This window comes from Bacillus sp. 2175, assembly GCF_057812155.1.
This window is the reverse complement of record NZ_CM173819.1, coordinates 3,852,104-3,908,474: the sequence shown is the minus strand read 5'-3', so window position 1 is coordinate 3,908,474 and position 56,371 is coordinate 3,852,104. Positions and strand designations below refer to the sequence as shown.

63 protein-coding genes, 1 pseudogene, 1 riboswitch and 1 other annotated feature (2 of these 66 cut by a window edge) are annotated in these 56,371 nt (G+C 35.9%); of the genes and pseudogenes, 42 read left to right on the top strand and 22 right to left on the bottom strand.

The window, feature by feature from the left end; genetic code table 11:
* Nucleotides 1-826 carry the 5' portion of a pyrroline-5-carboxylate reductase ProI gene (gene proI, locus ACXKY9_RS20155; RefSeq protein WP_000027252.1) on the bottom strand. Its footprint begins 14 nt before the window's first position, so 826 of the gene's 840 nt are visible here — the first part of the coding sequence; its start codon is at nucleotides 824-826; the stop codon falls past the left edge of the window.
* A 165-nt stretch (nucleotides 827-991) separates the two neighbouring features.
* On the opposite strand from proI, the gene ACXKY9_RS20150 reads away from it, so the two are divergent.
* Both ACXKY9_RS20150 and ACXKY9_RS20145 read left to right on the top strand, forming a co-directional pair.
* The gene (locus tag ACXKY9_RS20150; RefSeq protein WP_000125118.1) at nucleotides 992-1,945 is read left to right on the top strand and encodes an MBL fold metallo-hydrolase; all 954 of its coding nucleotides are present in this window, start codon (nucleotides 992-994) and stop codon (nucleotides 1,943-1,945) included.
* Nucleotides 1,946-1,954: 9 nt separating this feature from the next.
* Nucleotides 1,955-2,749: an SDR family NAD(P)-dependent oxidoreductase gene (locus tag ACXKY9_RS20145; RefSeq protein WP_000147791.1), complete on the top strand. Its 795-nt coding sequence runs from the start codon at nucleotides 1,955-1,957 to the stop codon at nucleotides 2,747-2,749.
* A gap of 30 nt (nucleotides 2,750-2,779) precedes the next feature.
* On the opposite strand, the gene ACXKY9_RS20140 is transcribed toward ACXKY9_RS20145, so the two are convergent.
* Complete coding sequence (locus tag ACXKY9_RS20140; RefSeq protein ID WP_001003219.1) at nucleotides 2,780-2,965, bottom strand: YqzH family protein; 186 nt, start codon at nucleotides 2,963-2,965, stop codon at nucleotides 2,780-2,782.
* Between the two features lie 224 nt (nucleotides 2,966-3,189).
* Here ACXKY9_RS20140 and argC point away from each other — a divergent pair, with 224 nt between their 5' ends.
* From argC to ACXKY9_RS20105, 7 genes are all read left to right on the top strand, one after another.
* A complete protein-coding gene (gene argC / locus ACXKY9_RS20135; RefSeq protein WP_000861253.1) occupies nucleotides 3,190-4,227 on the top strand; it encodes an N-acetyl-gamma-glutamyl-phosphate reductase in 1,038 nt (345 codons plus the stop codon).
* Between the two features lie 10 nt (nucleotides 4,228-4,237).
* Complete coding sequence (argJ, locus tag ACXKY9_RS20130; RefSeq protein ID WP_000598375.1) at nucleotides 4,238-5,452, top strand: bifunctional glutamate N-acetyltransferase/amino-acid acetyltransferase ArgJ; 1,215 nt, start codon at nucleotides 4,238-4,240, stop codon at nucleotides 5,450-5,452.
* Between the two features lie 11 nt (nucleotides 5,453-5,463).
* Nucleotides 5,464-6,231 (top strand): acetylglutamate kinase, encoded by a 768-nt coding sequence (gene argB, locus ACXKY9_RS20125; protein ID WP_000006080.1) that lies wholly within the window; start codon nucleotides 5,464-5,466, stop codon nucleotides 6,229-6,231.
* Nucleotides 6,228-7,388, top strand: coding sequence for an acetylornithine transaminase (gene argD, locus ACXKY9_RS20120; protein ID WP_000200557.1), 1,161 nt, complete (start codon nucleotides 6,228-6,230; stop codon nucleotides 7,386-7,388). The genes argB and argD overlap by 4 nt, the downstream gene beginning before the upstream one ends.
* 12 nt (nucleotides 7,389-7,400) lie before the next feature.
* Nucleotides 7,401-8,351: an ornithine carbamoyltransferase gene (gene argF, locus ACXKY9_RS20115; protein WP_000108852.1), complete on the top strand. Its 951-nt coding sequence runs from the start codon at nucleotides 7,401-7,403 to the stop codon at nucleotides 8,349-8,351.
* 138 nt (nucleotides 8,352-8,489) lie between these two features.
* Nucleotides 8,490-9,050 (top strand): DUF2062 domain-containing protein, encoded by a 561-nt coding sequence (locus ACXKY9_RS20110; protein WP_002005691.1) that lies wholly within the window; start codon nucleotides 8,490-8,492, stop codon nucleotides 9,048-9,050.
* Nucleotides 9,051-9,107: 57 nt separating this feature from the next.
* The gene (locus ACXKY9_RS20105; protein WP_000291957.1) at nucleotides 9,108-9,323 is read left to right on the top strand and encodes a hypothetical protein; all 216 of its coding nucleotides are present in this window, start codon (nucleotides 9,108-9,110) and stop codon (nucleotides 9,321-9,323) included.
* Nucleotides 9,324-9,347: 24 nt separating this feature from the next.
* Here ACXKY9_RS20105 and ACXKY9_RS20100 read toward each other — a convergent pair whose 3' ends face one another.
* Together ACXKY9_RS20100 and ACXKY9_RS20095 are read right to left on the bottom strand one after the other, a co-directional pair.
* Nucleotides 9,348-9,794: a MarR family winged helix-turn-helix transcriptional regulator gene (locus tag ACXKY9_RS20100; protein WP_000445819.1), complete on the bottom strand. Its 447-nt coding sequence runs from the start codon at nucleotides 9,792-9,794 to the stop codon at nucleotides 9,348-9,350.
* 72 nt (nucleotides 9,795-9,866) lie between these two features.
* Nucleotides 9,867-10,646 (bottom strand): GDSL-type esterase/lipase family protein, encoded by a 780-nt coding sequence (locus ACXKY9_RS20095; protein WP_000755850.1) that lies wholly within the window; start codon nucleotides 10,644-10,646, stop codon nucleotides 9,867-9,869.
* Nucleotides 10,647-11,011: 365 nt separating this feature from the next.
* On the opposite strand from ACXKY9_RS20095, the gene cpdB reads away from it, so the two are divergent.
* A complete protein-coding gene (gene cpdB / locus ACXKY9_RS20090; protein WP_000748647.1) occupies nucleotides 11,012-13,336 on the top strand; it encodes a bifunctional 2',3'-cyclic-nucleotide 2'-phosphodiesterase/3'-nucleotidase in 2,325 nt (774 codons plus the stop codon).
* Between the two features lie 48 nt (nucleotides 13,337-13,384).
* Here the strand turns inward: cpdB and nhaC are convergent, their stop codons facing one another.
* A complete protein-coding gene (gene nhaC, locus ACXKY9_RS20085) occupies nucleotides 13,385-14,758 on the bottom strand; it encodes a Na+/H+ antiporter NhaC (RefSeq protein WP_000253716.1) in 1,374 nt (457 codons plus the stop codon).
* A gap of 278 nt (nucleotides 14,759-15,036) precedes the next feature.
* Nucleotides 15,037-15,257, bottom strand: a binding site (T-box leader).
* A gap of 143 nt (nucleotides 15,258-15,400) precedes the next feature.
* Here nhaC and ACXKY9_RS20080 point away from each other — a divergent pair.
* The 8 genes from ACXKY9_RS20080 to ACXKY9_RS20045 all read left to right on the top strand — a co-directional run bounded on the left by ACXKY9_RS20080 (nucleotide 15,401) and on the right by ACXKY9_RS20045 (nucleotide 22,163).
* Nucleotides 15,401-15,757: a hypothetical protein gene (locus tag ACXKY9_RS20080; RefSeq protein ID WP_000726899.1), complete on the top strand. Its 357-nt coding sequence runs from the start codon at nucleotides 15,401-15,403 to the stop codon at nucleotides 15,755-15,757.
* Between the two features lie 77 nt (nucleotides 15,758-15,834).
* Nucleotides 15,835-17,268, top strand: a complete 1,434-nt coding sequence (bioA, locus tag ACXKY9_RS20075; RefSeq protein ID WP_002132693.1) for an adenosylmethionine--8-amino-7-oxononanoate transaminase — start codon at nucleotides 15,835-15,837, stop codon at nucleotides 17,266-17,268.
* The gene (gene bioD, locus ACXKY9_RS20070) at nucleotides 17,268-17,996 is read left to right on the top strand and encodes a dethiobiotin synthase (RefSeq protein WP_000012513.1); all 729 of its coding nucleotides are present in this window, start codon (nucleotides 17,268-17,270) and stop codon (nucleotides 17,994-17,996) included. The genes bioA and bioD overlap by 1 nt, the downstream gene beginning before the upstream one ends.
* Entirely contained in the window at nucleotides 17,962-19,149 is a 1,188-nt protein-coding gene (bioF, locus tag ACXKY9_RS20065; protein ID WP_001077292.1) for an 8-amino-7-oxononanoate synthase, read from the top strand. The genes bioD and bioF overlap by 35 nt, the downstream gene beginning before the upstream one ends.
* The gene (locus ACXKY9_RS20060; protein WP_001004161.1) at nucleotides 19,146-19,886 is read left to right on the top strand and encodes an alpha/beta fold hydrolase; all 741 of its coding nucleotides are present in this window, start codon (nucleotides 19,146-19,148) and stop codon (nucleotides 19,884-19,886) included. Before bioF ends, ACXKY9_RS20060 begins: the two co-directional genes overlap by 4 nt.
* Nucleotides 19,852-20,661: a malonyl-ACP O-methyltransferase BioC gene (gene bioC, locus ACXKY9_RS20055; RefSeq protein WP_000608905.1), complete on the top strand. Its 810-nt coding sequence runs from the start codon at nucleotides 19,852-19,854 to the stop codon at nucleotides 20,659-20,661. The genes ACXKY9_RS20060 and bioC overlap by 35 nt, the downstream gene beginning before the upstream one ends.
* 1 nt (nucleotide 20,662) lies before the next feature.
* The gene (gene bioB / locus ACXKY9_RS20050; protein WP_000815856.1) at nucleotides 20,663-21,661 is read left to right on the top strand and encodes a biotin synthase; all 999 of its coding nucleotides are present in this window, start codon (nucleotides 20,663-20,665) and stop codon (nucleotides 21,659-21,661) included.
* Between the two features lie 181 nt (nucleotides 21,662-21,842).
* A complete protein-coding gene (locus ACXKY9_RS20045) occupies nucleotides 21,843-22,163 on the top strand; it encodes a hypothetical protein (protein ID WP_000280033.1) in 321 nt (106 codons plus the stop codon).
* Nucleotides 22,164-22,185: 22 nt separating this feature from the next.
* Here ACXKY9_RS20045 and ribH read toward each other — a convergent pair whose 3' ends face one another.
* The 5 genes from ribH to ACXKY9_RS20020 form a co-directional block, all read right to left on the bottom strand.
* A complete protein-coding gene (gene ribH, locus ACXKY9_RS20040) occupies nucleotides 22,186-22,647 on the bottom strand; it encodes a 6,7-dimethyl-8-ribityllumazine synthase (RefSeq protein ID WP_000230899.1) in 462 nt (153 codons plus the stop codon).
* Between the two features lie 18 nt (nucleotides 22,648-22,665).
* Nucleotides 22,666-23,859: a bifunctional 3,4-dihydroxy-2-butanone 4-phosphate synthase/GTP cyclohydrolase II gene (gene ribBA, locus ACXKY9_RS20035; protein ID WP_000468979.1), complete on the bottom strand. Its 1,194-nt coding sequence runs from the start codon at nucleotides 23,857-23,859 to the stop codon at nucleotides 22,666-22,668.
* Between the two features lie 12 nt (nucleotides 23,860-23,871).
* Entirely contained in the window at nucleotides 23,872-24,516 is a 645-nt protein-coding gene (ribE, locus tag ACXKY9_RS20030) for a riboflavin synthase subunit alpha (RefSeq protein ID WP_000493898.1), read from the bottom strand.
* Nucleotides 24,498-25,610, bottom strand: a complete 1,113-nt coding sequence (gene ribD / locus ACXKY9_RS20025) for a bifunctional diaminohydroxyphosphoribosylaminopyrimidine deaminase/5-amino-6-(5-phosphoribosylamino)uracil reductase RibD (RefSeq protein ID WP_000131988.1) — start codon at nucleotides 25,608-25,610, stop codon at nucleotides 24,498-24,500. The genes ribE and ribD overlap by 19 nt, the downstream gene beginning before the upstream one ends.
* Before the next feature lie 305 nt (nucleotides 25,611-25,915).
* Nucleotides 25,916-26,059: riboswitch (FMN riboswitch) on the bottom strand.
* 190 nt (nucleotides 26,060-26,249) lie between these two features.
* On the bottom strand, nucleotides 26,250-26,456 hold the full coding sequence (locus ACXKY9_RS20020) for a CDGSH iron-sulfur domain-containing protein (RefSeq protein ID WP_001151579.1): 207 nt from the start codon (nucleotides 26,454-26,456) through the stop codon (nucleotides 26,250-26,252).
* 288 nt (nucleotides 26,457-26,744) lie between these two features.
* On the opposite strand from ACXKY9_RS20020, the gene ACXKY9_RS20015 reads away from it, so the two are divergent.
* On the top strand, nucleotides 26,745-26,990 hold the full coding sequence (locus ACXKY9_RS20015; protein WP_000360793.1) for a DUF2552 family protein: 246 nt from the start codon (nucleotides 26,745-26,747) through the stop codon (nucleotides 26,988-26,990).
* A gap of 9 nt (nucleotides 26,991-26,999) precedes the next feature.
* Here the strand turns inward: ACXKY9_RS20015 and ACXKY9_RS20010 are convergent, their stop codons facing one another.
* On the bottom strand, nucleotides 27,000-27,926 hold the full coding sequence (locus ACXKY9_RS20010; RefSeq protein WP_000819234.1) for an alpha/beta hydrolase: 927 nt from the start codon (nucleotides 27,924-27,926) through the stop codon (nucleotides 27,000-27,002).
* An 81-nt stretch (nucleotides 27,927-28,007) separates the two neighbouring features.
* On the opposite strand from ACXKY9_RS20010, the gene ACXKY9_RS20005 reads away from it, so the two are divergent.
* Both ACXKY9_RS20005 and ACXKY9_RS20000 read left to right on the top strand, forming a co-directional pair.
* Nucleotides 28,008-28,490, top strand: a complete 483-nt coding sequence (locus ACXKY9_RS20005; RefSeq protein WP_000902439.1) for a GNAT family N-acetyltransferase — start codon at nucleotides 28,008-28,010, stop codon at nucleotides 28,488-28,490.
* A 99-nt stretch (nucleotides 28,491-28,589) separates the two neighbouring features.
* Entirely contained in the window at nucleotides 28,590-29,453 is an 864-nt protein-coding gene (locus ACXKY9_RS20000; RefSeq protein WP_000201340.1) for a LacI family DNA-binding transcriptional regulator, read from the top strand.
* 24 nt (nucleotides 29,454-29,477) lie between these two features.
* Here ACXKY9_RS20000 and ACXKY9_RS19995 read toward each other — a convergent pair whose 3' ends face one another.
* Complete coding sequence (locus ACXKY9_RS19995) at nucleotides 29,478-30,797, bottom strand: Na+/H+ antiporter family protein (RefSeq protein WP_000994819.1); 1,320 nt, start codon at nucleotides 30,795-30,797, stop codon at nucleotides 29,478-29,480.
* 131 nt (nucleotides 30,798-30,928) lie between these two features.
* Nucleotides 30,929-31,927, bottom strand: coding sequence for an alpha/beta fold hydrolase (locus ACXKY9_RS19990; protein ID WP_000898965.1), 999 nt, complete (start codon nucleotides 31,925-31,927; stop codon nucleotides 30,929-30,931).
* Nucleotides 31,928-32,048: 121 nt separating this feature from the next.
* On the opposite strand from ACXKY9_RS19990, the gene ACXKY9_RS19985 reads away from it, so the two are divergent.
* The gene (locus ACXKY9_RS19985; protein WP_000151925.1) at nucleotides 32,049-32,525 is read left to right on the top strand and encodes a ribbon-helix-helix domain-containing protein; all 477 of its coding nucleotides are present in this window, start codon (nucleotides 32,049-32,051) and stop codon (nucleotides 32,523-32,525) included.
* 125 nt (nucleotides 32,526-32,650) lie between these two features.
* Here the strand turns inward: ACXKY9_RS19985 and ACXKY9_RS19980 are convergent, their stop codons facing one another.
* Nucleotides 32,651-34,240, bottom strand: a complete 1,590-nt coding sequence (locus ACXKY9_RS19980; protein ID WP_000265547.1) for a bifunctional metallophosphatase/5'-nucleotidase — start codon at nucleotides 34,238-34,240, stop codon at nucleotides 32,651-32,653.
* A gap of 201 nt (nucleotides 34,241-34,441) precedes the next feature.
* On the opposite strand from ACXKY9_RS19980, the gene ACXKY9_RS19975 reads away from it, so the two are divergent.
* From ACXKY9_RS19975 to ACXKY9_RS19965, 3 genes are all read left to right on the top strand, one after another.
* Nucleotides 34,442-34,705: a YqkE family protein gene (locus ACXKY9_RS19975; protein WP_000727548.1), complete on the top strand. Its 264-nt coding sequence runs from the start codon at nucleotides 34,442-34,444 to the stop codon at nucleotides 34,703-34,705.
* 66 nt (nucleotides 34,706-34,771) lie between these two features.
* A complete protein-coding gene (locus ACXKY9_RS19970; RefSeq protein WP_001226445.1) occupies nucleotides 34,772-35,296 on the top strand; it encodes a GrpB family protein in 525 nt (174 codons plus the stop codon).
* A gap of 127 nt (nucleotides 35,297-35,423) precedes the next feature.
* Nucleotides 35,424-36,251, top strand: coding sequence for an aldo/keto reductase (locus tag ACXKY9_RS19965; RefSeq protein ID WP_000547990.1), 828 nt, complete (start codon nucleotides 35,424-35,426; stop codon nucleotides 36,249-36,251).
* Between the two features lie 57 nt (nucleotides 36,252-36,308).
* Here ACXKY9_RS19965 and ACXKY9_RS19960 read toward each other — a convergent pair whose 3' ends face one another.
* Nucleotides 36,309-37,223 (bottom strand): aldo/keto reductase, encoded by a 915-nt coding sequence (locus ACXKY9_RS19960; protein ID WP_000747211.1) that lies wholly within the window; start codon nucleotides 37,221-37,223, stop codon nucleotides 36,309-36,311.
* Between the two features lie 92 nt (nucleotides 37,224-37,315).
* A complete protein-coding gene (mciZ, locus tag ACXKY9_RS19955) occupies nucleotides 37,316-37,450 on the bottom strand; it encodes a Z-ring formation inhibitor MciZ (protein ID WP_000870301.1) in 135 nt (44 codons plus the stop codon).
* 74 nt (nucleotides 37,451-37,524) lie between these two features.
* Between mciZ and ACXKY9_RS19950 the strand changes: the two genes are divergently transcribed.
* Nucleotides 37,525-38,064, top strand: a complete 540-nt coding sequence (locus tag ACXKY9_RS19950) for an NUDIX hydrolase (RefSeq protein WP_000067041.1) — start codon at nucleotides 37,525-37,527, stop codon at nucleotides 38,062-38,064.
* A gap of 24 nt (nucleotides 38,065-38,088) precedes the next feature.
* Here the strand turns inward: ACXKY9_RS19950 and ACXKY9_RS19945 are convergent, their stop codons facing one another.
* Nucleotides 38,089-38,640 carry a GNAT family N-acetyltransferase gene (locus tag ACXKY9_RS19945; RefSeq protein WP_000803483.1) on the bottom strand — a complete coding sequence of 184 codons (552 nt, stop codon included), beginning with the start codon at nucleotides 38,638-38,640 and terminating at the stop codon, nucleotides 38,089-38,091.
* Between the two features lie 155 nt (nucleotides 38,641-38,795).
* Between ACXKY9_RS19945 and spoIIM the strand changes: the two genes are divergently transcribed.
* The 9 genes from spoIIM to corA all read left to right on the top strand — a co-directional run bounded on the left by spoIIM (nucleotide 38,796) and on the right by corA (nucleotide 46,805).
* Nucleotides 38,796-39,413, top strand: coding sequence for a stage II sporulation protein M (spoIIM, locus tag ACXKY9_RS19940; protein WP_013142149.1), 618 nt, complete (start codon nucleotides 38,796-38,798; stop codon nucleotides 39,411-39,413).
* 108 nt (nucleotides 39,414-39,521) lie between these two features.
* Entirely contained in the window at nucleotides 39,522-39,977 is a 456-nt protein-coding gene (gene fur, locus ACXKY9_RS19935; RefSeq protein ID WP_000392657.1) for a ferric iron uptake transcriptional regulator, read from the top strand.
* Between the two features lie 103 nt (nucleotides 39,978-40,080).
* Nucleotides 40,081-40,311, top strand: coding sequence for a YqzK family protein (locus ACXKY9_RS19930; protein ID WP_001250432.1), 231 nt, complete (start codon nucleotides 40,081-40,083; stop codon nucleotides 40,309-40,311).
* 6 nt (nucleotides 40,312-40,317) lie between these two features.
* The gene (xerD, locus tag ACXKY9_RS19925; RefSeq protein WP_000390088.1) at nucleotides 40,318-41,208 is read left to right on the top strand and encodes a site-specific tyrosine recombinase XerD; all 891 of its coding nucleotides are present in this window, start codon (nucleotides 40,318-40,320) and stop codon (nucleotides 41,206-41,208) included.
* Between the two features lie 144 nt (nucleotides 41,209-41,352).
* A complete protein-coding gene (locus tag ACXKY9_RS19920; protein ID WP_002101286.1) occupies nucleotides 41,353-42,096 on the top strand; it encodes a FixH family protein in 744 nt (247 codons plus the stop codon).
* Nucleotides 42,097-42,450: 354 nt separating this feature from the next.
* A complete protein-coding gene (deoB, locus tag ACXKY9_RS19915) occupies nucleotides 42,451-43,635 on the top strand; it encodes a phosphopentomutase (protein WP_001046079.1) in 1,185 nt (394 codons plus the stop codon).
* A gap of 12 nt (nucleotides 43,636-43,647) precedes the next feature.
* Nucleotides 43,648-44,469 (top strand): purine-nucleoside phosphorylase, encoded by an 822-nt coding sequence (locus ACXKY9_RS19910; protein ID WP_001078446.1) that lies wholly within the window; start codon nucleotides 43,648-43,650, stop codon nucleotides 44,467-44,469.
* A gap of 7 nt (nucleotides 44,470-44,476) precedes the next feature.
* Nucleotides 44,477-45,781, top strand: coding sequence for a pyrimidine-nucleoside phosphorylase (locus ACXKY9_RS19905; protein ID WP_001243066.1), 1,305 nt, complete (start codon nucleotides 44,477-44,479; stop codon nucleotides 45,779-45,781).
* A gap of 61 nt (nucleotides 45,782-45,842) precedes the next feature.
* Complete coding sequence (gene corA / locus ACXKY9_RS19900) at nucleotides 45,843-46,805, top strand: magnesium/cobalt transporter CorA (protein WP_002005674.1); 963 nt, start codon at nucleotides 45,843-45,845, stop codon at nucleotides 46,803-46,805.
* Between the two features lie 31 nt (nucleotides 46,806-46,836).
* Here the strand turns inward: corA and ACXKY9_RS19895 are convergent, their stop codons facing one another.
* Together ACXKY9_RS19895 and ACXKY9_RS19890 are read right to left on the bottom strand one after the other, a co-directional pair.
* Complete coding sequence (locus ACXKY9_RS19895) at nucleotides 46,837-48,126, bottom strand: NCS2 family permease (protein ID WP_000676241.1); 1,290 nt, start codon at nucleotides 48,124-48,126, stop codon at nucleotides 46,837-46,839.
* Nucleotides 48,127-48,260: 134 nt separating this feature from the next.
* On the bottom strand, nucleotides 48,261-48,932 hold the full coding sequence (locus ACXKY9_RS19890) for an SIMPL domain-containing protein (protein ID WP_001161448.1): 672 nt from the start codon (nucleotides 48,930-48,932) through the stop codon (nucleotides 48,261-48,263).
* Nucleotides 48,933-49,091: 159 nt separating this feature from the next.
* Between ACXKY9_RS19890 and ACXKY9_RS19885 the strand changes: the two genes are divergently transcribed.
* Complete coding sequence (locus ACXKY9_RS19885) at nucleotides 49,092-49,511, top strand: MarR family winged helix-turn-helix transcriptional regulator (RefSeq protein WP_001003305.1); 420 nt, start codon at nucleotides 49,092-49,094, stop codon at nucleotides 49,509-49,511.
* 99 nt (nucleotides 49,512-49,610) lie between these two features.
* Complete coding sequence (locus ACXKY9_RS19880; protein WP_000873782.1) at nucleotides 49,611-50,156, top strand: hypothetical protein; 546 nt, start codon at nucleotides 49,611-49,613, stop codon at nucleotides 50,154-50,156.
* A gap of 215 nt (nucleotides 50,157-50,371) precedes the next feature.
* Here the strand turns inward: ACXKY9_RS19880 and ACXKY9_RS19875 are convergent, their stop codons facing one another.
* The 3 genes from ACXKY9_RS19875 to ACXKY9_RS19865 are packed head-to-tail and all read right to left on the bottom strand — an operon-like array spanning nucleotide 50,372 to nucleotide 52,716.
* On the bottom strand, nucleotides 50,372-51,460 hold the full coding sequence (locus tag ACXKY9_RS19875; protein WP_000468509.1) for an ABC-2 transporter permease: 1,089 nt from the start codon (nucleotides 51,458-51,460) through the stop codon (nucleotides 50,372-50,374).
* Entirely contained in the window at nucleotides 51,450-52,331 is an 882-nt protein-coding gene (locus ACXKY9_RS19870) for an ABC transporter ATP-binding protein (protein WP_000922115.1), read from the bottom strand. Before ACXKY9_RS19870 ends, ACXKY9_RS19875 begins: the two co-directional genes overlap by 11 nt.
* Nucleotides 52,297-52,716, bottom strand: coding sequence for a GntR family transcriptional regulator (locus ACXKY9_RS19865; RefSeq protein ID WP_000548027.1), 420 nt, complete (start codon nucleotides 52,714-52,716; stop codon nucleotides 52,297-52,299). Before ACXKY9_RS19865 ends, ACXKY9_RS19870 begins: the two co-directional genes overlap by 35 nt.
* A gap of 166 nt (nucleotides 52,717-52,882) precedes the next feature.
* Here ACXKY9_RS19865 and dacF point away from each other — a divergent pair, with 166 nt between their 5' ends.
* The 5 genes and pseudogenes from dacF to ACXKY9_RS19840 form a co-directional block, all read left to right on the top strand.
* Nucleotides 52,883-54,073: a serine-type D-Ala-D-Ala carboxypeptidase DacF gene (dacF, locus tag ACXKY9_RS19860; RefSeq protein ID WP_000831995.1), complete on the top strand. Its 1,191-nt coding sequence runs from the start codon at nucleotides 52,883-52,885 to the stop codon at nucleotides 54,071-54,073.
* Nucleotides 54,074-54,242: 169 nt separating this feature from the next.
* On the top strand, nucleotides 54,243-54,593 hold the full coding sequence (gene spoIIAA, locus ACXKY9_RS19855; protein ID WP_000059135.1) for an anti-sigma F factor antagonist: 351 nt from the start codon (nucleotides 54,243-54,245) through the stop codon (nucleotides 54,591-54,593).
* A complete protein-coding gene (spoIIAB, locus tag ACXKY9_RS19850) occupies nucleotides 54,594-55,034 on the top strand; it encodes an anti-sigma F factor (RefSeq protein WP_001243398.1) in 441 nt (146 codons plus the stop codon).
* Nucleotides 55,035-55,046: 12 nt separating this feature from the next.
* Nucleotides 55,047-55,805, top strand: coding sequence for an RNA polymerase sporulation sigma factor SigF (gene sigF / locus ACXKY9_RS19845; RefSeq protein WP_000350729.1), 759 nt, complete (start codon nucleotides 55,047-55,049; stop codon nucleotides 55,803-55,805).
* A gap of 135 nt (nucleotides 55,806-55,940) precedes the next feature.
* Nucleotides 55,941-56,371 (top strand): annotated as a pseudogene (locus tag ACXKY9_RS19840) (sodium-dependent transporter) (it continues 1,096 nt past the right edge of the window).

Sequence of the window (56,371 nt, the reverse complement as noted above, 5' to 3'; positions counted from 1 at the left end):
TTAGTTGTTCTAATGTTTTTCCAAGATTATGTGATCGTTTCGTTGCCTGTGTAATACAAGAAACAAGTGCTTGTTGAAATTTATGTTCTTGTAATACTTCAATACCTGCCTCAGTAGTTCCACCAGGAGAAGTAATTTCCTTTCGCAAAATAGAAGGGTGTTTGTCACTTGCTTTTAACATTTCAGCAGCACCAATCATCGTTTGAAGAATAAGTGATTTTGCAATATCTTCTTTTAAACCAATTTTTGTTGCAGCTTCTTCCATAGCTTCCACTACGTAATAAATATAAGCAGGTCCACTTCCGGATAATGCAGTGACAGCATGCATATCTTCTTCCTCTACAACAGAGACGAGACCAATCGTTTCAAATAAAGATGTTGCAGTGTGAATATGTTCCGCTGTTGCATGTTTTGAAGGGGAGATAGCGGTAGCTGATTTTAAAATGGCTGCGGATGTATTTGGCATTGCACGAATAATTGGAACGTCTTTTTGAAGTAGTTTTCTAATTGAGTGAGTAGAAACACCTGCTAGTAATGAAATAATAAGCACGTTATTATTTATGTATTCTTTAAAAGGGGTAAGCGCCTCTGCAACATCCTTTGGTTTCATTGCTAGAAAAAGAATATTTGCATCAGTAAGTAATTCTTTTTTATTATGAGTACCTTTGACACCGTATTTTTTATGTAGCTCTTGTAATCTTGTCTCGTTAGAACGATTACTTACAGTAATTTGTTCACCTTTAACGACATTTGCATGTAACAAGCCACCAATAATAGCTTCGGCAATAGAGCCTGCACCGAGAAAGGAAATGTTTTGAATAGACATGATGTTCCTCCTTTAATTTTGGTTAGAAATTCTTATAAATGTACATACATTCGTTTTTTTATAGGAAACACCTCTTTTTATCTGAAAATAATGACAAATATATATAGAAGTTGTAAACTGAAGAAGTATTCATTTTTGAACCGGAAAGAGACAGGGGGGCTAAGCATGACGGCGATTCACCGAATGGAGATTCCTGTACCATTTGCAGTGGAAACTGTGAATGTGTTTTTAGTTGAGGGGGAGACATTAACATTAATTGATACAGGGACGAATACAGAAGAGGCAAGGAATGCGTTAGAAAGTCAATTAGGTGCATTAGGACATACGATAGAAGATATTGAAACAGTAGTCATTACGCATCATCATGCAGATCATTGTGGACTTTTAAATATATTTTCTGAGAAGACGAATATTATTGGACATCCTTGGAATGAGCCTTGGATCACACAAAATCCAGAATTTTTAAAGCGGTATCATGAATTTTTTAGAGAGACGGCCTTACAGTTTGGTGTGCCAGCAGCATTTTTGAAAGACGAGTCGTTATTGACGACGAGGACACTTAAATATTCTTGTAATAGATCGTTAACGCATACTGTGAGAGAAGGAGATCGTATTGATTCTTTGCCTGGATTTATAGTACTTGAAACACCAGGTCATGCTTCTACTCATATTTCTTTATATAGAGAATCTGATGGAATATTAATTGGTGGAGATGCTCTCATCAGTCATATTTCTTCGAATCCAATACTAGAACCACCATATGAAGGGCAAACAGAACGGGCACGCCCATTACTACAATATAATCAAACATTACAGCGTTTAAGCGAAATGAATATTTCACGCATTTTATCAGGGCATGGGGAAGATGTTCTAAATGTGAAACAACTTATTGAAACGAGATTACAAAAGCAAGAAACACGTGCTTTTAAAGTGCTTGAGTTATTAAAGGAAAAACCAATGACAGCATTTGAAGTATGTGTAAAACTATTTCCGGTATTATATAAAGAACAATTACCACTTACTATTTCAGAAACGGTTGGACAATTGGACTATTTAGCATATAATCAACAAGTGATGATTGATGAATCATCGCAACAATTGATTTATTATGCAAAGTAGGTGACAGCAATGACAGGACGTTTACAAAATAAAGTAATCGTCATTACAGGTGCTTCTAGTGGGATTGGTGAGCAAGTTGCAATGCAAGTTGCAGCACAGGGAGCGACTCCCGTATTAATGGCTCGAACAGAAGAGAAACTACAAGCGTTAGTAGACAAAATTAAAGAAACTTATAATACGCCTTGCTATTATTATGTATTAGATGTAAGTGAAGAGATGGAAGTACAGTCTGTTTTTTCAAAGGTATTACAAGAAGTAGGACGTATTGATATATTAGTAAACAATGCGGGATTTGGTATTTTTAAAACGTTTGAAGATGCGTCAATGGATGAAGTAAAAGATATGTTCCAAGTAAATGTATTTGGATTAGTAGCATGTACGAAAGCGGTACTACCTTATATGGTAAACAAGAACGAAGGACATATTATTAATATTGCTTCCCTTGCCGGAAAAATTGCAACTCCGAAATCAAGTGCGTATGCAGCAACGAAACATGCTGTATTAGGATTTACGAATAGTTTACGCATGGAATTAGCGAATACAGATATTTATGTTACAGCAATTAATCCAGGTCCGATAGATACAAACTTTTTTGAAATAGCGGATCAATCTGGTACCTATGTAAAGAATATGGGACGTTACATGTTAAAACCAACATACGTAGCAGAACAAATCGTAAAGTCGATGCACACGAAAAAACGTGAAGTAAACTTACCGAAGTGGATGGGAATTGGACCGAAACTTTATGCTTTATTCCCAGGTTTATTTGAACGTGTAGCAGGTAAATCATTAAGTAAAAAATAGGAGGTTTCCATATGGAAATCTCCTATTTTTTTATTTTCCAGTCACATAATCGTAAACGATATCCTCAACTGCCTCGTATACATCAATTTCAGTATTTGAATGAATTATCGTTTGAATATGTTTAATTAGCATTTCCTGATCTTCTTTTGATATTGGACTGCATTGATATTGCTGAAAACTTTTTATAATCATTTTCTCAATTAATTTTTCGTTCATATTTTTTCCCGCCTGTATGTACGTATGTATTGTTTTATTGTACTTGAAGTGAAATAAAAAAACTACCATGCACTATTTTTGTATAAAAATTCGGTTGTGTGTAATGTTTTTCTAGTAAAATTAAGTTTTTTTACTTTTAAAAATTTATAAATATTTAATTGACTCTATAAATATACAATATTATAATCATACTTAATTTAAAGAATCGATTTGAGGAGGAACTTATGAAAGTCGCAATTATTGGAGCCACTGGATATGGGGGCATTGAGTTAATTCGTTTATTAGAACAACATCCATATTTTTCTATAGCATCTCTTCATTCTTTTTCACAAGTTGGTGAGTGTATAACAAATGTATATCCGCATCTTCGAAATGTCCTCGTTCATACGTTACAAGAAATTGATGTGGAGACAATAGGGAAAGAAGCAGAAATCGTATTTCTAGCAACACCAGCAGGAGTATCGGCGGAGTTAACTCCCAAGTTATTAGCAGAAGGTTTAAAAGTAATTGACCTATCTGGAGACTTTCGTATGATAGATCCTTCGTCATATGAACTGTGGTATAAAAGGCCAGCAGCGAAAGAAGAAATTCTTAGAAAAGCAGTGTATGGGTTAAGTGAATGGAAAAGGACTAAGATTCAAAAGGCAAATTTAATTGCAAACCCAGGATGTTTTGCTACAGCCACATTGCTAGCGATAGCACCGTTAGTACGTAGTAGCAGGATTGAAGAAGATTCGATTATTATTGACGCGAAATCAGGGGTATCAGGAGCAGGTAAAACACCAACAACAATGACTCATTTTCCTGAGCTATACGATAACTTACACATCTATAAAGTAAACCAGCATCAGCACGTTCCAGAGATTGAGCAAATGCTTACAGAATGGAATAGTGAGTTACAGCCAATTACATTTAGCACACATTTAATACCGATATCACGAGGAATCATGATTACACTTTATGCAAAAGTAAAACAAAAGATGGAAATAAAGCAACTTCAAAAATTGTATGAAGAAACGTATGAACAATCGCCTTTCATCCGAATTTGTACGCAAGGGAAATTTCCAAGTCCAAAAGAAGTGAGAGGCTCAAATTATTGTGATATTGGCATAGCTTACGATGAAAGAACAGAAATAGTTACGGTCGTTTCTGTTATAGACAATATGATGAAAGGCGCGGCTGGGCAAGCGATTCAAAATGCAAACATAATAGCGGGACTAGAAGAGACAACAGGTTTACAACATATGCCGCTTTATCTATAAGGGGGACATGATGATTAAAGTAGCGTCTATTACAAAATTAGAAAATGGTTCAATTGTAACGCCGAAAGGCTTTTCGGCAATTGGTACTGCAAATGGTCTGAAAAAGGATTTAGGGGCAATCGTTTGTGACGTACCAGCATCATGTGCCGCTGTGTATACAACGAATCAAATACAAGCAGCCCCTTTGCAAGTAACGAAGGATAGTATAACGGCAGAAGGGAAGTTACAAGCAATTATCGTTAATAGTGGAAATGCAAATGCTTGTACTGGAATGAAAGGATTACAAGACGCATACGAGATGCGCACATTAGGGGCGGAACATTTTGGATTGAAAGAAAATTACGTTGCAGTAGCTTCAACAGGTGTAATTGGTGTTCCGCTACCGATGGATATAATCCGAAAGGGAGTTGCAACTCTTATACCGACGAAGGAAGAAAGTGAAGCATATTCTTTTTCTGAAGCAATTTTAACGACGGATCTCATAACGAAAGAAACTTGCTATGAAATGATTATTGATGGGAAGAAAGTGACGATTGCGGGTGTTGCAAAAGGTTCAGGGATGATTCATCCGAATATGGCAACGATGCTTAGTTTTATTACGACAGATGCTCATATAGAGCATGACGTATTGCAAACGGCATTATCCCAAATTACGAATCATACATTTAATCAAATTACGGTAGATGGAGATACTTCTACGAATGATATGGTCATCGTTATGGCAAGTGGATTATCAGAAACAAGGCCGATAAATATGGAACATACAGATTGGGAAACTTTCGTATGTGCTTTACAGAAGGTATGTGAAGATTTAGCAAAAAAAATTGCGCAAGATGGTGAAGGCGCTACGAAGTTAATAGAAGTAAATGTGCTAGGAGCTCAAACGAATGAAGAGGCAAAAAAAATTGCAAAGCAAATAGTCGGTTCGAGTCTTGTGAAAACAGCAATACATGGTGAAGACCCAAACTGGGGACGAATTATTAGCAGTATTGGACAAAGTGAAGTAGCTATTAGTCCGAATACAATTGACATTACTCTTCAATCTATATTGGTATTAAAAAATAGTGAGCCTCAAACATTTTCTGAAGAAGAAATGAAAGAGAGATTACAAGAAGATGAAATAGTCATTAATGTGTACTTACACTTAGGAGAAGAGACAGGATCAGCTTGGGGCTGTGACTTAAGCTATGAATATGTGAAAATAAACGCTTGTTATCGTACATAAGGAGAGAGAAGATGAGCGAATATATTGTAGTGAAATGCGGCGGTAGTATGTTGAATCAATTAAAAGCTGTGTTTTTTGAATGTATAAAGAAATTGCAACAGAAGTATAAAGTAGTGATTGTTCATGGTGGTGGGCCAGAAATTGATGCCAAATTAAAAGATTGTAACATCAACGTAGAAAAAAGAGATGGATTACGCGTAACACCAAAAGAAGTTATGGATGTTGTTCAAATGGTGCTATGCGGAAGTACGAATAAAAAACTCGTAATGAATTTACAAAAGCATAATTTACTTGCGGTAGGTTGTTCAGGATGTGACGGCAATTTACTTCAAGTTCAACCTGTCAGTGAAGAGATAGGATATGTGGGGGAAGTAAGTTATGTAGAAACAGCCTTATTAAAAGGATTAATGAATATGGAGTATATTCCTGTTATTGCTCCAATCGGGGTAAATGGTAATGAAGTTTATAACATAAATGCGGACAATGCTGCAGCTGGGATTGCGGCTGCGTTAGGGGCAAAAGAGCTTATTTTTATTACGGATGTAGATGGAATATTACATGAAGGGAATTTGGTAAAGGAAACGGATGAATCTGAAATTGCTACTTTTATAGAAACAGGTGTTATTACAGGTGGGATGATTCCGAAAGTACAGGCGGCACTAGCATCATTAAAAATGGGAGTGCAAAAGATAAGTATTGTGAATGGTACAAAAGATTTTACTGAGGTTACGGGAGAGTGTATTGGAACGACGGTAACGAAAGGTGTGAGTATTGCATGACGAGTCATCTTTTTCAAACGTATGGCAGAAGAACTATTGAGTTTGTAAAGGGAACTGGAACGAAAGTTATTGATAATAACGGTAAGGAATATTTAGATTTCACATCAGGAATTGGCGTATGTAATTTAGGACATTGTCACCCTACTGTTCTCAAAGGTGTACAAGAGCAACTTGATGATATATGGCATATATCTAACCTGTTTACAAACAGCTTGCAAGAAGAAGTTGCGTCATTATTAACAGAAAATAGAGAATTAGATTATGTGTTTTTCTGTAATAGTGGGGCAGAGGCAAATGAAGCGGCTTTAAAGTTAGCACGTAAGCATACTGGAAAATCTCTCGTCGTAACATGCCAGCAGTCTTTTCACGGTAGAACATTTGGAACGATGAGTGCAACGGGCCAAGATAAGGTAAAAGAAGGATTTGGTCCATTACTTCCATCTTTTTTACATATCCCTTTTAACGATATTAAAGCATTAGAGGAAGTAATGAATGAAGAAGTTGCGGCGGTAATGGTAGAAGTTGTTCAAGGAGAGGGAGGAGTAATACTTGCTGATCTATCTTTTTTGAAAGAGATTGAAACATTATGTAATAAGTTCGGTTCCTTATTTATTATAGACGAAGTACAAACGGGGATAGGAAGAACTGGAACACTATTCGCTTATGAACAAGTGGGAATAGAGCCTGATATCGTTACCGTTGCAAAGGCGCTTGGGAATGGGATTCCTGTCGGAGCGATGATTGGCCGGAAAGAGCTCGGAGCGTCGTTTACTGCAGGATCACACGGTTCAACTTTTGGCGGGAATTACATCGCGATGGCTGCAGCGAAAGAAGTATTGCAAGTAAGTGAAAAACCATCGTTTTTAAAAGAAGTACAAGAAAAAGGCGAGTACGTATTAGAGAAGTTGCAAGAGGAATTACAGCATGTCGAATGTATTCAAAATATACGTGGTAAGGGGCTTATGATTGGGATTGAGTGTAAGCATGAAGTTGCAAGTTTTATAGAACAACTAGAAAACGAAGGACTTCTCGTATTACAAGCAGGTCCTAATGTGATAAGACTATTACCGCCACTCATTGTCACGAATGAAGAGTTAGAACAGGCAGTATATATAATAAAAAAAGTAGTTTGTACAAAAAACGTATCAATCATATAAGGGGGAAGTTTCATGTCAACTGTACAAGTACCGAAATTAAATACGAAAGATCTTTTAACACTAGAAGAATTAACGAAAGAAGAAATTATTTCTTTAATTGAGTTCGCTATATATTTAAAAAAGAATAAGCAAGAGCCTTTATTACAAGGCAAAATATTAGGGCTTATTTTTGATAAGCATTCAACTCGTACTCGTGTATCTTTTGAAGCAGGAATGGTACAGCTCGGGGGACATGGTATGTTTTTAAGTGGGAAAGAGATGCAAATGGGAAGAGGAGAAAGCGTTTCAGATACTGCGAAAGTATTATCGCAGTATATTGACGGGATCATGATACGTACATTCTCACACGCGGATGTAGAAGAGCTTGCAAAAGAATCGAGTATTCCTGTTATTAACGGTTTAACGGATGATCACCATCCTTGTCAAGCATTGGCAGACCTTATGACGATATACGAAGAAACAAATACATTTAAAGGAATAAAATTGGCTTACGTAGGTGACGGAAATAATGTATGTCATTCATTGTTGCTAGCGAGTGCAAAAGTCGGAATGCATATGACTGTGGCAACGCCTGTAGGGTATGAACCGAATGAAGAGATTGTAAAAAAAGCGTTAGCAATTGCCAAGGAAACAGGAGCTGAAATTGAAGTTTTGCATGATCCTGAATTAGCGGTGAATGAAGCAGATTTCATTTATACTGACGTTTGGATGAGCATGGGGCAAGAGGGCGAAGAAGAGAAGTATACTTTATTTCAACCTTACCAAATCAATAACGAACTTGTTAAGCATGCGAAGCAAACATATCGTTTCTTACACTGTTTACCTGCCCATCGTGAAGAAGAAGTAACAGGAGAAATTATAGATGGACCGCAGTCTATCGTCTTTGAGCAAGCTGGTAATCGATTGCATGCTCAAAAAGCGTTATTAGTGAGTTTATTTAAAAATGTAGAAGAGCCTTCCTAAAAGGGAGGTTTTTTTATATTAAAATGTCGGATGTATATTTGGTTAACCATTTCGATATCATTTATAATAAAAGAGAAAACTAAATTTGTTTTTCAGAGTGTGTAAGGACATACTACATATAAAAATATAGTTAAAGAGATGATGAGGGTGAAAACAACTAAGAAAACATATTCGTTTTTCCAGCGGATGTGGAGAATATTAAAGTTTCAATATTATAAGTTGCTTCGATCGCCAGAAGGCGCAAAGAAAGTATCGTTAGGGTTTGCTATAGGATTCGGCTTAGAAATGTTAGTCATTTATACGGCATCGCTCGTATATGTAATATTTTATCCAATCGTCAGGTTAGCAAAGGGATCTTTTCCTGCGGCAGTTATTGGCAATATTATTGGGAAAATATCGTTTCTCCCAGTATTTTTATTTCCGCTTGCGTATGCGCTAGGAAAAATGATTTATCCATTTCATGTACAGAAAATTCATCATGAACCATTTACGATATCGGACTTGTTTTCAAGTCACATTTTTACGATATTAAAGAGCTTATTACAAAGTGAAGTGTATGTATTAATTGGAATGACGATTTTAGGAGTTGTGTTTGGTCTCATTTCATATTTCGTTGTGCATTATTTATACGAAAAGAACCGTAAGTTACGTTTGAAGAAAAGGAAGAAACGAGTGAGAGAACCACTTGTACAATTATAAACAATGTCACATTCATTTTCTCCTTTGAATATGTTTAAGAAAAAGGAGGAGAGGATAATGTATTATTATTACGTACCTCAAGTATATCCATATGTAAATTATTATCCGGTTTATGATACGAGTAGACAATACGAATTATATCGGCAACAACAATTACAGCAATTATCACAAATACCACAATTACCAACACAACAGCCTACACAGGAAAAAAAACCATATTTAACAACATGGCCATATTCCAATGTATACTATGGTAATTATTACGAATCATAAAGCTGCTTCTATTTAGAAGCAGCTTTATACGTTTGTTTTCAAAATTAAATTTTGAATGGTTTGAAGAGAATGAATGAGCTTTTCGCGCTCTTCCTCAGATAATGTTTGGAAATTTTCTTTTAGTTTGTCTAAAATGAATTGCTGATACTGATTTACTAATAATTTCCCTTCAGCTGTTAGAGAAATTAAAATGACCCGTCGATCTTTTTCGCTATAATGACGCTCTATTAGTTCTTCTTGAATAAGTTTGTTTAATAGAGGTGTCATGTTAGGCCGTGAAATCGCTAGCCGCTTGCCGATTTCGGAAACTGCTAATGTGCCGTTTTCATGCAAAAGCAGTAATACTTGTGTATGTGATGGCGGCATATGTCTTTGAGAAGAAAATTCTCCAGGAAGCATAAATTTGCGATAAAAAAGAGGCACTAGCGAAAGAAGATGATCAACAATACGTTCCCACTCGCGTGATTCCATATAAAGGCCCCCTTCCACTATCATTGTAACAAAAAAGACATGTTATAAAAATAGAATTGTTTCATGGTCGCTTTAATATTTGTAGGATAACACTTGCTTTGTAAATGTATTGGCAATAATTGCATAGCCGTTATCATTTGGGTGTACTTGGTCAAATAATAACTCTTTTTTATCATTTGATATTAATTTGCGAATTGGTAAAACGATAGATGGTTGATTTGCTTTGGAAATGGAATAAACAGATTCATTCCAGCCATCTAAAAACATATCTGCATAACTTGCGATGGAGTCATCGAGTTGTAACGGGTTATAGAGTTCTGAGAGAATGAGTAAAGCGTCCGGATTTTGATCTCGAACTGTCTTTACAATACTTTTTATATCCGCTTCAAAATGGGCTTTTTCTTTATTTAACATTTTTATACCATCTATAACACCAACATCACGATTTAAACGAAATAAATTATTTCCTCCAATATTAATTGTAATTATATTTGCTGCTCTAATTTTTTCCTTTACATCTTCTGATTGAACTTTTTTAGCGAGACGATCTGTTGTAAGACCGTTTACCCCAAGGTTTTCTACTGTAATTGGTTTATGAATTTGTGCTTCTATTTGCTTAGAAGCTAATTCAGCAAATCCACCTTGTGTCGATCCATATCCTTTAGCGAGTGAATCACCTAATACAAGATGATAAAAAGATTCGTTTGTTTGCTTATCAATCCAATTTGGGGCAGATGTTTTTTCTGTTTTTTCTTCAGATTCATTTTGTTTTGTCTCGTCGTTCTTTTCAAAATAAGAATAAGAAATGATCAGAAGGAGGAGACAAACAATTGTTAAGATGACTTTTTTCATAAATTCATCCTCCTTGTAATTGGTAATTGTATCATATTCAGCAGTATTAGCAATGTAAGGGCATATTATATGTTTATGAAAAGTTTATAATAACTTTACAGAAAATTTGTTGAAGTTTGTCAAAAAATATTGACGATAGGAAAGAACTTTATATATGATAATGTCAGATAAGGTGAAACTTTAATGAGTGGGAGCTTTATTTCCTATTAATTGTTAGTCTTCATCAATCGGGCGTTTAAGGGGACTACTCGTTAGCGCAGGATGAAATGAAAATTGTGTCTCTAATAGAAGAAAAAAGGTATGTGGTTAGAGACAGATAGGGATTCATTTCATTATTTCTGGTAATTGTATAAGGGGGATTTTTTGTGAAAAAGTCAAAAAAAATGCTGGCTGGAGCAACTCTTGCGATTGGTGTTATAGCACCGCAAGTAATGCCAGCAACAGCTCATGCAGATGAGAACACTGGGGAGAGTACAGTTAACTTACGAATTCTAGAAACATCAGATATTCACGTTAACTTAATGAATTACGATTATTATCAAACGAAAACAGATAATAAAGTAGGTCTCGTACAAACGGCAACACTCGTTAATAAAGCACGTGAAGAAGTGAAGAACTCTGTCCTATTTGATGATGGGGATGCATTACAAGGGACACCGCTTGGAGATTATGTAGCAAATAAAATAAAAGATCAGAAGAATCGTGTGGATCCTAGTTATACACATCCATTATATCGTGTAATGAATTTAATGAAGTATGACGTCATCTCTCTTGGGAATCATGAATTTAACTACGGTTTAGATTATTTAAATAAAGTGATTGAAAAAACGGATTTCCCGGTTATTAACTCGAATGTCTATATAGATGACCATGATGGTAATGATGAGAATGACGAGCATTACTTTGATAAACCATATCATATTTTAGAGAAAGAAGTAGTGGATGAAGCAGGCCAAAAACAAATAGTGAAGATTGGTGTAATGGGATTTGTTCCACCACAAATTATGAATTGGGATAAAGCGAATTTAGAAGGAAAAGTAAAGGCAAAAGATATTGTGCAAACAGCGAAAAAATTAGTTCCGGAAATGAAGGCGCAAGGTGCGGATATTATAGTTGCACTAGCGCATTCAGGTGTTGATAAGAGTGGATACAACGAAGGAATGGAAAATTCATCGTTTTATTTAGCGACAGAAGTTCCTGGCGTAGATGCAGTATTAATGGGACATTCACATACTGAAGTGAAGGATGTATTTAATGGTGTTCCAGTTGTAATGCCTGGTGTCTTTGGAAGTAACTTAGGTATTATTGATATGCAATTGAAAAAGGTAAACGGAAAATGGGAAGTACAAAAAGACCAATCTAAGCCACAACTTCGCCCGATTGCTAATAGTAAAGGTACCCCATTAGTAGAATCTGATCAAAAATTAGTTAATGAAATTAAAGATGAGCATCAAGCGACAATCGACTATGTAAATACACCTGTAGGTAAAACGAAAGCACCAATTAATAGTTATTTTTCATTAGTACAAGATGATCCTTCCGTACAAATTGTGACAAATGCGCAAAAATGGTATGTAGAACAAGAACTTAAAAAACCAGAGTACGAAGAGATTAAAGATATTCCGGTTTTATCTGCAGGCGCACCATTTAAAGCAGGTGGCCGAAACGGTGCTACATATTATACGGATATTCCAGCTGGAACGTTAGCAATTAAAAACGTTGCAGATTTATACGTGTATCCAAATACGTTATATGCTGTAAAAGTAAATGGGGCACAAGTGAAAGAATGGCTTGAAATGTCTGCAGGTCAGTTTAATCAAATTGATCCAAAGAAAACAGAAGAACAGCCGTTAGTAAATATAGGCTATCCTACATATAACTTTGATATTTTAGATGGCTTAAAATACGAAATTGATGTAACACAACCAGCGAAATACGATAAAGATGGAAAAGTTGTAAATGCAAATACGAATCGTATTGTAAATATGACATATGAAGGTAAGCCAGTAGCTGATGATCAAAAGTTCATCGTCGCTACAAATAACTATCGTGGAAGTAGTCAAACGTTCCCAGGTGTAAGTAAAGGGGAGGTTGTATACCAATCACAAGATGAAACACGTCAAATCATTGTGAAGTATATGCAAAAAATAAAAAATATTGATCCAGCAGCTGATCAAAATTGGACGTTTAAACCGATTGTTGCAGATAAATTAAATACAACATTTGATTCTTCACCAAATGCACAAAAGTATATAAAGAAAGATGGGAACATATCATATGTTGGACCATCTGAAAATGAATTTGCTAAATATGCAATTGATATAACGAAGAAAAATGATGATAAAGAAACTGGTGAAGGAAATCCAACGACACCGCCAACAGGTGGGGGAGAAAATCCAACAACACCGCCAACAGGTAATGGAGAAAACCCAACACCACCAACAGAAGAAGGTAATAATGGTAATGAACCAAAACAAGATGGAAACAATACTGGATCTGGACAAACTACAACAGATGATCAAAATACAAAAGAAACAACAACAACTGTAAGTGAAAATAAAGAAGCTGAAAAAGATGAACGTGATTTACCGAAAACAGGTGCAAGTATTGCTTCTACAATTGGAGCGGGTCTTGCGTTTGTTGGAGCGGGATTACTTATGTTATTTAGAAGAAAGAAAGCGAATAGATAGTCGAGAAATATAAAAAGGATTACCGATTTGGTAATCCTTTTTATTATATTATGAAACTGGTACTGCTTTTTCTTTTTTCCATGAAAGACCGAATCCAGTAAAGCCGACGATAATGGTTACGACTGGACATGCTAAACAGAAGATTGCGTATGGCAGGTAATCGAATGTTGGAACGCTAAGAACGTTTGTTAAGAATACGCCACTTACACCCCATGGTACGAGTGGATTAATTACTGTACCAGCATCTTCTAATACTCGTGATAAATTACGACGTTCTAAACCGACTTCATCGTATTTATTAGCAAATGCTTGTCCTGTTAAAACGATGGATAAGTACTGCTCACCGAGTAAGAAGTTTACACCAATTGCAGTTGAAGCAGTAGAAATAATTAAGCGTGTACTAGTTTTTACGAAGCTAGAGATAATATTCATCAGCTGCGCTATAATACCCATTCCTTGTAATAATCCTCCCATACAAAGAGCTAGGAAAATAAGAGCAATTGACATCATCATACTTTGCAGGCCACCGCGAGATAATAAGCTATCAATATCTTTGATACCAGTTTTAGAAACGTAACCGTCTTGCATAATTTTTATTAAATCAGCTAAAGAAGTGCTAGGTTTAAAAATAAAGAGAATAATAATCCCTACCACAATTCCTGCAAGTAATGTTGGAACTGCGGGTACCTTTTTAAATGCGAATAGGAACAGTAATAAAATAGGAATCAGTGTAACGATAGAAATCGTTGCATTTTTTTCTAATGTGTTAATAAATGCTGAGAAATCAACGTTTCCACCAGATCCGCTTCCTAAAATGAAAAATGCGATAAAAGCAATAATGAAAGCTGGCACTGTTGTCCAAAGCATGTTACGAATATGTTCAAATAAATCTACACCCGTTACAGCAGGCGCTAAGTTTGTTGTATCAGATAAAGGAGACATTTTATCTCCGAAGAATGCCCCAGAAATAATTGCCCCAGCAATAAGAGCTGGATCGTATCCAAGGGCAGTACCCATTCCCATAAAGGCAAGTCCTACAGTTGCAGCAGTTGTAAATGCACTACCGATACTCGTTCCAACAATTGCACAAACAACAAAAACAGTTGGAACGAAAATTTTTGGAGATACAAGTTGGAAGCCGTATACCATTAAAGTTGGAATAGTTCCAGCTGCGATCCAAATGCTAATTAATACGCCTACAAGTAAGAAAATAAATATAGATGGAATACCAGCTGAAATACTACTTATCATTCCTTTTTCCATAGTAGACCAATCAATTTTTTTCATAAATCCAAACGCTAATAAAAGAACGATGCCAAATAAAATCGGGATGTGTGGTGAAACTTCTAATTTGATAACACTAAAGCCAATGCAGAAAAAGATAAAAATTGTTAAAAGAACAGACTCAATTTTTGAAACCATTGTTTTCCCCTCCTAAGTAATGTGAAATAGCTCTTTTTTATATAAAATTCGCCAATATTGTATATTTCCTTCTAAAATTTAGAATTTTGTGACAAATTACCGGTAATTGTTAGTTCTTCTATATGATGCGGAAATGATTGGATAAAAAAACGTCCCTGCATATAATTATGCAGGGACGAAGAAATCGCGGTACCACCCTAGCTTGTGAAATGAATGTATCACAAAATAAAGGGTCATATGATATGCGCTTATAAAATAAAAAACGCCCCTGCAATATATGCAGGGACGAAAAATTCGCGGTACCACCCTAAATTGTGAAACAGTGTCGTTTCACCACTCTTTAGACATAACGGTCTATAACCGTCCTTCACTACTCCTCACGTTTCGTAAAAGAAGCTCCAGGGGGTAATTCATAATTCGCTCTGTACTGGTTCGCACCGACCACCAGCTCTCTGAAATCAGAAATCGAAATACTACTAAATCCTATCAACGCCGATTCATATGATGTTAGTTAAATTTTTATCATATTTTCATCTTACATGTCAATAAAAATATTAAATGTTTTTTTAGGGAAATAAAGGATAATTGTTTTTAACGCTGTAAAAATGTACGTTATAATGAATTTGAAAGGGGGAGGAAAGAGTGAAGAAAAAAATAATTCTTTTTACCACTTTATTAGTTATTGGAGGAAGTGCTGGAATTTACACAGCTTTTGCGGCTGAATCAGAGCAGTTGAAACAAAAGCAAATACAACAGTCAGAAGTGAAGAAAGCGAAAGAAGCTGAAGAGAAGAAATCAATGGAAAAAGCAGCAGAGAAACTAGGAGTTTCTACTGAGGGGAAAACAAAAGAAGAGGTTACGAAAGAAGTAAATACCGCTAGGTTTGATAAGCGTCATGATTTATTAATTGAGCACGCTAAACAACTTGGAATTGATACAGAGGGGAAAAAAGATGAAGAAATTATTTTAGAAATTGGAAAGATACAGCATGGAAAGTAGAACAACTTATCATATGATAAGTTGTTCTTTTTTAAGAACTATTTGATTTTAAAATAATTGACAGTCATTCAGATTTAATGTTAACTATATTTATAAACAAGTTAACATTAGGGGTGACAATTGTGACAATAAATAGTAAAACGATTGAAAAATCATCTTATACATATGAAGAATTAGCAGAGAAAAATAAAGCTTACGTATGGCACCCATTTACACAAATGAAAGATTATTTAGAAGAAGATCCTGTCATTATTGAACGTGGAGAGGGAAGAAAGCTATACGATGTAAATGGTAATGAATATTGGGATGGTGTTTCATCTATATGGTTAAATGTTCACGGACATCAAGTACCGGAATTAGATGAAGCAATTCGTGAGCAATTAAATAAAATTGCTCATTCTACTATGTTAGGACTTGCTAATGTTCCATCTATTTTATTAGCAGAAAAAATTATTGAGGTTGTACCAGATGGATTGAAGAAGGTATTCTATTCTGATTCAGGTTCTACCGCTGTTGAAATTGCAATTAAGATGGCTTTCCAATATTGGCAGCATAAAGGGAAACCAAAGAAACAAAGATTCGTTACATTAAAAGAAGCATATCACGGTGATACAATTGGAGCTGTTTCGGTAGGAGCAATAGACTTGTTTCACCAAGTGTATAGTTCGCTCTTATTTGATGCGATTAAAATGCCGTATCCATATACATATCGTTCTCCTTACGGAAATAATAAGGAGGAAATTGTAAAAAGCCATTTAGAAGAAATGGAAGAATTGTTGAAAGAAAAGCATGAAGAAGTAGCTGCCATCATTGTAGAGCCATTAATGCAAGGTGCTGGCGGGATGATTACAATGCCAAAAGGATATTTAAAAGGACTGCGCGATTTATGTACTAAGTACAATGTATTATTTATTACAGATGAGGTAGCGACTGGATTTGGGCGTACTGGGAAAATGTTTGCATGTGAACATGAAAATGTGACGCCAGACATTTTAACTGCTGGGAAAGGTTTAACAGGTGGATATTTACCAATTGCAGTTACGGTAACGACGGATGAAATATATAATGCCTTCTTAGGAGAATATGAAGAACAAAAAACATTTTTCCATGGACATAGCTACACAGGCAATCCGTTAGGGTGTGCCGTAGCAATCGCGAATCTAGAACTATATGAAAAAACAAATTTAATAGAAGAAGTGGCACGTAAAACGGATTATGTGGCAGCGCAATTAGAAAAGCTCTTTGCGTATAAACATGTAGGTGATATTCGTCAGTGCGGATTAATGGTTGGTATTGAGCTTGTGAAGAATAAGGAAACGAAAGAAGCGTTCGACTGGACAGAAAGAGTCGGTGTTCAAGTATGTAAACGCTCAAGAGAGCTGGGTATGATTTTGCGCCCGCTCGGCAACACGATTGTATTTATGCCTCCTCTTGCTTCTACAATTGATGAGATTGACGATATGTTACGTATTTTATATAAAGCAATCTCGGATGTTACGGAGGGAGAATAATGAGCGGTTTTTTTATAACAGCAACAGATACTGAAGTTGGAAAAACTGTAGTTACAGGTGCATTAGCAGGTGTATTTAGAGAACTTGGGTATAACGTAGGGGTGTATAAACCGTTGCAAAGTGGGCATGTTGCATCAAACCCTGAGGGAGATGCGGCAAGGTTAAAAGCATTATCAGGTGTACCGACACAAGAAAATGAAATTTGCCCTTATTCTATTGAAGAACCACTTGCTCCGAGACTTGCCATGAAAAGAGCTGGAAGAGTAGTAAAGTTAAAAGAAATTACTGATTACTATAATGAACTATTAAAAGAGTTTAATAGCTTATTTGTAGAAGGGGCAGGTGGGCTTGCTGTCCCATATACAGAAGATGCTTTAGTAATTGATTTTGCAAAAGAATTACAGTTGCCTCTTATTGTAGTAGCTCGTCCTACATTAGGAACAGTAAATCATACAGTGTTAACGATTGCTTACGCAAAGGCGCATGGCTTAACCGTAGCGGGTGTCATTTTGTCAGGTTGCAAAGAATGTGAAATGGAAAGAGTGCAAGAAAATAAAGAGATGATTGAAGAGCTGAGCGGGGTACCAGTTTTAGGATTATTACCATTCTTTGAAGGTGAGTTTACGAAAGAAGAAGTATTAGAATCTGCAAAAGAACATATTATGATTTCAAAATTAGAGGAGTTTATCCAAAATGAATCAAACGTGGCGGGCGCACCTTCAATCTAAATTACAACAATTACATGAGCAAGGGCAGTATCGTGATTTGCATGTAACAGAGAAGGCAGAAGAGACTTGGCTTATTCGAGATAAAAAAAAGATGTTAAATTTAGCGTCAAATAATTATTTAGGGTTAGCTGGAGATGAAAGGTTAAAAGAAGCTGCTATTGCCTGTACAAAAAGATATGGAACTGGAGCGACTGCCTCTCGTCTCGTTGTAGGAAATCATCCATTATATGAAGAGGTTGAGAGAAGCATATGTGACTGGAAAGGTACTGAAAGAGCTTTAATTGTAAATAGTGGGTATACGGCAAATATAGGTGCCATATCTTCTTTGGCCTCTCGGCACGATATTGTTTTTAGTGATAAGTTAAATCATGCAAGTATTGTTGATGGAATCCTATTAAGCGGGGCAGAGCATAAAAGGTATCGTCATAATGATTTGGATCATTTAGAGAAGCTGTTGAAAATGGCTTCGCCTGAAAAAAGGAAATTAATCGTAACAGATACCGTTTTTAGTATGGATGGTGATACTGTGTATTTAAGAGATTTAGTACAGCTGAAAGAGAAATACGGGGCAATCATTATAGTCGATGAAGCACATGCGAGTGGAATATATGGAATCGGCGGAGCTGGGTTATCTCATATAGAAAAAAATCTTGCTCAAAAAATTGATATACATATGGGGACGTTTAGCAAGGCTTTAGGGTGTTATGGTGCGTATTTGACAGGTGATGAAATTTATATAGAGTATTTACAAAATATGATGAGAAGCTTTATTTTTACTACAGCTTTACCACCAAGTACGTTAGGAGCAGTGCAAAAAGCAATTGAAATTGTAAAAGAAGATAACGAAAGAAGAGAGAACCTTATAGCAAACGGAGAATACTTCAGAACTAAATTAAGGGATGCTGGTTTTGATATTGGGAATAGTTCAACTCATATTGTACCGATTGTAGTCGGTTCAAATGAACATGCTTTACGATTTAGTAAAAGGTTGCAAGAGGCAGGGATTGCGGCCATTGCAATTCGTCCGCCAACTGTGCCGGTTCATAGTTCTCGAATTCGCTTTGCAGTTACATCGCAACATACAATAGCTGATTTAAAATGGGCTATTGATCGAATTATTCACATTGCGAAAGAAGAGGAGATTTTCGTATGAACGAGCTAAAGATTATTTTTATCCCCGGATGGGGAATGGAAGAGAATATTTGGGATTTAGTACTTCCGTATTTTAAAGGATATCCTGTTGAATGCATAGATTGGCATAATGTGAAAGAACGAAGTGAATTTGCGGAACGAATTATAGATGTAGCGCATAACGACAACGTAATTTTAGTTGGATGGTCACTAGGAGCGTTAGCAGCAGTTGAAGCTTATAAAAAGATTCAGGCAAAAGGCATCGTATTAATTGGTGGGACCGCTAAATTTACAAATACGAGTGACTATAGTAATGGATGGAATGCTTTGCATGTAGAACGGCTGAAAAGGAATTTGGTGAGAAGGAAAGAAGATACGCTCAAGCGGTTTTATGAAAATATGTTTACGAAAGATGAGCTAAAAGAGAACAAAAATTTTGAAGACATTGTAGACCATTTTAAAGGTGATTCTATTCAGTCTTTACAACTAGGTTTGGATTATTTAATAGAAACAGATATGAGAGAAGAACTAAAAGAAATTAAAGTACCTATACTACTTATCCACGGAGAACAGGATGTAATATGCCCATTGTCTGCGGCACGTAGTATGACGGAGAATAGCAGCAGCGAGCTGAAAGTAGTAAGTGAAGCAGGGCATGCATTATGTGTAACGAATTTTGAATATTGCGCAAATGAGATAATTCAATTTGTAGAGGGGATACGACATGATCAACAAAACGTTACTACAAAAACGGTTTAATGGGGCAGCCGTATCTTACGATCGATATGCAAATGTACAAAAAAAGATGGCACATTCATTACTTTCAATCTTAAAGGAACGATATAGTGAAACGGCATCAATACGTATTTTAGAACTGGGATGCGGGACGGGGTATGTAACAGAACAATTATCAAAGTTATTTCCGAAAGCACATATTACAGCAGTTGATTTTGCTGAAAGTATGATTGCGATTGCGCAAACTAGACAAAATGTAAAAAATGTAACGTTTCACTGTGAAGATATTGAGCAATTACGATTAGAAGAATCATATGATGTCATTATTTCAAATGCTACATTTCAATGGTTAAATAATTTACAACAAGTGTTAAGAAATTTATTTCAACATTTTTCTATAGATGGGATATTACTCTTTTCAACGTTTGGACATGAAACATTTCAAGAATTGCATGCTTCGTTCCAACGTGCGAAAGAAGAAAGAAATATAAAAAATGAAATATCGATTGGTCAACGTTTTTATTCAAAAGATCAGTTGCTTCATATATGTAAGATAGAAACAGGGGATGTGCATGTTTCTGAAACATGTTACATAGAGAGTTTTACAGAAGTTAAGGAGTTTCTGCATTCTATTCGAAAAGTAGGAGCAACTAATAGCAATGAAGGATCATATTGTCAAAGTCCCTCACTCTTTCGTGCGATGCTACGCATATACGAAAGAGACTTCACGGGAAATGAAGGGATAATGGCAACGTATCATGCTTTATTTATACATATAACAAAAGAGGGGAAGAGATGAAATGAAACAAGTACAAACAAAAAGGGATTGGAAAAAACTTGCATACGACGTAGTGGAAGAGAAAATGATTACGAAAGAAGATGCAATAGCGATATTAGAAGCTGATGATACAGAAGTTTTAGAAATTATGAATGCAGCTTACATTATTCGCCATCATCACTTTGGTAAGAAAGTAAAATTGAATATGATTATTAATACGAAATCTGGATTATGTCCTGAAGATTGTGGATATTGCTCACAGTCTATTATTTCAGAAGCACCGATTGATAAATATGCATGGTTAACGCAGGAGAAGATTGTAGAAGGGGCACATGAAGCAATACGCCGTAAAGCAGGTACATATTGTATTGTAGCGTCTGGTCGTCGTCCGACGGATAAAGAGGTAAATCACGTAATTGGAGCAGTTAAGGAAATTCGTGAAACGACAGACTTGAAGATTTGTTGTTGTTTAGGTTTCTTAAATGAAGATCAAGCAGGACGTTTAGCGGAAGCAGGCGTGCACCGTTATAACCACAACTTAAATACACATGCAAATAATTACGATAGCATTTGTTCAACTCATACGTATGATGATCGTGTTGATACAGTTCAAAAAGCAAAACAAGCTGGTATTTCACCATGCTCTGGAGCGATTTTTGGCATGGGAGAAACAATTGAAGAGCGTGCTGAAATTGCATTTGAATTACAACGTATAGATGCAGATTCTATCCCTTGTAATTTCCTTGTTGCTGTAAAGGGGACACCTCTTGAAGGGCAAAAAGAGTTAACGCCAGTAGAATGTTTAAAAGTACTTGCAATGATGCGTTTTGTAAACCCAACAAAAGAAATTCGTATTTCAGGAGGACGTGAAATCAATTTACGTTCTGTACAGCCAATCGGTTTATTTGCAGCAAATTCTATTTTTGTCGGGGACTACTTAACGACAGCTGGACAAGAGCCGACTGCGGACTGGGGTATGATTGCAGATTTAGGATTTGAGATTGAAGAATGTGCATTATAAGATAGATGAAAAAGCAAACTTGTAAAAGAGTTTGCTTTTTTGTAAATAAAATGTAATAAATAGTTGTGAACGCTTGATACTATTGGTTTTTGAACGAAAAAAAGAATTTTTGTGGACGAATTTTCCAAGCCCTAGTTGTACATAGTAAATATGTAATTTATATTGGGTTGGAGGATTTTACATGTACAAATACATATTAGCGATTATGACTTGTTTAATTTTAATAAAAGCAATAAGTTCTGATCCAGTTAAGGCTACCGAAAATCCTGAACAAAAAGAGATGCAACAAAGAATCGAACAACACTTTCGAACGAAAGCTGAACATTTTGGATTGAAAACGGAAGGAAAAGATTTAAAGGAAGTTAGAAAAGAAATTACTATTATAGAAGAAGCGAAAAAAAGAGAGAATGTATGGAGAACAGCGCAAGCTCTTCATATAAAAACAGAAGGAAAAACGATGAATGAATTAATAAAAGATGTACAAAAAAAGGTGAAAAAATAAAAAGAGGCCGCAGCCTCTTTTTTTATGCCCATTGTTTTGATAAGTGAGCCATTTCAATTGCAGCAACAGCTGATTCATATCCTTTATTACCAGCTTTCGTACCTGCGCGTTCAATCGCTTGTTCAATTGTTTCTGTCGTTAATACGCCGAAAATAACTGGGATGTCCATTTGTAGTGATAAAGACGCAACACCTTTTGCTACCTCATTACAAACGTAATCGTAGTGAGTTGTAGCACCTCGGATTACAGTACCTAATGTAATAACAGCATCATACTTTCCGCTACTAGCCATCTTTTTAGCGATTAAAGGAATTTCAAATGCACCAGGAACCCAAGCAACATCAATATCACTTTCTTCTACACCGTGACGCTTTAATCCGTCTAAAGCTCCGCCAAGTAACTTACTTGTAATAAATTCGTTAAAACGTCCAACAACAACTCCAACTTTTAATCCTGTACCAACTAAATGACCTTCGAATACCATAATAAATCTCTCCTTTAATTATAAGTTTAGTAAGTGTCCTAATTTATTTACTTTCGTTTGTAAATACGATTTATTCTCTTCTTTTGCCGGCATTTGCAACGGTACACGCTCGACTACTTCTAAATCGTAACCTTGTAAGCCAGCAATTTTTCTTGGGTTATTCGTTAATAATCGTAAGCTTTGTAAACCTAAATCTTTTAATATTTGAGCACCGATACCGTAATCACGAAGATCAGCAGGGAAGCCGAGTTTTTCATTTGCTTCTACAGTATCGAATCCTTCTTCTTGTAATTTATAAGCGCGAAGCTTATTAAGAAGCCCAATGCCTCTTCCTTCTTGTCTCATATAAAGAAGAACACCTTTTCCTTCACGCTCAATTTGAGCAAGTGCTGCATGGAGTTGTGGTCCGCAATCGCAGCGATGTGAACCGAATACATCTCCTGTTAAGCATTCAGAATGAACACGTACAAGTACCGGTTCACCTGTTGAAATATCACCTTTTACAAGTGCGATATGTTCTTTCGTATCTAATGAGTTAGAATAGCCAATTGCGTGGAAAGTACCGAAATCTGTAGGTAATGTAATTTCCACTTCTCTCGTCACAAGTGTTTCATGATGGCGGCGATAAGCAATTAAATCTTCTATTGTAATCAATTTTATATCAAATTGTTTTGCACATTCTATTAAATCAGGTACACGTGCCATCGTGCCGTCCTCATTTATAATTTCGCAAATAACTCCAGCTGGTTCGGCACCGCATAGCTTTGCTAAATCAACAGCAGCTTCTGTATGACCTGCACGACGCAGGACACCGCCTTCTTTCGCAATTAATGGAAAGATATGTCCAGGTCGATTGAAATCAGCGCCTTTTGATGCGGGGTTTAACAATTCTTGTATCGTAGTTGCACGTTCGTGAGCGCTAATCCCTGTTGTTGTAGAAACATGGTCAATGCTCACTGTAAACGCAGTATGATGTGAATCTGTATTATGAGATACCATTGGTTCTAATTGTAGACGTTCCGCGTACCCTGCTGTAATCGGTACACAAACGAGACCACGGCCATGTGTAATCATAAAATTAATTGTTTCTGGTGTAATGTACTCTGCTAAAGCAATAAAATCGCCTTCATTTTCTCGGTTTTCATCATCACATACGATAACGACTTTACCTTGTTTTAAATCTTCTAGAGCTTCTTCAATACGATGAAACATTGTGCTTCCCCCTTATAGAAATCCGTTTTCTTGTAAAAAGCTTTCAGTCATTGAACCTACTCGTTTTGTAGGTTTAGTAATAAAGCGTTCGATATATTTACCAATCATGTCACACTCAATGTTTACGATATCTCCGGCATTTTTTTCTCCAATGACAGATTCGCTTACTGTGTGCGGGATGAGTGAAATCGTTATGGAAGATTCGTCTATAGCAAATATCGTTAAACTCGTTCCATCAACAGCAATGGACCCTTTCTGCAAACAATAGCGCAGCAGTTCATCAGAAATTGCTATTTTGTAATAGACGGCATTGTAATGTTGTTTTTTATTTAAAATCGTTCCGATGCCATCAATATGTCCTGAAACGAAATGTCCACCGAATCGTCCGTTTGCAGCCATTGCTCGTTCTAAATTTACTTTAGAGTGTGGTTTAAGTATACGAAGTGATGTCGACTGCATCGTTTCGGGCATTGCATCAACTGTAAATGAAGTAGTTGTAAAGTTTGTTACAGTTAAGCAAATACCGTTAACCGCGATACTATCACCTAAGTGAACATCTGATAAAATTTTCTTTGCATGAATCGTTAATTTCATCGCTTCTCCACTTTGTTGCATGTTTGCTATCGTTCCTAATTCTTCTACAATTCCTGTAAACATTTCGTCACCTCGTTTCGGGCATTCGCAACGATTTTTATATCATCACCAATTTGTTTCATCTCTTGAATTTTCAAGGAAAGCGCATCTTGTAATTTTGAAAAACCATTTCCTCCAAATAAAGTAGGAGCATCTTTCCCACCAATTAATTTCGGGCTTATATAGGTTACAATTTCATTAAAATTGTTTGTTTTTAAGAAACTTGCATGAATCGATTGGCCACCTTCAACGAATAGAGAAAGAATTTGTTTCTCTCCAAGAAAGGAAAGAAGGTCCTCGATTTCTATATGCTTCGTTTCCATTTGGAATATAGCTATATTTTTAGATTCATAAGAAGATATCTTCTCTTTCTTTACATCCTTACCGACAATAATCCATGTCGGTGCTAAACCATCTGTTATAACATGAGAAGATGGTGGCGTTCGTAAATGGGTATCTAAAACAACGCGAATAGGATGTTTCCCACCATTTGGAATTCTTGTTGTTAAATGAGGATTATCAGCTATAACTGTATTCACTCCAACAAGAATTGCATCATGTGTATGGCGATATTGGTGAACATCAGCACGTGCTTCTTCACCTGTAATCCACTTACTTTCACCAGTTACAGTTGCTGTTTTTCCATCTAAGCTCATCGCTGTTTTGATTGTTACAAAAGGGCGTTTCGTTTTCATGTAGTGAAAAAAGTAGCGATTTAATAAAACTGCTTCTGCTTCAAGAACACCAGTAGTTACTTCAATTCTAGCTTCCTCTAATCTTCTTTTTCCGTTACCAGAAACGAGCGGATTACAATCGAGAGTAGCAATTACAACACGCTTAACTCCTTTTTCGATGAGCAATTCACAGCAAGGTGGTGTTTTTCCAAAGTGGCTACACGGTTCCAGTGTTACATAAACGGTAGCGTCTTTGGCGTTCTGACCAGCCATTTGAAGGGCATGAACTTCTGCGTGTTCTTCACCAGCTCGTAAATGAGCGCCCATACCAACGATGTTTCCATCTTTTACAACAACAGCACCAACCATAGGATTTGGACTTGTTTGTCCTGATGTTCCTTCTGCTAACTGCAGGGCAATCCTCATATATTCTTGATCTGTCATTTTCTTCACCTCTCCAAAAAAAATCAAAAAACCCCAAGGATTTAATATCCTTGGGGTTTGGGAGACGTGATTTCTAGAAATATAGTTTGAATACGAAAGCATAGGAAAGAAACCTAACGATAATTGATATTTCTGCATAAGGAAAAAACCTAGCAAAATATCGAATTTTTAAACGCTAGTTGTCTCTTTTTATTTCAGTATAAAAAATAAGTATAGAAAATTAAACATATATAAAGAATCAAAATGAATCTTTAAAAATATGCATACTGAAATAAAAGTGTATTCACTATATAAAAAACTAGAAACATATCCTTCTCCCATCCAGACTATACTGTCGGCCCTAGAGTTTCACTAGATCCACCGTTTTCGAGTTGAAAACGGGTCACGGACTTAGAAGTTTTCACTTCATCACCGCCGGTTGGGAATTTCACCCGACCCCGAAGGATGCTGTTTGCTCAAATTATAGCACAAAAAAAATAAAAGGCTAGTAAAAAATATTCGAATGTGAAGAATTGTGTGAAAATATATGCAGGCTGGAATGGAAATAAAAGTATTAGAAATGTTGTAAAGAGAAGGGATATAACGGAGTTGCTAAAAAGAAAAAACATGCACAAAAAAATGTGCATGTCACATGTAAAATTATTCTGCCTCTGGTGCTCTAACAACAGACTCGAATTTACCTTTATGCGAAGCGTCGCAATAAGGCATATTTTTTGATAAACCACAACGGCATAAAGAAAATGCCGGTTTTGCTGGGAATGCATTCCCTTGTGAGTCGACTAATTCCACGTCCCCTGTAACGCGAAAAGAGCCATTATCATTTACTTTAATTTGTACTTTTGCCAACGTTATCCCTCCTTCCCAAACGCTTAATTTCATCATATAATCAAGGGAAGTGCTTGGCAATATAAAGTGAAACTTTAATTAGTGGGGGAGGCATCCCCCACTAATTATTAGTTGAACCAATCGGGCTTTTAGGGGCAGTTAATCTCCTACCTAACTTCTTTGTTTCAGCCGAATTTTGAGGTGGGAGTTTTACTGCCCGCAAATAGCGGAGAAAAAAGAGCACTTTGTTTGAGAAAGAAGAGAGTGTTATAATAGTTTTCATAACTGACTAGAGTAAGGTGACGAGAGATGGATAAACAATTACATACATTACGAAACATTGCAAATGAGCGCACGTGGGCATCATTTTTGAATGATAATCATCCATATAGTTTGTTACATTGGTCCATTGCAGGTGTAGGGCAAGAGGCAAAGGATGTTTGGTTACTGCAAGATGAAGTAACATTTCAAACGACAGAATTCCCAACGTTAGATGATGCAATGCAATGGATTTCTGAAAATATGGAACAAGTTACAGACGTTTTAGCGCAATAAAAAACAGGCTTATGCAAGCCTGTTTTTTGTTTCTTTCACATATGTGTTTAAAAATTGATCGACGGCTGCTTCGTACTCTTCTTTATTTTCGTTATAAGAGCAAGCGTGTGCACCGTGTTCTGCAATATAAAGCTGCTTATTATTTTCTTTCGCTTCATATAACGCTTTTGTCATATCAGCTAAAATATAGTCGTCATCTTTACTATGAATAAAGAGAACGGGATTGTTAATGTTTTTTATACAGTCGATTGGTGAAACTTCACGAATTGTATAACCGTCACGAACTTTCAAAAATGCGTTTGCTAAAGGTAATAAAGGCCATTTTGGTAAATGGAATTCAACCTTTAAACGGTGCTGTAATTGTCCGTGAAAATCAGAGAAAGGACAATCTGCAATATAGAAATCAGCACCATCTTCTACAAGTCCTGCGTATTGAAGAAGTGTTGCAGCTCCCATAGATTCACCATGAATACCAAGTGTAATATTGGTGCCAAAACGGTTTTTTAGCCAGTCAACTACGGATTTTAAATCATGTTTTTCATAGTATCCATAGCTTGTTGTTTTTCCGCCAGTTTTACCATGACGACGATGATCGTAAATGAGGACGTTATATCCTCTTTTTAAGAATAAGTTTGCATATTTTACAGAGTTTATTTTATTTACAGTTACACCGTGGCAAAAAACCATAAACTTATTGGTGGAATGACCAGCAGGAATGTAATATCCGTGAAGGTCGTATCCAAATTGTGAAGGGATATGAATTTCTTCTTTATGAAGAGCATCAAAATCCTCTATACGAAAATGTTTTTTCGTTTCTCTTTCGAGTACTTCTTCCTCTGTTTTTTTCTTTAAGTACATCACTTTATTTGTAAAGAAAATCCCAAGGGCAGTTATTGCACCTAGTATAGTAAACAGTGCTGCAAAAAAACGTTTCATACTTTACCTCATCCTCCAAATACCGTTACATGTGATACACTTATATTGTATCACAATGATATAAAAGGGGAGAAATAGGAAATGCTGCATATACAAAAAATTACGCCAGCGATGAAAGAAACAATCCGAATGTTCATGTGTGAGAACTGGGGAAGTTCATTGATGGTTTCACGTGGTAAGGGACATCAGTTAGAAGAGTTGCCAGGATTTGTTGCGCTCTCAGATGACAGAATAATCGGAATTATAACGTATGAAGTGACCAGAAATATGTGCGAAATTGTATCGCTAGATAGCTTTGAAGAAAGAAAAGGAATAGGGACGAAACTTGTGGATTGTGTATTACAAGTTGCAGAAGGAGAACGGTGCAGACAGGTTTGGCTTATTACAACTAATGATAATATGAATGCGTTACGATTTTACCAAAAACGTAATTTTGTAATGACTAATTTATATGTGAATGCGGTAGAGGAGGCACGAAAAATAAAGAAAGAAATTCCACGTATTGGATATGATAATATCCCGATTTTACATGAAATTCAGTTGGAGTATCGTTTAGTGAAATGATGTAACAATTTTCAGAAATATGAGTTGTTAATCTTGACGGATAGTTTAATTTAGGTTACCGTAAAATTGTAATCTATTACCATATTAAGGGGTGACGATGTGGCAACTATACGTGATGTTGCAAAATTGGCAGGTGTTTCAGTCGCAACCGTTTCACGAGTTATTAATGAAAAAGGATACGTTCATGAGGACACAGTAAAACAAGTAAAGGAAGCAATTGAAGAATTACGTTATAGGCCAAACAGTGCAGCGAAGCCACTATTTAAAGAGGATTCAACGATAATTGCATTACTTGTAGATAATTTATGTAACCAATCAAACATCACTTTGCTACATTGTATTGAGGAAATAGCATATAAAGAAGGTTATCAAATCATTATTTGTAATATAGAGAATAAAGATAGATACATACATATGCTGAAGCAAAATAACATTGCAGGTGTTATTTTGACAAGAGCAGTTTTTAAAAGTGTAGGAAAAATTCCATTTCCGTTTGTTGTGATCGATGAGCAACAATCACATGGAAATTATTATGAAAGTGGACAGAGAGCTGTTTCTTTATTAAAAGAGAAAGGGTGTCACTTTCTTGCATATTTCGGTGAGGGAGAAGAAAGTGAAGAAATGGAAGATCATATAGCAGGGTTTTTAGACGCTGTTTGGGATGAAGGAATCTCTTATCGAGAAGAATGTGTACAAGGGTATACAAATAAACAATTTATTACATTATTGCAAAACAATCCGTATGTAGATGGAATTGTAGCCTCAAGTGATCAGATTGCTATTGATTTAATTCGGTCAGCGAGATTTCTAAATATACATATACCAGATAAATTAAAAATTGTTGGACCGAATGGGAGCATAGAGTGTGAATGGAGAGGTTCATCACTACCGACAATAGAAAGCTATGTCAGAGATAATGGAAAAGTAGCTTTTCAACAATTAAAAGGAAAAATAAAAAAGTAAAAGGTGCGTTTTATACGCACCTTTTTATAATGTAATTGCGGCAATAAAGCCAAATATAAGTAACGGTATATTGTAATGTAGAAAAGTGGGTACACATGTATCCCATATATGATGGTGCTGACCATCAGCATTTAAACCGGATGTTGGTCCAAGTGTACTATCCGATGCTGGAGATCCTGCGTCACCTAGCGCTCCGGCTGTACCGATAATTGCAATTGTGGCCATTGGACTAAATCCAAGCTGAATGCAAAGAGGTACAAAAATGGTTGTTAAGATAGGGATGGTTGAAAAGGATGAACCAATTCCCATCGTAACGAGAAGTCCAATAACGAGCATAAGAAATGCAGCGAGTGGTTTGTTATTTCCGATTATATGTGCACTCGTTTGCACTAGAGATTCAACATGTCCTGTTTTTCGAAGAACAGCGCCGAATCCGGCGGCAGCAATCATAACAAAGCCAATAAAGGACATCATACGCATTCCGCTTGTTAATATCGCATCTGCTTCTTTAAGTGGTAGACTGCCACTAACTGATAAGACGATAATACCTGCTAAAGCACCAAAAATCATTGATTCTGTTGTTAATTGAACAGTTAATGTAGCAATGATAGATAATAACCCGAAAGTAATGCTACGTTTTGTATAGGGAACGATTTCATTTTCGGTAGTATGAATTTGTTCTGTTTCATACGTACGAGGTTTTCGGTACGTAATGAATACCGCTACACATAATCCAATAATCATACCGATTGCTGGAATAGTCATTGCTTTTGGAATAAGTGCGACATCAAATGTAAGACCGCTTTGCGCAGCGTTGGTTTGCAATACGTCATGATAAATTTTTCCGAACCCTGCAGGGATCCACATATAAGGAGTAATCAATCCAAATGTAATAATACATGTGACAAGTCTGCGATCCACTTTCAGCTCAGTTAATACTTTTAAAAGTGCTGGAATTAAGATGGGGATGAAAGCAATGTGAACAGGAATCACATTTTGTGAGAAACAAGCCATCATTAAAATAATGAATAAAATAAGTACCTTAGAATAAACTTGTTTTTTCGTGTCTTGTTCATTGCCAATCCATTTTAATGCAGTTTGAATCATAGCATCTGGAAGTCCTGTTTTGGAAAGGGAAATAGCGAAACCACCAAGCATTGCATAACTTAAAGCGATTGGAGCACTGTTTCCAAGACCAGTTGTAAAAGTGTTAATCGTTTCTGAAATACCGAGTCCGCCGATAAGTCCGCCTGTTAAAGCTCCAACAATGATGGCGACAATGACCTGGACACGTAACAAACTAAGCAATAGCATAATTGCTACTGCGACGAGTACAGCGTTCATAATAAATGTAATCTCCCTAAATTTTTATTCTGTTAAGACAAGTACATATGAAACATTTTGCTATGTTTATACATACTTGCGACATATTATTATAAAATGTTTTCTATGAAATGTAAAAGAGCCTTTTGTGACTAATGCTGAAAAGCTAGCTCTTGTTTAATTGATTGCAAAGAATTGGCGAATAATTCTGGTTCTTCTAGATCAGGAGAATGTGCTGAGTTTGGGAACCAAATCATCTTTTTTATAGGCGCTTCAATAATATCGCAATATTCCTGAACGAGTGCATAAGGGGTTTGATAATCATAGCGACCAGAACAAAAATAAACTGGAATAGATAAACTTGAGATAGAAGAAAAGAAATCGATTGTCAGCATTTCTTCCCATAAAACGCCAGATTTTAAATTTCCTGCGAGAAACTTGAACCAATCTAATAGCGTGTACTCAGGAGAAAAGAAACCTTTTCGTATGAAAGAAAAGGAAGATCCATTTTGGATTGCGCCTCCGAATGTGCCAAGCCACTTTCTTTGAATAATGAGACGTCTCGTATCTAAAAATGGTGGCTTTCCTAATTTTAAAAGGGAAGCTAATGCTTTTTTATGATTATGTTTTTTTGCAGAACGAATTAAATGTTGATATAGCAATTCTTCATTTTGTTTCATATGTACAATTTGCCCAATACCGATGTAAGCCTCAATATACTTTGGATATTGATGTGCTATGTTAAGCCCAATGATACTTCCCCAAGAATGACCAGCGAGAAATAGTTTTTGTTTGTTGAACCTTTTAAGTACATATTGAATCACTTCTTTTGCATCGGAAACGAATTGTTCGATTGTGAAATTTGCTCCGAAATCTTTTATTGAAAAGGATTTACCAGCCCCGCGCTGATCCCAATTAATAACAATAAATTGCTTCTCTAATTCTTTTTGAAAATGGCGAATAAATCCGATTTGTGCCATCCCAGGTCCGCCGTGACAGCATAATAAAATAGGTTGCTCTACGTTTTGTCCACGCATAAGGAGAGTTTGTTTTCGATTATTAATCATAACGCTTTCTATCGTAGCGATACTGTTAGGAATGAGTTGTTTGTTTTCATTATAGAACTGAGGGGTGTAGCTACGAAAAAGCATATTGAAAACCTCCTTTTGTGAAATCGTATGAATCGCACAGGCTATTCATTTTGCATATACTGTTAGAAAATCATTGTAACATACCATACTAGTGTCATTTCAACACGGGAGGAGGGAAATTGTGACGATTGGAGAAATTATAGATGGTTTAAATAGACGTGAACCCATCGCTATTATAGCAAAACGTCTTGAAATAAGCCCGTATACATTATCGAAGAAATTAAGATTGATTGGATACGAATATGATGGAGAGCAGAAGAAACGTATTTTTGTAGGAGATGGAGAAGAACCACGTCACTTACAACTCCAAGAAGCGACCGCCCTTCAATATGAGAAAACAGATTATCAATTGTTAATTTATGAGCAATTACAAAGCATTTATGAATTATTAAGAAAAAGAGAAGAAGTAATTGTACCAATTATGAGTAAAAGTGCAGAGAAGAAGAGACGAACCTTTTCTATTAATACAGAAATATTATCACAATTGGACCTTATATCAGAATCGAAAGGAATTCAAAAATCTAAACTTGTAGAAGAGGCGTTGCACCAATTTTTACAGCAATATGAAGTTGACAAAACATCACATTTTGATAACTAAAGAAAAGGATACTATGTTCATTGGAAGAACGAGTATCCTTTTTATGATGTATATTACGTATAAAATAGAGGATCAGTATAAATCCTTTATGGCGTGAAAAATGAAATTTATTATTAGAGAAACACTTAATTTACTTTTTGAATTCTTCCATCAATAACTGGCTGAATTGGTTCTTTTAATTGTTTTACGTAATCGACTAACGCTTCAAAGTCGTTTGGACCAGTTTCTGCATTTTTACCATTTTTAAATGATACGAATCCGTCACCGCCAGAAGCTAAGAAGGCATTTGCAACTACGCTATACATTTTAGATGGAGATAATTCTTCTCCGTTTGTTAAACGTATATTTGTAACTTTTTCACCGTTTGGTTTATTTGCATCCCACGTATATTGAATACCTGAAATTTGAAGCATTCTTGTTGTTCCTTTTTGCCATTGCTGATTTAAAATATCGCGAATGTCTTGACCTGTTAAATCTACTTTAATTAATTGATTTCCAAAAGGTTGAATGCCGTATAACTCACCCCACGTAATATCACCAGCATCTAAGTCATTACGAATGCCACCAGGATTCATGAGGGCGATTTGAGTTTGCATCGTTTGACGCTGAGCATCGGCAACTAAATTTCCAAGAGTGGACTCACCAGCATCATTTTGTTTACGGTCGATAGGTGCTGTAGATTTTCCGACTACTTCATTTACAAGTGGTGCAATTTTTTCTTTATATTGATCTAGTTTTTTCTTTACTTGTTTATCAGGTTCTACACCTTCATGATAGGGTGTAACAACTTCAGCTTTTTTCTTTACAATATCCTTTGTTTTACGATCAATTGTTACATCCACGTCTGAGAAAGCCGTTCCGTATGAATTTGCTTGGACAATTAGTTTATTATTTACTGTACCATTTACATACGTATGACTATGTCCACCGAAAATAACATCAACTTCTGGGTCTGTTTCATTTGCAATTCGAGTAAGATCGCCATTTGTTACCCCAGACTCATCGGTTGTTCCACCGACATGAGCAAGAACGACGATAGATTTAACGCCGAGACGTTTTAATTGTTGTGTTGATTTATTAATTGCTTCTACTTCATCAGTAATTTGTACATTGTTAAGCATCGTAGGCATAACGACATTTGGTGTATCAGTTGTAACAACCCCAATGAATCCTACAGGAACACCATCTACCATTTTTACAGTAAACGGTGGTAAAAATAAGCGGCCAGTTGATTTGTTGTAGAAGTTAGCAGCTACATAGGGGAAGTTAGCCCCTTTGAAATTCCCTGTTTTTTCATGATATCCACCGTAAATGAGGCGTTGCATTTCATCAATACCTTCATCAAATTCATGGTTTCCGATTGTACCGACATCAAATTTTAAGTCATTTAAAAATTCAATTGTCGGTTCATCTTGTAATAATGCTGAAACTGGTGGACTAGCTCCGACGATATCACCAGCATGTACGAGAAGTGTATTAGGGTTTTGTTTTTTACGTTCTTTTAAATAAGTAGCTAAGTAATCAGCGCCACCAGCTTCTTTATTATTGATTTTTTTAACAGTATCTAGTTGTCCATGGAAATCATTAATACCAAGCATTTGTACGTCTATGTAGCGGTTTTGTTCAGCTGGATTCTGAGATGGGGGAGCGGCAAATACGCTTGAAAAAGTAATGGTGCTTAAAACAGCAACGGCAGGAATAATTTTTTTCCACATAATATAATTCTCCTTTTTTTATAATCTGACATCATACGACATAATTTTAATAGATTCATAGGATTATAGCTACATAAAAATTTAGTCTTTTCGAAAAATTAACATATTTACAAAAAGTGAATAATAGAGTGAAGACCTTTTTTTATTGTCGATTTCATCGTGTATCTACTATAATGGAGAAAAAAGTAAAAGGTGAGTAGCATGAAGAAAAAGAAACAAAGACAAATACAAAGACAATCACAAGTGAATCAACCGAAGAAAGAAACACTTACATTAGGCGATCAATTAAATGATTCACTCATGCAACAATTAAAGAGTAAGAAGAAAGAGTTGCAAGTGAGGGAAGAGGAAAAAGAGGCAGCTGAACTGGAAAGAAAGCGCCAAGAACAAAAAGAACGTGAAAAGAATAAATCATTTGAAGAACTGCTAAGTGAAAGTAACCTTACTTGGAAAGACTTTAAATAATAAAAAATGATCAGTGGTATTTCACTGATCATTTTTTGACGAGCTTGTAAGAAAAGGGGAGTTAGAATGAGAAAAATTATCGTTGTTCCACATGAAAACCATTGGAGTGAAAAATTTCAAATGGAGGCTGAAAGATTAAAAACAGCGATGCCAGAAACGGTGAAAATTCATCATATTGGAAGTACGTCAGTGCCCGGACTGGCAGCTAAACCTATTATTGATATGATCATGGAAGTAGAAAATATCGAAAGAGTAGATGGGTGGAATGAACGATTTATAGAGCTTGGTTACATCGTAAAAGGGGAAAATGGTATTTCAAGACGCCGATATTTTATTCATGGAACTGAAGAAAAACGTTCGTATCATTTACACGTGTTTGAAAAAGGAAATCCAGAGATTGTAAGGCATTTAGCGTTTCGTGATTATATGATGGCTCATTGTGAAGAAGCAGAGGCATATGCAACCTTAAAGAGAGAATTAGCCGAAAAGTATACATATGATGGCACGTTATATACGGAAGGGAAAAATGAGTTTGTGCGCAATGTGGATGAAAAAGCGAAAGAATGGAGAGAAAATAACTTAAATGAATGAGTTCACGTTATTTTTTAGCTATATAAAAGTGTTATGTAAACTGTACGTATGTTTTGACTTTTGGGATGAATCTTGTTGAAATAAAGTTGTGGCTTATAAAAAATGTAACAATGAAAGGGAGACGACTGTGCATATTCCAACAACTACACTTCATAATGGCGTGAAAATGCCGATGATTGGTCTAGGCGTATATAAAGCGAAAGAAGGAGACGAAGTAAAGCAAGCAGTAAAAACAGCGTTAGAAGTTGGATACCGTTCGATTGATACAGCAACTGTATATGAAAATGAAAGCGGTGTCGGAGAGGCGATACGTGAATCAGGAATTCCAAGAGAAGATATATTTATAACAACAAAAGTATGGAACGACGATCAAGGATATGAGGAGACACTCGAGGCGTTTGAAAAGAGTTTGAAAAAATTACAAATGGACTATGTAGATTTATATTTAATACATTGGCCGGTAAGAGGGAAGTATGTTGATACGTACCGAGCTTTGGAGAAATTGTATGAAGAAGGTAAAGTGCGCGCGATTGGTGTTTCTAATTTTCATAAACATCATTTAGAACTATTATTACCAAATTGCAAAGTGAAGCCGATGGTAAACCAAGTGGAACTTCATCCGATGTTGACGCAATTTGAGTTGCGCAATTATTGTCAAGATGAGCAAATTCAAATGGAAGCATGGAGTCCGTTAATGAGGGGCGGAGAAGTATTCCAGCATCCAATCATTCAGGCTATTGCTAACAAATATGAAAAAACACCTGCACAAGTTATATTAAGGTGGGATATTCAAATCGGAATTGTTACAATTCCTAAATCTGTTACACCATCTCGTATTGAAGAAAACTTTACTATTTTTGATTTTGCACTAACTGAAGAAGAGATACGTCAAATTAACACGTTGAATCGTGATTTACATGTAGGAACGAATCCTGATAAATATGATACGTTATAAAAAAGACTGTCTCCTAATACTGGAGACAGTCTTCTGTTTATCGGTAATTCGATATTTTTAACGATGCAAAGCATATGTGTCATATTTAACAATCTTTTGAAGTTGTATATATTCTTCTTTCGTTAAAGGTAACTGTTGGCTAGCTCGTATATTTTCCTGTAATTGTTGAAGCGAGCTTGCACCAGGTATAACAGCTGCAACAGTCTTATTATGTAAGCAATATTGAATAGCTGTTCCTGTTAAAGAGCGTTCTCCAATCGTTTCTTTTACACTCGCTAGAGTTGTATGTAATTCATCGTAAGAATAAGAGAGATAATCCTTTTCCTTTACTCTTTCTATTTTTATTGCATTGTTGTCAGTTAAAATTCCTTTTGCAAGTGGCCCGCGGGCAATGACGCTAATTTGGTGTTCATTCAGAAGGGGAAACCATTCTTCTGGACGACGATTTAAAAGGCTATATTCCATTAGTACACTAACGATGTTTGAGCGTTTTGCATACTCACGAACGACATTTGGGCGTATAGAAGAAATACCATAATGGCGAATAATACCTTCCTTTTTCAATTCTTCAAAAGCTTCAATTGTTTCATCTATTGGATCTTCAATCGTTCCCCCATGAAGTTGGTAAAGATCAATATAATCAGTTTGAAGTCTACGTAAACTTTCCTTTACTTCAGTTTTTATGTAAGCTTTAGAAGGATCCCAAGACCAGCCATTTTTTTCTTCTGTCCAACGATTTCCAACTTTCGTTGTAAGAACAATTTGGTCTCTTCTTCCCTTCAAGGCTTTTCCAACAAATTCTTCATTTAATCCGTAATCATATAAATCTGCTGTATCAAAAAAATTAATTCCTAAATCGATTGCTTCATCGATAATATGCATAGCTTCTGTTTCAGATGTACCGAGAGACATACAGCCAAGGCCCATTTCTGTAACAAACAAATCTGAGTTTCCTAATTGACGTTTTTTCATAGGTCAACCTCCTTACCTTTATTGTACGAGAGGGAAAAGAGGTTGACAAACGTTTACTTTTCGTTTCGCATTAACTGCCCGTAAAAGCATGATTAATGTTTCACTTTATTTGCTGTAATCCACTCTTGTACAGTTGCATACTCTTTGCTATATTGCTTTAGCTTATGGCGAATTTGCCATGCTTTTCCGACTAAAGTGACGCGATTTGGTAAAATATAAACTTTCATTTCTATCACGCTCCTTTCAATGTGGTAAAATGTATGAGGAAAGAATAGGAAATAGAACAGGGAGATGAAGTAGTATGAGTAATCTTGCAGAGAGAACAGTAAAAACTGAGCCGATTTTTGATGGTAGAGTTATAAAAGTTCGTGTTGATGATGTAGTATTACCAAATGGAGCAATGAGTAAACGTGAAATTGTAAATCACCCTGGTGCAGTTGCTATTATTGCTATTACTGATGAGGGGAAAATTGTGCTTGTTGAGCAGTATCGTAAAGCGCTTGAAAAGGCGATTATAGAAATTCCGGCTGGTAAGTTAGAACCTGGTGAAAAACCTGAGGTAACAGCAGTTCGTGAATTAGAAGAGGAAACAGGATATGTATGTGAAAATATGGAGCTCATTACTTCTTTCTATACATCTCCAGGATTCGCAGATGAAATTTTATATGTATATAAAGCGACAGGTTTGACAAAAAAAGAAAATAAAGCTGAGTTAGATGAAGATGAGTTTGTGGAATTAATGGAAGTATCGTTAGAAGAAGCGATTACTCTTATGAAAGATCTTCGTATTCATGATGCGAAGACGATGTTTGCAGTACAATATTTACAACTACAAAAATAAACACTCGCCAAAGGCGAGTGTTTTTTAATTGATTTTTGCATATACACGTGCATCACGTAAGCTACCATCTGGTGCTAGGAAATCATTTTCCATTGTACCTTCTAGAATGAATTCTAGACGTTCTGCTAAGCTACATGCATTTATATTTGTTGCATCAGTACGAATTTCAATTCTTCTAGCGCCTAGTTTATCAAAGGCGAACTGAATTGCACCTTTAACAGCTTCGGTCATATAGCCTTGTTTTGTATAGGCACTATGTAGCCAGAAGTGAAGTGAAAACTTTGGAATATCCCAGTTTTCAGGCTGTAGTGTAATTGCTCCGATGAATGTACCAGATACTTTATCGTATAAGTGAAAATCAAGTGTTTCACGAAGTAAAAACTGTCCGTGAGCTTCGCGAACAATTTCTTCAGCACTCTCTTCTGTTTCAGCGTTAATTGGTATCCACGGTACTAAGTCTTCTAGAGAAGCTTGGATTGCTTCATATACTTCTGCACCATCACCTGGAAATGGTTTACGAACTTGCAAGCGTTCAGTTTGAAATAATGTTGGAAAATCTAATAATAATGGTTTCAAGAGAAATCCCTCCTATTCTCTACTTTTTAGTTTAGCAAAGTAGAGCGGAATTTCAATGTTAATTCGTCATACTTTTTTCTTTCTTTCATACATTTTTAATAAGAGTGTGAACGGAGGGAAGGAAAATGTGGCGAAAAAATTGGCAAGACCGTGTAATGTCTCACATACAGGAAAACTCTTCATTATATATATTTAACGCCGTTTTATTATTGATGGGAGTAATATTCGGAGCTATTCTGGTGAATAGTTTACAAATCAATCAAAAACAAGATTTATCATTTTATTTACAACGTTTTTTTGGACAAGTCTCTAAAGGAGAATTTGCCATTGCGGGCGAAATGTTTCGAGAAAGTTACTTTTCGCAATTAAAATACATCGGATTTATTTGGATTTTAGGGATTTCAATTATTGGATTACCACTTATTTTTATTTTATTATTTGTAAAAGGAGTTGTCGTTGGATTTACAGTTGGTTTTTTAGTAAGTCAGCATGGATGGAATGGATTATTATTAGCATTTGTATCCGTTTTGCCACAAAATTTAATTATCATTCCAGTCTTTCTCGTTATGACAACTATTGCTGCAAGTTTTTCTTTACGGATGATTAGGCATCAATTTATTAGAAAAATAACCGAGCCACTATTACCATTATTAATCCGTTATACATGCTTCTTTCTCGTAATTGGAGTGGTGTTAGCACTTGCTTCTAGTGTGGAGGCTTACGCATCACCAGTTTTAATGAAAGAAGTCGTTGAGGCTATTAATAAAAAATAAATACTTTTTGAGAATAATTATCAATTTGTTTTTATTGTTTTTTTCTTTTGACAGAAGCCCTTCTTCTGATATAATGGTGTAAGAGTGGCGAGGAGGGAGTAGTACCGAATGGAAGAAAGAATTGAACGAATTAAGAAGCAATTACATGCAGCGAGCTACAAATTAACACCGCAACGTGAAGCAACAGTTCGTGTGCTGCTAGAAAATGAAGAAGATCATTTAAGCGCAGAAGATGTTTACCTCCTTGTAAAAGAAAAGTCGCCAGAGATCGGATTAGCAACCGTCTATCGAACTTTAGAACTATTATCTGAGTTAAAAGTTGTCGATAAGATTAACTTCGGAGACGGTGTTTCACGCTATGACTTACGCCAAGAAGGTGCGCAGCGTTTCCACCATCATTTGATTTGTACACAATGTGGTGCTGTACAAGAAATACAAGAAGATTTACTTGGTGAAGTGGAAAGGAAAGTAGAACGAGACTGGAGCTTTAAGGTGAAAGATCATCGTTTAACATTCCATGGGATTTGTAAAAATTGTCAAGAAAATGAAACGGATGAAAAATAACCTTTTCCTATTTATCTAGGAAGAGGTTTTTTATTTGAATAAGGTATAAATTGGTGAAAGCTTGGCATATGTTGTAATAACTTATATTTTGGAGGAATTTACAATGCGCCGAGCTTTAAAATTAACTTTTGATGGAATAAAAGTATTTTTATTATTTACAAGTTGTACGATTTTGTTTTATTTCGCTATACTATGGATAAATGAAGAATATGAAAGCTATCATCGTTATGAAAAACCTAAAGAAGAGACTGTAGAAAAAGTATCAGGGAATGAAGAACCGGCAAAGGATGCTTTCGTAAATAGAATGATGTTTTTCTATGAAAATGGGGAGTAGTGTAGAGTGGAAGATCAATTAAAAGATTTTATTCATTATATGGTTGTCGAAAAAGGATTAGCAAAGAATACAGTAGTATCTTATGAACGGGATTTAAAAAGCTACGTAAAGTATTTGCAAAATGTGGAACAGACGAAAACTTTTCATGAAGTGACCCGTTTACACATTGTTAATTTTTTGCAGTATTTAAAAGAGAACGGAAAATCTTCGAAAACATTGGCGCGTCATATCGCATCAATTCGTTCGTTCCACCAATTTTTACTTCGTGAACGAGCGGTAGAACACGACCCATCCGTACATATTGAAACGCCACAAGGGGAACGGAAATTACCAAAAGTATTATCAGTTGATGAAGTAGAGGCGTTACTTCAAACACCAAAAATGACAAGTGCTTTTGGGATTCGTGATAAGGCGATGCTAGAGTTACTGTATGCGACAGGACTTCGTGTTTCAGAATTGATTGCACTCAATTTAGAAGATGTACATTTAACGATGGGATTTGTTCGTTGCATAGGGAAAGGGAATAAAGAAAGAATTATTCCACTAGGAAGTTTAGCAACGGAAGCGATTCAAAAGTATATTGAAAAAGGAAGAAGAGAATTAATGGGGAAAAAAGTAGTAGATGCACTCTTTTTAAACCATCATGGTAATCGTTTATCAAGACAAGGATTTTGGAAAATATTAAAACGATTAGCGAAAGAAGCAAATATTGAAAAAGAGCTTACACCTCATACGTTGCGTCACTCGTTTGCTACGCACTTATTAGAAAATGGAGCAGATTTACGTGCTGTACAAGAAATGCTTGGACATGCAGATATTTCAACGACTCAAATCTATACGCACGTTTCAAAAACTAGATTAAAAGATGTATATAAACAGTTTCATCCGAGAGCATAGTTACTATGCTCTTTTTTTCATAGATTAAGAGGGGAAGACCGCTTCACAGAAACTTCACAAACATTTCGTATATTGTTTTCAGCAGAAGACTGGAATATTACAATGTATTTCCTCTATACTAAATAGAGTATAAAGGAGGAAATGATGATGAAAAAACTGATTATAACTTTATTTATCGCGATGCTAGCGTTGGCTGGCTGTAATACAAACAAAGAAGAACCGAAAAAAGAAAAGAAACTTGAAAGTGTAAACGTAGCAATTCAAACGAATCCGAAAGAAATTAAACCTGGTGAAAAAACAGAAGTACAAGCACTTGTTACACAAGGAAAAGAAAGAGTAACCGATGCCGATGATGTAAAGTTTGAAATTTGGAAAGATGGCGACGAGAAGCACGAGATGTTAGATGGTAAGCATAAAGGAAAAGGTGTTTATGCAGTAGAGAAAACATTTGAAACTGACGGAGTATATCATATTATTCCTCATACAAATGCACGTGATATGCACGTTATGCCAGAACATAAAGTTGCTGTAGGAAATGCGAAAGTAGAAGATGCAAAAAAAGAAAATAGTGACCACAGTGCAGGACATGGAGATCATAAAAGTGACACAATGATCCATCTTATGGCTGGAGACATAAAGGCAAATGCTGAATCTACAATGAAAGTTCATTTAAAGCAAAAAGAAGAAGCATTAACTGGTGCTGAAGTACAACTAGAGATTTGGAAAGATGGTGTTGAAAAACACGAATTTATTCCAGCGAAAGAAGGGAATAAAGGAGAGTATGAAACGAAACATACTTTCAAAGAGAACGGTGCTTACAAAGTGAAAGTACATGTAAGAAAAGGCGAATTGCATGAACATAAAGAAGAAACAATAGAAGTAAAATAAAAAGTAGCTCTTTAGAGCTACTTTTTATTTTTAATATGAAGAAATAAATCATAAAAAAATTAGCACTTCGTTGCAGAATGGATTACAATAGAAGTGTGAAGAAAATGAGAAATTCTACGAAAATGTATTAAAAAGAAAGCGTAAACATGTTATGATATCAGTATCAGATGTCTGACATCTGACTTAGAAAAAACTAGAAATGTTTTTGAATCGTTTCAAGTAAACGAAATAGGTTAGAAAATGATTTAAAGAAGTACTGTTTGACAATGAGAATTCTTTTTGATAACAGTTTCACTTTATAGCGTTTTGAACATACTACAAGAAGTAGAACTGAACTTATAGGAGGGCGCAGTTATGAATAAATATAAACGTATATTCCTAGTCGTAATGGACTCTGTGGGAATCGGTGAAGCACCAGATGCTGAGCAATTTGGTGATTTAGGATCTGACACAATTGGTCACATTGCTGAACATATGAATGGGTTACAAATGCCTAACATGGTGAAATTAGGTCTTGGTAACATTCGAGAAATGAAAGGTATCTCTAAAGTAGAGAAACCACTTGGATATTACACAAAAATGCAAGAGAAATCTACTGGTAAAGATACAATGACAGGTCACTGGGAAATCATGGGCCTTTACATTGATACACCATTCCAAGTGTTCCCGGAAGGATTCCCGAAAGAATTACTTGATGAATTAGAAGAAAAAACAGGCCGTAAAATTATCGGTAATAAGCCAGCTTCTGGAACTGAGATTCTTGATGAACTTGGTCAAGAGCAAATGGAAACAGGCTCTTTAATCGTTTATACTTCTGCTGATAGCGTATTGCAAATTGCAGCACACGAAGAAGTAGTGCCACTTGATGAGTTATATAAAATCTGTAAAATTGCACGTGAATTAACATTAGATGAGAAATACATGGTAGGTCGTGTTATTGCTCGTCCATTCGTTGGTGAACCTGGAAACTTTACACGTACACCAAACCGTCATGACTATGCATTAAAACCATTCGGCCGTACAGTAATGAATGAATTAAAAGATAGTGACTACGATGTAATTGCTATCGGTAAAATCTCTGATATTTATGATGGTGAAGGGGTAACTGAATCACTTCGTACGAAGTCTAACATGGATGGAATGGATAAGCTTGTAGATACATTAAATATGGACTTTACAGGTCTTAGCTTCTTAAACTTAGTTGACTTTGATGCATTATTCGGCCATCGCCGTGATCCACAAGGATACGGAGAAGCTCTGCAAGAATATGATGCACGTCTTCCAGAAGTATTCGCAAAACTAAAAGAAGATGATCTATTATTAATTACAGCAGACCACGGTAATGATCCAATTCACCCTGGTACTGACCATACACGTGAATATGTACCATTATTGGCATATAGCCCAAGCATGAAAGAAGGCGGACAAGAATTACCACTTCGTCAAACATTTGCTGATATTGGTGCAACAGTAGCAGAAAACTTCGGTGTGAAAATGCCAGAATACGGAACAAGCTTCTTAAACGAGCTAAAGAAATAGGGGGATAAACAAATGAATCGTGAACTTATTACAAAATCAGCTTCATACTTAAAAGAGAAATTTCAAGAGACACCACAAGTAGGACTAATCCTTGGATCAGGACTAGGTGTATTAGCAGACGAAATTGAGAACGCAGTAACAGTACCTTACAGTGAAATCCCTGAATTCCCAGTATCAACTGTAGAAGGCCATGCAGGTCAACTAGTATTTGGTACACTTCAAGGTGTAACAGTAGTAGCAATGCAAGGACGTTTCCACTTCTATGAAGGATACGACATGCAAAAAGTAACATTCCCAGTTCGTGTTATGAAAGAACTAGGTGTAGAAACAGTTGTTGTAACAAACGCAGCTGGTGGTGTAAATACATCATTTGAGCCAGGCGATCTTATGTTAATTTCAGACCACATTAACTTCATGGGTACGAATCCATTAATCGGACCAAATGATTCTGAAATGGGCGTACGTTTCCCTGATATGTCTACGTCATATACGGTAGAACTTCGCGAAATGGCGAAACAAGTTGCAGCAGACTTAAATATTAAAGTACAAGAAGGTGTATACGTAGGAATGACAGGTCCTGTATATGAAACACCTGCTGAAATTCGTATGCTTCGTACACTTGGCGGAGATGCAGTTGGTATGTCAACAGTACCTGAAGTAATTGTAGCGCGTCATGCTGGTATGAAAGTGTTAGGTATTTCTTGTATTTCAAATATGGCAGCTGGTATTTTAGATCAACCACTTCACCACGATGAAGTAATTGAAACGACAGAACGTGTTAAAGCTAACTTCTTAGCATTAGTAAAAGCAATCGTAAAACAAATGAAGGGGTGACTTCACAATGAGAATGGTGGACCTAATTGCAAAAAAACGTGACGGACATGCATTAACGACAGAAGAAATTAACTTTATTGTTGAAGGATATACGAATGGTGATATTCCTGATTATCAAGTAAGTTCACTTGCAATGGCAATTTTCTTCCAAGATATGAACGATCAAGAGCGTGCCGATTTAACGATGGCAATGGTAAATAGCGGTGATACAATCGACTTATCAGCTATTGAAGGTGTAAAAGTAGATAAGCATTCAACAGGTGGTGTTGGTGATACAACGACACTTGTATTAGGTCCATTAGTAGCCGCTTTAGATGTACCAGTAGCGAAAATGTCTGGACGCGGTTTAGGACATACTGGTGGTACAATTGATAAATTAGAAGCAGTTCCAGGATTCCATGTGGAAATTGAAAACGATGAATTCATGCGTCTTGTAAATGAAAACAAAATCGCTGTTATCGGTCAAAGTGGTAACTTAACACCTGCTGATAAAAAGCTATATGCACTTCGTGATGTGACAGCAACAGTAAACTCAATTCCGCTTATTGCAAGTTCGATTATGAGTAAAAAAATTGCTGCTGGTGCAGATGCAATTGTTCTTGATGTAAAAACTGGAGCAGGTGCATTTATGAAAACGGATGAAGATGCAAAACGTTTAGCAGAAGCAATGGTACGTATCGGTAATAACGTTGGTCGTAACACGATGGCAGTTATTTCTGATATGAGTCAACCACTCGGTGAAGCTATCGGTAACGCATTAGAAGTTCAAGAAGCAATTGATACATTACAAGGTAAAGGGCCGAAAGATTTAGAAGAGCTATGTTTAACACTTGGAAGTCAAATGGTGTACCTTGCTGGACAAGCTTCATCTTTAGAAGATGCACGTGAAAAGCTAATTGAAGTAATGAACAACGGAAAAGCGCTAGAATCATTTAAAACGTTCTTATCAGCGCAAGGCGGCGACGCATCTGTTGTTGATGACCCTTCTAAATTGCCACAAGCACAATTTAAAATTGAAGTGGAAGCGAAAGAAGACGGATATGTATCAGAAATCGTTGCAGACGAAATCGGAACAGCAGCAATGCTTTTAGGAGCAGGACGTGCAACGAAAGAGTCTGAAATTGATTTAGCAGTTGGTCTAATGCTGCGCAAAAAAGTAGGCGATAGAGTGCAGCAAGGTGAATCTCTCGTTACAATTTACGCAAACCGCGAAAATGTTGAAGATGTAAAAGCGAAAATTTATGAGAACATGAAGATCTCTAAAGAACACGTAGATGCACCAACTTTAGTACACGGTATCGTAACGAAGTAATAAAAAAAAGCTGAGGAGATTTCTCCTTGGCTTTTTTTACTATTTTTTGTTTATAATAATAATGGGTGAAATTATGATTAGAATTTGTGCAGTAACAAAAACAGATGAAGTATTATATGATGTTTCTCTAGAAGAAACAAAGAAAGACCATATTGTATGGTATTGGCTAGATTTATATAAGCCAACGAAAGAAGAGTATACATATATTCTGCAAGACCATTTTAAGTTCCATCCCCTTGCAATTGAAGACTGTATAGAATATGTACAGAGGCCAAAAGTTGATTTTTATGATGGATATAACTTTTTAGTACTTCACGCATTTGGGGAAGATGGACTAGAACCGCACGAAATCGATTTATTTATTAGTGATCGTTATATTGTTTCTTTCCACTTTTCTCATAACAATGCAATCGAAAGAGTATGGAAAACACTTGGAGAAAAGAAGCGTATTAAAAATAGTCCTTTACACGTAGCTCATACAATTATCGACCAAATTGTAGATGACTATTTTGCGCCTGTATATTACATTGAGGATCATTTAAATGCAATTGATGATAATTTAACGGGGGAGACAGCAGGAAGTGTATTAGAAGAGGTATTTGATATACGTACAGATTTATCAAAGCTAAGGCGTACAATCATTCCGATGCGTGATTTATTATATCGTATTTTAAATTCGACTCGTTTTTACGGTATAAGCGATCATGAAATTTACTTTAAAGATATACATGATCATTTGCTTAAACTAACAGAAATGATTGAGGCAAGCCGAGAGTTAACAGCAGATATTCGGGATAGTTATTTTTCATTAAACTCACATCATATGAATAACATTATGAAAACATTAACTGTATTCTCGACTATTTTCATGCCATTAACATTTATTGCGGGAGTATATGGAATGAACTTTACGCATATGCCAGAGCTTGGTGGACAATATAGTTATTTTATTTGTCTACTTATTATGGCACTAATTGGCGGCGGAATGATGGCCTGGTTTTATAAAAAAGGATGGTTTAAGTAAAAAAACACCGAGGATTTCCTCGGTGTTTTTTTTAACCAATAGCATGTAATACAAACATAGCTAAAAATAAGCATGTAATGATATACATAGATGGTGCGACTTCTTTACGCTTTCCAAGAGCAACTTTTAAGATAGGGTAAGCAATAAATCCGAACGCAATGCCATCAGCGATACTATATGTGAGCGGGATCATAACGATAATTAAGAATGCTGGAAATCCTTCTGAAAAGTCATTCAGAGGAATTTGTTGAATGCTTGTAATCATCAGACCGCCAATAATAATTAAGATTGGTGCAATGGCACTATCAGGAATTAATTTGACAAATGGAAGAGCAAACAGTGATGCAAAGAATAGCAACCCAGTAACGATAGACGTCAGACCTGTCTTACCACCTGCAGTAATACCTGCGGCACTTTCTACTGTTGAAACGGTAGGACTTGTGCCAAATAGACCACATGTTATTGCTGAAATTGCATTGGCTTGGTAAGCACGTGGGAATTTACGATCATCTTCTAATAAACCGTGCAGAAGTCCCATGTTCTCAAAGATAAGCACCATGCTTAAAGAGAATGTTGCAATCCAAAATGGTAAGGAAGAAAGTTTCCCAAATGACATAGCTCCAAACACATCACCGTAATTAGCGAATGAGAATGAACTACTTCCCACTTGACTCGTATCCACAAGACCAAATAGCCAGGCGATACCAGTTCCTATTGCAATCGTCCATAAAAAGTTTCCACGTACGTTACGAATAAATAATACAAGTGCAATGATAAGAGTAAGTAATGTCGCAAGAACGACAGGATTACTTAATTTCCCCATTGCCACAGCAGTATTTGGGTTCGAAACGACTAAACCACCTTTTTGCAATCCGATAAACGCTAAAAATAATCCGATGCCGACAGTAATCGCTTCCTTTAATGACTTTGGAATTGATACTGATAGCACGCGAGCGATTGGTGTAAAAGCGGCAATTGCAAAAATAATACCAGAGATAAAGACAGCAGCCAATGCTTCTTGCCAAGTTAGTCCAAGCGTATGCACAGCTGTGTACGTGAAGAATGCATTTACACCCATACCCGGGACAAGAATAGCAGGTGCATTTGCCCAAAATGCCATGAGTAGACATCCGACAAATGAACTAAAAACAGTTGCTAAAATTCCAGCTTCAAGAGGAATGCCAGCATCTGATAAGATTGACGCATTTACAATCATAATATATACGATTGTGAAAAATGACGTAACTCCAGCTAATACTTCTTGTTTTGGTGATGTTTCGTGTAAACCTAATTTAAATGTTCTTTCAAGTATTCCTTTCATGTTAAACCTTCTTTTTCATATCCCTCTCCCACCCGTGATATCTCTTATGTAAGAGCTCACCGTTCTTTATTATATCAGAACATCATGTTTTTACAACAAGTAAAATGATAACGTTTACTTGTAAAGAGAATTCGTTATAAATACGTAAAAATAGCCCGTATGGATGAAATGATTTCTAATTCACCCGATTGAATGGGAGGGGCTGCTTGCGCATGTAAAGTAGCATAAGACGTAACCTCCCGTGGTAATTGGGCAGATTCTTCAACGAATGAGAGGGGAACAGGATTAATATTTAAATTATATGTACTCGCAATAGCACGAGCTTTTTCTACTGCTTGGTGCAGAGCTTGAATGAGAGCTTGCTCATAATATTTATTTGGATGAGATACTCGGAAACGTAAACCTTTTGCTACATTTGCGCCATTTGAAACGGCTATATCATATACTTCCCCAGCTTTTTGTACATTTAAAACGGTAATTTCATACAAATGCTCCACGCGGTATCCTTGTAGCAATGCTTTATCATTTACATATTCGTATTGAGGAGTAATTGTATAAGAAATCGTTTCTATATCTTTATCGGCAATACCAAGCTGTTTAAGTGCATCCAGCAATTGTTTGGATTGCACTGCATTTTCTTCTTGAGCCTGTTTTACATTTTTATCATCTGTTCGAATGCCAAGCGTTAATATAACAACATTCGGTTTTGCTTTGACAACGCCTTCGCCTTGTACAGTAATAGTAGCTTCTTTACCAGTATTAGCTGTGCGTACGTTGTGTAAATAAGGATTCATTCCACCCTGCATTTTCCATCACCATCCTTTTTATATGTATATGTGTGAACAAAAAAGAAATTTATATGAAAAAAGTTACATAAATGAGAATGTTGAGGAAAGAAAGCATGTACAACATAGGTATTTATAGATTATAATATGTGTAAATATGATAAAAAAGGGACGAGGCTATTGAACGAAAAAAGAGAAACGCTGATTTTAGATTTATCTGCATCATTTCGAAAAATGATACGTTTATTACAAAATGATATTAATACACGTTTTGCAGAACATATGCCATATAATGAATTTTCTGTATTACGTGCGTTATTTTTAAAGAGTCCACAGATGGCTTCGCAAATTGCGAGTGAAGTAAACGTAACCTCCAGTCATATTACAGCTGTTACAGATCGTCTCGTACGAAAAGGATTAGTAGAAAGAAAACGTTCTAATTCAGATCGTCGAATCGTGTATTTAGAAATTACAGAGCACGGAAGAGAAGTAACTGAAAAACTTGAAGCTGTGCGTAAAGAATATTATAAAGAGAGATTTAAAGGTTGGAGCGACCAAGAAATAGAAATGGTCTTAGAACTATTTGGCCGCGTATTATAATAAATGAGGATAGGAAGCGAAAGCATTCCTATCCTTTTTCTTTTGAATAAAAATATTTTGAAACTCCGATACTTTAATTAAAAGATCGGAGGAAAGATTATGAAATATATTGCTGCACTTACCATTTTATTTGGTGGTTTTTTCTATTTTCAAACATTTACGTACGCAGATACGCCTATCCAAGTGGTACGAAAAGAAGTGAAGTACATTGAAACCGATAATACAGTCTTATATTCGAAATTATGGGTTCGTTCTATGCAAAACGCAGTATTATTCCACCATAGCGATAATATTCGTAATCAGGACACATTACGTAATGTAACAAGTTCATCGCTTGTTAAAGCGAAACAACTATTTTTTCAGAAAGCAGCACTCTATATACCGAGACTATCGCAATACGTATCAAAAATAGGAAAAGAAAATATTCAAGTGTACTACATTGCGATTCACTATAATGTGAAAAAAGAAAATGCATATCAATTAGATGGCATGAACTATTTTCTACAAGTATTTGTGAAAGAGCGTGGGGAATGGAAAATTGCTGAAAGTGTAGTTGCACCGACAGAGCAAATTGTGCAAAATGGTGATGGATTTGGGATGAAAGAAGAGATGGTGTATGGGGATAGGAGAGAGAATGTGAAATAACCTCTTTATTTAGATCGGGATATATAATAAAAAAGCATTGCTCTTGTGCAATGCCTTTTTTATTTGGTTCATATAAGAGTTAAATAATTCATAACATATTTCTTTTGTCATTATATACCTTTTTTGTCAGCTTCTATTTAATGTCATTGTTCCGTGTTTATAGTTTCACATCTATGATGCTTTTGGAAACATGTATCCACCACCTTAATGCATATTTATTTCCCTACAAAAGCAAACTTCAATTTTAATAGACGTGTAAAAATGAAGTAACTTATGGTAGCGAATAGGAAAAATCCAACATAATAAGACAGAAGTGCATCTCGTCCGCCTAATATTCTACCACCAAGTAGTCCGAAGCATAGAACAGTGCAAATTATGAACCATTTTTGCAAGTTAGGAAACAATAGTATTTTTCCACTTTGTTCGTTTGGTGTACGTGTGTATAGAAAGGTTGCTATTGATAAAAAGGTAATGATGTAAGCAAATGGTGTTAATAGTGTCCAAGGAGAAGGTACAGAAATACGCTCCGTAGGATTGTCCTGTGGTACACTAGAAAGTTTATTGCCATAGTCATCAAATGTTTCTATCGGGTGGTAATCATAAGTAATAGAAAAATATTCTAATGGTGAAATGATACCTATATGTTGTAAGTACTCATGAGTATGGTGCTCTATTTCTCCCATTGCATCTACAGACCATTGTGTGTGTGAATAAATGAATCCGGAAATTAACAATCCAAAACCGTATGGTAAAAATAATAGAATGATAGTTAAAATACTTTGAGAAAATATATGTCCAGTAAGAGTCCCGATAAATAAGGCGAATGTATAAATAGCGATAAGTACAACCGTAGCATATAGAAAGTAACTATAGAACGGAGCAAAGGTTTGATACTCATTGTGAAACGACATGTTCTTTATTCCGTACATGCTAATCCAGCAAACAATTTGTACTGTAATAATATTCAAAACACCAAGCCACCATTTTGTTAAAAAAATATCCTTTCGTTTAAAAGGCATCGAGAATAGAAAATCAGTTGATTGATTATTACGTTCCCATCCAATTAAAAGACAAGCGAGTGCAATTAGAGTAGCTCCTTGAAAGAAGACGGCACCATCAGATGTCTGAAAATAGTAGGAGTAGTAATATGCATAGTCACCAAACTTCATTTTTGATAGTTTTAGTTGCATTTGCGCTTCTTGATAATATTTATAAGGTAGTTGATATAAACTAGTTAACCAAAATAATAGAATTATATATTTTCCTTGCTTCCATTGCCTCATCCATAAAGCTTTATGAAACATGTGAATCCTCCTCAAATGTAGTGATAAAAATATCTTCAAGTGACATTGTTAATTCTTCAATAAGTATAGGTTGCTCTTTGTAAAACTTCTCGAGTGTTGTAGCCACATTTCCCTCAATTAAGATTGTATATACTTTTCCTGTTTGGTTTAATATTTTAATATTGCTTAAGTTTTCTAGCTTTTGAGGTAATGAACGTTCGTAAGCTACTTGTATTTTTGCAAATCGTGATTTTGCATCGTCTAGTGATGTAATAGACGAGATAGTATGGCCTTTTAATATAATAATTGTATCTGCAATTTGTTCTACTTCATCTAAATGGTGAGTGGAGATGAAAATGGTAATCTCTTTTTCTGCAACTTCTCCAACGAGAAACTGTAAAATTTTCCTTTTCACGATAGGATCAAGTCCATTTGTCGGTTCATCTAAAATGATATATTCTGCCTTTGTAGAAACAGCTAAAATGATGGCGAGCAGTGCTTTCATGCCTTTTGAATAGCTACGAATTCGTTTGTTTGGTAAGTTAAAACGTTCTAACAGTTCATAGAAATGTGTTTCATCAAATGCGGTATAAACTTCTTTATAAAACTTTACGATTTCTTTTATCGTATAGCCGTTCAGTATATTAGTAGAATCAGGAACATATACAATTTTTTGCTTTATTTCAGGAAACTGATGAATGTTTGTATCTTCATATGTAACAGTTCCCTCGTCTGGGTCTAAAATACCGACCATCGTTCGCAATAAAGTTGTTTTCCCCGCACCGTTTCTTCCGAGTAATCCGATGATACTCCCTCTTTGCAATGTGAAAGAAACATTGTCTAAAATTGTTTGACTATCAATTGTTTTCTTCAAGTTTGTCACTTTCAACATCCGTATTCCCTCCAATCTCTTTATAGTATGAATCTATCCAATCATGAATTTTATCTTTCGTAATACCAAGATAAGAGGCTTCTAATAGTAATTGATGAAATTGCTTTTCAACCATAGCGATTTTCCTTTCGTCTAATGTTGGGGTAATCGATTGGGATACAAATGTTCCTTTTCCTCGTAACGTTTCAATAATTCCTTGTCGCTCTAACTCTTGATACGCTTTACTCACTGTATTTGGATTTATAACGAGTAAAGAAGCGAGTTCGCGTACAGAAGGAAGTTTATCACTTGGAGCCAACATGTTTTTCAATACGAGTTCTTTTATATTTTGAACAATTTGTTCCCATATCGGAGTGTTGCTTCTTGGGTCAAGTTGAATATGCAAGAGCAATGTCTCCTTCCTCATATGTATTAAGTGTACTACTGTGAGTAATACACTTAATACAATATAGGGGACGAATGTATTTGTCAACTGAAAATGTTAGAAAAATTTGGTATTAAAAAAAGGTAAATTGGAAAAAATAGGTCTGATATAGAATGGAGGGTTAGTCATGAAGCGAGTTTTTGGAATACTTGTTTGTTTCATGTTATTGCTTTCTGGAACTTCAGTGAGTTTCGCACAATCTGAGAAAACGAAGCAGGAGAAAACAGAAGAAACAACACCGAAGTTAGCGGAACAAGCGTCGTCAGCAATCGTAATTGAGCAAGATACAGGTAAAGTTTTATTTGATAAAAACCCAAATGAAAAATTACCACCTGCTAGTATGACAAAGATTATGACAATGCTTTTAATTATGGAACAAGTTGAAAAAGGAAAACTAAAACTGACCGATAAAGTTAGAGCGAGCGAACATGCAGCTTCAATGGGTGGATCGCAAATCTTTTTAGAACCTGGGGAAGAGATGACTGTAAATGAGATGTTAAAGGGTATTGCAATTGCATCTGGAAATGACGCATCTGTTGCAGTAGCCGAGCATATCGCAGGTTCAGAAGAAGGATTTGTAAATATGATGAACAAAAAGGCGAAAGATCTAGGGCTGAAAAATACACATTTTCAAAACCCAACAGGTCTTCCGGCCAAAGACCATTATTCGACAGCAAATGATATGGCTATAATGGCGAGAGAATTGATGAAGTATCCACTTATTCGTAAATACACAGGTAAGTACGAAGATTATTTACGTGAAGATACGGATAAAAAGTTTTGGCTCGTTAATACGAATAAGCTAGTACGTTTTTATCCTGGCGTAGATGGAGTAAAAACAGGTTTTACGACAGAAGCGAAATATTGTTTAACAGCATCGGCTGAAAAAAATGGCATGCGTATCATTTCAGTTGTCATGGGAGCACCAACATCAAAAGAACGGAACAACCAAGTGACGAAGCTTCTTGACTACGCATTTGGTCAATATATGACAAAGAAATTGTATACGCGCGGCGAAAAAATTAAGACAGTTCAAGTAGGGAAAGGGAAAAAAGAAAAAGTAGATTTAGTTGCATCAGATAATGTTTCTCTTCTTATGAAGAAGGGCGAGAATATGGACAAGGTAAAACAAGAAGTAATTGCTGAAAAGAAAGTAAAAGCACCGATTAAAAAAGGTGACGCGCTTGGTACACTTGTTATTAAAAAAGATAAAGATGTTTTATTAAAACAAACAATTGTAGCAAAAGAAGATGTTGCTGCAGCGAGCTGGTGGGAGTTATTTAAAAGAAGTTTTGGGATGTTTTCAACATCAAAATAGCGGCAAATATTTTGCCGCTTTTCTATTCGTATGTAAGTGAATAATGCTGAAAGGTTTCACTTTATGACGAAATAGTTCTTCTTTTGTCAGCAGGAAGGATTCTTATTTTGTATCACGAAAATCTTTATGTATGTGAATAAGTAAAGTTTGAGCATAAGGAGGAAATCGTGTGAGTCTTTCCATGCAATTAGAAGTAAAACGTGACGTCCTATGTGTGAGACTAGAGGGTGAATTAGATCATCATACGGCTGAAGAGTTGCGAACGAAAGTAACAGATATGATTGAGACACATGGTGTTCATCATATTGTTTTGAGCCTAGAGAACTTATCTTTTATGGATAGTTCTGGTCTAGGTGTTATATTAGGCCGATATAAACACGTAAAGGGATTAGGTGGAGAAATGGTTGTTTGTGCAATTTCACCGCCTGTTAAGCGTTTATTTGAAATGTCGGGCTTATTCAAAATCGTTCGCTTAGAAGAAAGTGAAGCGCACGCGCTCGCGACGTTGGGGGTGGCATAGATGAGAAATGAAATGAACCTTCAATTTTCAGCATTAAGTCAAAATGAATCGTTCGCTCGCGTTACAGTAGCGGCTTTCATTGCACAACTAGATCCAACGATGGAAGAATTAACGGAGATTAAAACAGTTGTGTCAGAAGCGGTTACAAATGCAATTATTCATGGATACGAAGGAAATGCAGAAGGTATTGTTTATATTTCTGTAATTTTGGAAGAAGCAATGGTGAAACTCACGATTCGAGATGAAGGGATTGGAATCTTTAACTTAGATGAAGCGAGACAACCCCTTTTTACAACTAAACCTGAATTAGAGCGTTCCGGAATGGGATTTACTATCATGGAAAATTTTATGGATGAAGTAGAAGTTATTTCAAACGAATCTTTCGGGACAACAATCCATTTGACAAAATACTTATCAAATAGTAACGCTCTATGCAATTAAGGAGAATAGCCTATGGACATAGAGGTCAAAAATGAGAAGAAGAAACCTCAGTTAAAGGACCACGAGCTAAAAGCGTTAATTCAAAAAAGTCAAGATGGAGATCAACAAGCGAGAGATACAATCGTTCAAAGTAATATGCGCCTCGTTTGGTCGGTTGTACAGCGGTTTCTTAATCGAGGATACGAACCAGACGACCTATTTCAAATTGGATGTATTGGGCTCTTGAAATCGGTAGATAAATTTGATTTATCTTTCGACGTGAAATTTTCAACATATGCAGTTCCAATGATTATTGGTGAAATACAACGTTTCTTACGTGATGATGGATCAGTGAAAGTTAGTAGGTCTTTAAAAGAAACAGGAAACAAAATTCGAAAGATGAGAGATGAGCTTTCGAAAGAATTCGGAAGGGCTCCAACGATTAATGAAGTGGCAGAGGCACTAGAACTAACGCCAGAGGAAGTTGTTCTAGCACAAGAAGCGAGCCGGGCCCCTTCGTCTATACATGAAACTGTATATGAAAACGATGGAGATCCAATCACTATTTTAGATCAAATTGCAGATCAATCTGAAACGAAATGGTTCGATAAAATTGCTTTAAAAGAAGCGATTAGAGAACTAGATGAACGAGAGCGCTTAATTGTATACTTGCGTTACTATAAAGATCAAACACAGTCAGAAGTAGCAGAGCGCATAGGCATTTCGCAAGTACAAGTTTCAAGACTTGAAAAGAAAATATTAAAACAGATGAAAGATCGAATAGACGAATAATTGTCTATTCGATTTTTTTATGCCGTTAATAGGAGAGAGATGTTAATTTTTGCAAAAATTAACAGAATTTATTGATAATTTAGTCAATTTAAAATATAATCCAAGTATGAACTTGTCATAAAGGGGGAAGGAAACATGGAAACGAGGCAACAATGGGGAACGAGAGCTGGATTTATTTTTGCAGCGGTCGGATCTGCCGTTGGATTAGGAAACATATGGCGTTTTCCTTATACAGCGTATGAAAATGGAGGAGGAGCATTCTTTTTACCGTACTTATTTGCATTATTAACGACTGGTATTTCATTGTTAGCGTTTGAGTTTGCCCTTGGTCATCGTCATCGTGGTTCAGCACCACTTACATTTTTCCGTATTAGCCCGCGTGCCGAATTTATTGGATGATGGCAAATGTGCGTAACATTTATCGTTTCAACATATTATGCAGTGATTATTGCTTGGTCTATATCGTATACATACTTTGCAATTACTGGAGCATGGGGAAAAGACACGCAATCATTTTTATTTAAAGAGTACTTACATGTTGCAGATAAGCCAGGGCAATTTGGAGG

What these genes read in the sequence shown, in the direction of transcription:
- ACXKY9_RS19995 (WP_000994819.1), bottom strand. Translation starts at nt 30,797, where the DNA reads ATGAACGCTGTACTCGTCGCAGTAGCAATTATGCTATTGCTTAGTTTG.
- ACXKY9_RS20110 (WP_002005691.1), top strand. Translation starts at nt 8,490, where the DNA reads ATGATGAGGGTGAAAACAACTAAGAAAACATATTCGTTTTTCCAGCGG.
- argD (WP_000200557.1), top strand. Translation starts at nt 6,228, where the DNA reads ATGACGAGTCATCTTTTTCAAACGTATGGCAGAAGAACTATTGAGTTT.
- bioF (WP_001077292.1), top strand. Translation starts at nt 17,962, where the DNA reads ATGAATCAAACGTGGCGGGCGCACCTTCAATCTAAATTACAACAATTA.
- ACXKY9_RS20045 (WP_000280033.1), top strand. Translation starts at nt 21,843, where the DNA reads ATGTACAAATACATATTAGCGATTATGACTTGTTTAATTTTAATAAAA.
- ACXKY9_RS20140 (WP_001003219.1), bottom strand. Translation starts at nt 2,965, where the DNA reads ATGAACGAAAAATTAATTGAGAAAATGATTATAAAAAGTTTTCAGCAA.
- ACXKY9_RS20005 (WP_000902439.1), top strand. Translation starts at nt 28,008, where the DNA reads ATGCTGCATATACAAAAAATTACGCCAGCGATGAAAGAAACAATCCGA.
- ACXKY9_RS20015 (WP_000360793.1), top strand. Translation starts at nt 26,745, where the DNA reads ATGGATAAACAATTACATACATTACGAAACATTGCAAATGAGCGCACG.
- ACXKY9_RS20095 (WP_000755850.1), bottom strand. Translation starts at nt 10,646, where the DNA reads ATGAAAAAAGTCATCTTAACAATTGTTTGTCTCCTCCTTCTGATCATT.
- ACXKY9_RS19895 (WP_000676241.1), bottom strand. Translation starts at nt 48,126, where the DNA reads ATGAAAGGAATACTTGAAAGAACATTTAAATTAGGTTTACACGAAACA.
- ACXKY9_RS19980 (WP_000265547.1), bottom strand. Translation starts at nt 34,240, where the DNA reads ATGTGGAAAAAAATTATTCCTGCCGTTGCTGTTTTAAGCACCATTACT.
- corA (WP_002005674.1), top strand. Translation starts at nt 45,843, where the DNA reads ATGGGTGAAATTATGATTAGAATTTGTGCAGTAACAAAAACAGATGAA.
- ribD (WP_000131988.1), bottom strand. Translation starts at nt 25,610, where the DNA reads ATGACAGATCAAGAATATATGAGGATTGCCCTGCAGTTAGCAGAAGGA.
- ACXKY9_RS20145 (WP_000147791.1), top strand. Translation starts at nt 1,955, where the DNA reads ATGACAGGACGTTTACAAAATAAAGTAATCGTCATTACAGGTGCTTCT.
- mciZ (WP_000870301.1), bottom strand. Translation starts at nt 37,450, where the DNA reads ATGAAAGTTTATATTTTACCAAATCGCGTCACTTTAGTCGGAAAAGCA.
- ACXKY9_RS19990 (WP_000898965.1), bottom strand. Translation starts at nt 31,927, where the DNA reads ATGCTTTTTCGTAGCTACACCCCTCAGTTCTATAATGAAAACAAACAA.
- spoIIAB (WP_001243398.1), top strand. Translation starts at nt 54,594, where the DNA reads ATGAGAAATGAAATGAACCTTCAATTTTCAGCATTAAGTCAAAATGAA.
- ACXKY9_RS19930 (WP_001250432.1), top strand. Translation starts at nt 40,081, where the DNA reads ATGCGCCGAGCTTTAAAATTAACTTTTGATGGAATAAAAGTATTTTTA.
- ACXKY9_RS19870 (WP_000922115.1), bottom strand. Translation starts at nt 52,331, where the DNA reads ATGTTGAAAGTGACAAACTTGAAGAAAACAATTGATAGTCAAACAATT.
- ACXKY9_RS19910 (WP_001078446.1), top strand. Translation starts at nt 43,648, where the DNA reads ATGAATCGTGAACTTATTACAAAATCAGCTTCATACTTAAAAGAGAAA.
- ribH (WP_000230899.1), bottom strand. Translation starts at nt 22,647, where the DNA reads ATGGTATTCGAAGGTCATTTAGTTGGTACAGGATTAAAAGTTGGAGTT.
- ACXKY9_RS19950 (WP_000067041.1), top strand. Translation starts at nt 37,525, where the DNA reads ATGAGTAATCTTGCAGAGAGAACAGTAAAAACTGAGCCGATTTTTGAT.
- bioA (WP_002132693.1), top strand. Translation starts at nt 15,835, where the DNA reads ATGTTAACTATATTTATAAACAAGTTAACATTAGGGGTGACAATTGTG.
- dacF (WP_000831995.1), top strand. Translation starts at nt 52,883, where the DNA reads ATGAAGCGAGTTTTTGGAATACTTGTTTGTTTCATGTTATTGCTTTCT.
- bioB (WP_000815856.1), top strand. Translation starts at nt 20,663, where the DNA reads ATGAAACAAGTACAAACAAAAAGGGATTGGAAAAAACTTGCATACGAC.
- fur (WP_000392657.1), top strand. Translation starts at nt 39,522, where the DNA reads ATGGAAGAAAGAATTGAACGAATTAAGAAGCAATTACATGCAGCGAGC.
- ACXKY9_RS19875 (WP_000468509.1), bottom strand. Translation starts at nt 51,460, where the DNA reads ATGTTTCATAAAGCTTTATGGATGAGGCAATGGAAGCAAGGAAAATAT.
- ACXKY9_RS19920 (WP_002101286.1), top strand. Translation starts at nt 41,353, where the DNA reads ATGATGAAAAAACTGATTATAACTTTATTTATCGCGATGCTAGCGTTG.
- spoIIM (WP_013142149.1), top strand. Translation starts at nt 38,796, where the DNA reads ATGTCTCACATACAGGAAAACTCTTCATTATATATATTTAACGCCGTT.
- ACXKY9_RS19960 (WP_000747211.1), bottom strand. Translation starts at nt 37,223, where the DNA reads ATGAAAAAACGTCAATTAGGAAACTCAGATTTGTTTGTTACAGAAATG.
- argB (WP_000006080.1), top strand. Translation starts at nt 5,464, where the DNA reads ATGAGCGAATATATTGTAGTGAAATGCGGCGGTAGTATGTTGAATCAA.
- ACXKY9_RS19970 (WP_001226445.1), top strand. Translation starts at nt 34,772, where the DNA reads ATGAGAAAAATTATCGTTGTTCCACATGAAAACCATTGGAGTGAAAAA.
- deoB (WP_001046079.1), top strand. Translation starts at nt 42,451, where the DNA reads ATGAATAAATATAAACGTATATTCCTAGTCGTAATGGACTCTGTGGGA.
- ACXKY9_RS19975 (WP_000727548.1), top strand. Translation starts at nt 34,442, where the DNA reads ATGAAGAAAAAGAAACAAAGACAAATACAAAGACAATCACAAGTGAAT.
- argF (WP_000108852.1), top strand. Translation starts at nt 7,401, where the DNA reads ATGTCAACTGTACAAGTACCGAAATTAAATACGAAAGATCTTTTAACA.
- ACXKY9_RS20105 (WP_000291957.1), top strand. Translation starts at nt 9,108, where the DNA reads ATGTATTATTATTACGTACCTCAAGTATATCCATATGTAAATTATTAT.
- ribBA (WP_000468979.1), bottom strand. Translation starts at nt 23,859, where the DNA reads ATGTTTCATCGTATTGAAGAAGCTCTAGAAGATTTAAAACAAGGTAAA.
- ACXKY9_RS20150 (WP_000125118.1), top strand. Translation starts at nt 992, where the DNA reads ATGACGGCGATTCACCGAATGGAGATTCCTGTACCATTTGCAGTGGAA.
- ribE (WP_000493898.1), bottom strand. Translation starts at nt 24,516, where the DNA reads ATGTTTACAGGAATTGTAGAAGAATTAGGAACGATAGCAAACATGCAA.
- nhaC (WP_000253716.1), bottom strand. Translation starts at nt 14,758, where the DNA reads ATGGTTTCAAAAATTGAGTCTGTTCTTTTAACAATTTTTATCTTTTTC.
- argJ (WP_000598375.1), top strand. Translation starts at nt 4,238, where the DNA reads ATGATTAAAGTAGCGTCTATTACAAAATTAGAAAATGGTTCAATTGTA.
- ACXKY9_RS20010 (WP_000819234.1), bottom strand. Translation starts at nt 27,926, where the DNA reads ATGAAACGTTTTTTTGCAGCACTGTTTACTATACTAGGTGCAATAACT.
- ACXKY9_RS19905 (WP_001243066.1), top strand. Translation starts at nt 44,477, where the DNA reads ATGAGAATGGTGGACCTAATTGCAAAAAAACGTGACGGACATGCATTA.
- ACXKY9_RS20100 (WP_000445819.1), bottom strand. Translation starts at nt 9,794, where the DNA reads ATGGAATCACGCGAGTGGGAACGTATTGTTGATCATCTTCTTTCGCTA.
- bioD (WP_000012513.1), top strand. Translation starts at nt 17,268, where the DNA reads ATGAGCGGTTTTTTTATAACAGCAACAGATACTGAAGTTGGAAAAACT.
- bioC (WP_000608905.1), top strand. Translation starts at nt 19,852, where the DNA reads ATGATCAACAAAACGTTACTACAAAAACGGTTTAATGGGGCAGCCGTA.
- sigF (WP_000350729.1), top strand. Translation starts at nt 55,047, where the DNA reads ATGGACATAGAGGTCAAAAATGAGAAGAAGAAACCTCAGTTAAAGGAC.
- ACXKY9_RS19890 (WP_001161448.1), bottom strand. Translation starts at nt 48,932, where the DNA reads ATGCAGGGTGGAATGAATCCTTATTTACACAACGTACGCACAGCTAAT.
- ACXKY9_RS19880 (WP_000873782.1), top strand. Translation starts at nt 49,611, where the DNA reads ATGAAATATATTGCTGCACTTACCATTTTATTTGGTGGTTTTTTCTAT.
- argC (WP_000861253.1), top strand. Translation starts at nt 3,190, where the DNA reads ATGAAAGTCGCAATTATTGGAGCCACTGGATATGGGGGCATTGAGTTA.
- ACXKY9_RS20060 (WP_001004161.1), top strand. Translation starts at nt 19,146, where the DNA reads ATGAACGAGCTAAAGATTATTTTTATCCCCGGATGGGGAATGGAAGAG.